50 protein-coding genes and 1 tRNA gene (2 of these 51 cut by a window edge) are annotated in these 57,671 nt (G+C 51.5%); 33 read left to right on the forward strand and 18 right to left on the reverse strand.

The window, feature by feature from the left end:
- From ubiK to C4F37_RS11845, 5 genes are all read left to right on the forward strand, one after another.
- Positions 1 to 41: the final stretch of a ubiquinone biosynthesis accessory factor UbiK gene (ubiK, locus tag C4F37_RS11825; RefSeq protein WP_001295626.1), read on the forward strand. It extends 250 nt beyond the left edge of the window; only the last 41 of its 291 coding nucleotides appear in the window; its start codon lies beyond the left edge, outside the window; its stop codon occupies positions 39 to 41.
- A gap of 283 nt (positions 42 to 324) precedes the next feature.
- On the forward strand, positions 325 to 876 hold the full coding sequence (locus C4F37_RS11830; protein ID WP_001272145.1) for a fimbrial-like protein: 552 nt from the start codon (positions 325 to 327) through the stop codon (positions 874 to 876).
- Positions 877 to 935: 59 nt separating this feature from the next.
- Positions 936 to 3,440 carry a fimbria/pilus outer membrane usher protein gene (locus C4F37_RS11835; RefSeq protein ID WP_000277103.1) on the forward strand — a complete coding sequence of 835 codons (2,505 nt, stop codon included), beginning with the start codon at positions 936 to 938 and terminating at the stop codon, positions 3,438 to 3,440.
- Between the two features lie 15 nt (positions 3,441 to 3,455).
- Complete coding sequence (locus C4F37_RS11840; protein WP_001269824.1) at positions 3,456 to 4,205, forward strand: fimbrial biogenesis chaperone; 750 nt, start codon at positions 3,456 to 3,458, stop codon at positions 4,203 to 4,205.
- A 1-nt stretch (position 4,206) separates the two neighbouring features.
- The gene (locus C4F37_RS11845; RefSeq protein WP_001269802.1) at positions 4,207 to 5,271 is read left to right on the forward strand and encodes a fimbrial protein; all 1,065 of its coding nucleotides are present in this window, start codon (positions 4,207 to 4,209) and stop codon (positions 5,269 to 5,271) included.
- Between the two features lie 42 nt (positions 5,272 to 5,313).
- Here C4F37_RS11845 and glgS read toward each other — a convergent pair whose 3' ends face one another.
- Positions 5,314 to 5,514 carry a cell surface composition regulator GlgS gene (glgS, locus tag C4F37_RS11850; protein ID WP_000350095.1) on the reverse strand — a complete coding sequence of 67 codons (201 nt, stop codon included), beginning with the start codon at positions 5,512 to 5,514 and terminating at the stop codon, positions 5,314 to 5,316.
- A 268-nt stretch (positions 5,515 to 5,782) separates the two neighbouring features.
- On the opposite strand from glgS, the gene C4F37_RS11855 reads away from it, so the two are divergent.
- The 4 genes from C4F37_RS11855 to ibsE all read left to right on the forward strand — a co-directional run bounded on the left by C4F37_RS11855 (position 5,783) and on the right by ibsE (position 8,775).
- Entirely contained in the window at positions 5,783 to 6,412 is a 630-nt protein-coding gene (locus C4F37_RS11855) for an OB-fold-containig protein (RefSeq protein ID WP_000599926.1), read from the forward strand.
- A gap of 26 nt (positions 6,413 to 6,438) precedes the next feature.
- The gene (locus C4F37_RS11860) at positions 6,439 to 8,100 is read left to right on the forward strand and encodes a flotillin family protein (protein WP_001311137.1); all 1,662 of its coding nucleotides are present in this window, start codon (positions 6,439 to 6,441) and stop codon (positions 8,098 to 8,100) included.
- 240 nt (positions 8,101 to 8,340) lie between these two features.
- The gene (locus C4F37_RS11865) at positions 8,341 to 8,400 is read left to right on the forward strand and encodes a type I toxin-antitoxin system Ibs family toxin (RefSeq protein WP_001387081.1); all 60 of its coding nucleotides are present in this window, start codon (positions 8,341 to 8,343) and stop codon (positions 8,398 to 8,400) included.
- Positions 8,401 to 8,715: 315 nt separating this feature from the next.
- Complete coding sequence (ibsE, locus tag C4F37_RS11875; protein WP_010723221.1) at positions 8,716 to 8,775, forward strand: type I toxin-antitoxin system toxin IbsE; 60 nt, start codon at positions 8,716 to 8,718, stop codon at positions 8,773 to 8,775.
- A 119-nt stretch (positions 8,776 to 8,894) separates the two neighbouring features.
- Here the strand turns inward: ibsE and hldE are convergent, their stop codons facing one another.
- Genes hldE through ygiF form a run of 3 tightly spaced genes read right to left on the reverse strand, consistent with a single transcriptional unit; the run spans position 8,895 to position 14,540 of the window.
- Complete coding sequence (hldE, locus tag C4F37_RS11880; protein ID WP_000869178.1) at positions 8,895 to 10,328, reverse strand: bifunctional D-glycero-beta-D-manno-heptose-7-phosphate kinase/D-glycero-beta-D-manno-heptose 1-phosphate adenylyltransferase HldE; 1,434 nt, start codon at positions 10,326 to 10,328, stop codon at positions 8,895 to 8,897.
- A gap of 47 nt (positions 10,329 to 10,375) precedes the next feature.
- The gene (gene glnE, locus C4F37_RS11885; protein WP_001301081.1) at positions 10,376 to 13,216 is read right to left on the reverse strand and encodes a bifunctional [glutamate--ammonia ligase]-adenylyl-L-tyrosine phosphorylase/[glutamate--ammonia-ligase] adenylyltransferase; all 2,841 of its coding nucleotides are present in this window, start codon (positions 13,214 to 13,216) and stop codon (positions 10,376 to 10,378) included.
- 22 nt (positions 13,217 to 13,238) lie between these two features.
- Complete coding sequence (gene ygiF, locus C4F37_RS11890) at positions 13,239 to 14,540, reverse strand: inorganic triphosphatase (protein ID WP_000046281.1); 1,302 nt, start codon at positions 14,538 to 14,540, stop codon at positions 13,239 to 13,241.
- Positions 14,541 to 14,781: 241 nt separating this feature from the next.
- On the opposite strand from ygiF, the gene C4F37_RS11900 reads away from it, so the two are divergent.
- Entirely contained in the window at positions 14,782 to 15,402 is a 621-nt protein-coding gene (locus C4F37_RS11900; protein ID WP_001125331.1) for a TIGR04211 family SH3 domain-containing protein, read from the forward strand.
- 63 nt (positions 15,403 to 15,465) lie between these two features.
- Positions 15,466 to 16,704, forward strand: coding sequence for a fused tRNA nucleotidyltransferase/2',3'-cyclic phosphodiesterase/2' nucleotidase/phosphatase Cca (gene cca / locus C4F37_RS11905; protein ID WP_000708487.1), 1,239 nt, complete (start codon positions 15,466 to 15,468; stop codon positions 16,702 to 16,704).
- A 180-nt stretch (positions 16,705 to 16,884) separates the two neighbouring features.
- Here the strand turns inward: cca and bacA are convergent, their stop codons facing one another.
- Positions 16,885 to 17,706 (reverse strand): undecaprenyl-diphosphate phosphatase, encoded by an 822-nt coding sequence (bacA, locus tag C4F37_RS11910; RefSeq protein ID WP_001281927.1) that lies wholly within the window; start codon positions 17,704 to 17,706, stop codon positions 16,885 to 16,887.
- 89 nt (positions 17,707 to 17,795) lie between these two features.
- Complete coding sequence (folB, locus tag C4F37_RS11915; RefSeq protein WP_001295541.1) at positions 17,796 to 18,164, reverse strand: bifunctional dihydroneopterin aldolase/7,8-dihydroneopterin epimerase; 369 nt, start codon at positions 18,162 to 18,164, stop codon at positions 17,796 to 17,798.
- A 104-nt stretch (positions 18,165 to 18,268) separates the two neighbouring features.
- Between folB and plsY the strand changes: the two genes are divergently transcribed.
- Positions 18,269 to 18,886 carry a glycerol-3-phosphate 1-O-acyltransferase PlsY gene (gene plsY, locus C4F37_RS11920; RefSeq protein ID WP_001272796.1) on the forward strand — a complete coding sequence of 206 codons (618 nt, stop codon included), beginning with the start codon at positions 18,269 to 18,271 and terminating at the stop codon, positions 18,884 to 18,886.
- Between the two features lie 12 nt (positions 18,887 to 18,898).
- Here plsY and ttdR read toward each other — a convergent pair whose 3' ends face one another.
- The gene (gene ttdR, locus C4F37_RS11925; RefSeq protein ID WP_001774049.1) at positions 18,899 to 19,831 is read right to left on the reverse strand and encodes an L-tartrate utilization transcriptional activator TtdR; all 933 of its coding nucleotides are present in this window, start codon (positions 19,829 to 19,831) and stop codon (positions 18,899 to 18,901) included.
- 206 nt (positions 19,832 to 20,037) lie between these two features.
- Here ttdR and ttdA point away from each other — a divergent pair, with 206 nt between their 5' ends.
- From ttdA to ttdT, 3 genes are read left to right on the forward strand one after another with little or no spacing between them, the layout of a single operon-like run.
- On the forward strand, positions 20,038 to 20,949 hold the full coding sequence (gene ttdA / locus C4F37_RS11935) for a L(+)-tartrate dehydratase subunit alpha (protein WP_000986797.1): 912 nt from the start codon (positions 20,038 to 20,040) through the stop codon (positions 20,947 to 20,949).
- Entirely contained in the window at positions 20,946 to 21,551 is a 606-nt protein-coding gene (gene ttdB, locus C4F37_RS11940) for a L(+)-tartrate dehydratase subunit beta (RefSeq protein ID WP_000722957.1), read from the forward strand. The genes ttdA and ttdB overlap by 4 nt, the downstream gene beginning before the upstream one ends.
- Before the next feature lie 47 nt (positions 21,552 to 21,598).
- Positions 21,599 to 23,062 (forward strand): L-tartrate/succinate antiporter, encoded by a 1,464-nt coding sequence (gene ttdT / locus C4F37_RS11945; protein ID WP_000804973.1) that lies wholly within the window; start codon positions 21,599 to 21,601, stop codon positions 23,060 to 23,062.
- Positions 23,063 to 23,104: 42 nt separating this feature from the next.
- Here the strand turns inward: ttdT and tsaD are convergent, their stop codons facing one another.
- Complete coding sequence (gene tsaD / locus C4F37_RS11950; RefSeq protein ID WP_001264352.1) at positions 23,105 to 24,118, reverse strand: tRNA (adenosine(37)-N6)-threonylcarbamoyltransferase complex transferase subunit TsaD; 1,014 nt, start codon at positions 24,116 to 24,118, stop codon at positions 23,105 to 23,107.
- Positions 24,119 to 24,355: 237 nt separating this feature from the next.
- On the opposite strand from tsaD, the gene rpsU reads away from it, so the two are divergent.
- The 3 genes from rpsU to rpoD all read left to right on the forward strand — a co-directional run bounded on the left by rpsU (position 24,356) and on the right by rpoD (position 28,463).
- Positions 24,356 to 24,571 carry a 30S ribosomal protein S21 gene (gene rpsU / locus C4F37_RS11960; protein ID WP_001144069.1) on the forward strand — a complete coding sequence of 72 codons (216 nt, stop codon included), beginning with the start codon at positions 24,356 to 24,358 and terminating at the stop codon, positions 24,569 to 24,571.
- Positions 24,572 to 24,681: 110 nt separating this feature from the next.
- Positions 24,682 to 26,427 carry a DNA primase gene (dnaG, locus tag C4F37_RS11965; protein ID WP_000918827.1) on the forward strand — a complete coding sequence of 582 codons (1,746 nt, stop codon included), beginning with the start codon at positions 24,682 to 24,684 and terminating at the stop codon, positions 26,425 to 26,427.
- Positions 26,428 to 26,621: 194 nt separating this feature from the next.
- A complete protein-coding gene (gene rpoD, locus C4F37_RS11975; RefSeq protein ID WP_000437375.1) occupies positions 26,622 to 28,463 on the forward strand; it encodes an RNA polymerase sigma factor RpoD in 1,842 nt (613 codons plus the stop codon).
- A gap of 78 nt (positions 28,464 to 28,541) precedes the next feature.
- Here rpoD and mug read toward each other — a convergent pair whose 3' ends face one another.
- Positions 28,542 to 29,048, reverse strand: coding sequence for a G/U mismatch-specific DNA glycosylase (gene mug / locus C4F37_RS11980; RefSeq protein WP_000228937.1), 507 nt, complete (start codon positions 29,046 to 29,048; stop codon positions 28,542 to 28,544).
- 124 nt (positions 29,049 to 29,172) lie between these two features.
- Between mug and C4F37_RS11985 the strand changes: the two genes are divergently transcribed.
- A tRNA-Ile gene (locus C4F37_RS11985) sits at positions 29,173 to 29,248 on the forward strand.
- A 53-nt stretch (positions 29,249 to 29,301) separates the two neighbouring features.
- On the opposite strand, the gene nfeF is transcribed toward C4F37_RS11985, so the two are convergent.
- Entirely contained in the window at positions 29,302 to 30,066 is a 765-nt protein-coding gene (nfeF, locus tag C4F37_RS11990) for an NADPH-dependent ferric chelate reductase NfeF (RefSeq protein ID WP_001066494.1), read from the reverse strand.
- Between the two features lie 287 nt (positions 30,067 to 30,353).
- On the opposite strand from nfeF, the gene nfeR reads away from it, so the two are divergent.
- Positions 30,354 to 30,977, forward strand: a complete 624-nt coding sequence (gene nfeR, locus C4F37_RS11995) for a DNA-binding transcriptional regulator NfeR (protein ID WP_000018003.1) — start codon at positions 30,354 to 30,356, stop codon at positions 30,975 to 30,977.
- Positions 30,978 to 31,130: 153 nt separating this feature from the next.
- Here nfeR and aer read toward each other — a convergent pair whose 3' ends face one another.
- The gene (gene aer, locus C4F37_RS12000) at positions 31,131 to 32,651 is read right to left on the reverse strand and encodes an aerotaxis sensor receptor Aer (RefSeq protein WP_000094721.1); all 1,521 of its coding nucleotides are present in this window, start codon (positions 32,649 to 32,651) and stop codon (positions 31,131 to 31,133) included.
- Positions 32,652 to 33,068: 417 nt separating this feature from the next.
- Here aer and ygjG point away from each other — a divergent pair, with 417 nt between their 5' ends.
- Positions 33,069 to 34,448, forward strand: a complete 1,380-nt coding sequence (gene ygjG / locus C4F37_RS12010; protein WP_001375279.1) for a putrescine aminotransferase — start codon at positions 33,069 to 33,071, stop codon at positions 34,446 to 34,448.
- Positions 34,449 to 34,489: 41 nt separating this feature from the next.
- On the opposite strand, the gene C4F37_RS12015 is transcribed toward ygjG, so the two are convergent.
- Complete coding sequence (locus C4F37_RS12015; protein ID WP_000450594.1) at positions 34,490 to 34,822, reverse strand: tRNA-binding protein; 333 nt, start codon at positions 34,820 to 34,822, stop codon at positions 34,490 to 34,492.
- Positions 34,823 to 35,040: 218 nt separating this feature from the next.
- On the opposite strand from C4F37_RS12015, the gene ebgR reads away from it, so the two are divergent.
- The 7 genes from ebgR to fadH all read left to right on the forward strand — a co-directional run bounded on the left by ebgR (position 35,041) and on the right by fadH (position 47,258).
- Positions 35,041 to 36,024, forward strand: coding sequence for a transcriptional regulator EbgR (gene ebgR, locus C4F37_RS12025; protein ID WP_000212475.1), 984 nt, complete (start codon positions 35,041 to 35,043; stop codon positions 36,022 to 36,024).
- A gap of 183 nt (positions 36,025 to 36,207) precedes the next feature.
- Positions 36,208 to 39,300: a beta-galactosidase subunit alpha gene (gene ebgA, locus C4F37_RS12030; protein ID WP_001082856.1), complete on the forward strand. Its 3,093-nt coding sequence runs from the start codon at positions 36,208 to 36,210 to the stop codon at positions 39,298 to 39,300.
- The gene (locus C4F37_RS12035; RefSeq protein WP_001219954.1) at positions 39,297 to 39,746 is read left to right on the forward strand and encodes a beta-galactosidase subunit beta; all 450 of its coding nucleotides are present in this window, start codon (positions 39,297 to 39,299) and stop codon (positions 39,744 to 39,746) included. Before ebgA ends, C4F37_RS12035 begins: the two co-directional genes overlap by 4 nt.
- 62 nt (positions 39,747 to 39,808) lie before the next feature.
- On the forward strand, positions 39,809 to 41,242 hold the full coding sequence (locus tag C4F37_RS12040; protein WP_001285432.1) for an amino acid permease: 1,434 nt from the start codon (positions 39,809 to 39,811) through the stop codon (positions 41,240 to 41,242).
- A 133-nt stretch (positions 41,243 to 41,375) separates the two neighbouring features.
- Positions 41,376 to 42,446, forward strand: a complete 1,071-nt coding sequence (ygjJ, locus tag C4F37_RS12045) for a protein YgjJ (RefSeq protein WP_000767656.1) — start codon at positions 41,376 to 41,378, stop codon at positions 42,444 to 42,446.
- A 16-nt stretch (positions 42,447 to 42,462) separates the two neighbouring features.
- Positions 42,463 to 44,814, forward strand: coding sequence for an alpha-glucosidase (gene ygjK, locus C4F37_RS12050; RefSeq protein ID WP_000695487.1), 2,352 nt, complete (start codon positions 42,463 to 42,465; stop codon positions 44,812 to 44,814).
- Positions 44,815 to 45,239: 425 nt separating this feature from the next.
- A complete protein-coding gene (gene fadH, locus C4F37_RS12055) occupies positions 45,240 to 47,258 on the forward strand; it encodes an NADPH-dependent 2,4-dienoyl-CoA reductase (RefSeq protein ID WP_000121433.1) in 2,019 nt (672 codons plus the stop codon).
- A gap of 44 nt (positions 47,259 to 47,302) precedes the next feature.
- Here fadH and higA read toward each other — a convergent pair whose 3' ends face one another.
- The 3 genes from higA to rlmG form a co-directional block, all read right to left on the reverse strand.
- Positions 47,303 to 47,719 (reverse strand): type II toxin-antitoxin system antitoxin HigA, encoded by a 417-nt coding sequence (gene higA / locus C4F37_RS12060; protein WP_000560266.1) that lies wholly within the window; start codon positions 47,717 to 47,719, stop codon positions 47,303 to 47,305.
- Positions 47,716 to 48,030 (reverse strand): type II toxin-antitoxin system toxin HigB, encoded by a 315-nt coding sequence (gene higB, locus C4F37_RS12065; protein WP_000550189.1) that lies wholly within the window; start codon positions 48,028 to 48,030, stop codon positions 47,716 to 47,718. Before higB ends, higA begins: the two co-directional genes overlap by 4 nt.
- Before the next feature lie 283 nt (positions 48,031 to 48,313).
- A complete protein-coding gene (gene rlmG, locus C4F37_RS12075; protein WP_000018695.1) occupies positions 48,314 to 49,450 on the reverse strand; it encodes a 23S rRNA (guanine(1835)-N(2))-methyltransferase RlmG in 1,137 nt (378 codons plus the stop codon).
- A gap of 84 nt (positions 49,451 to 49,534) precedes the next feature.
- On the opposite strand from rlmG, the gene C4F37_RS12080 reads away from it, so the two are divergent.
- The 5 genes from C4F37_RS12080 to sstT all read left to right on the forward strand — a co-directional run bounded on the left by C4F37_RS12080 (position 49,535) and on the right by sstT (position 54,763).
- Entirely contained in the window at positions 49,535 to 50,038 is a 504-nt protein-coding gene (locus tag C4F37_RS12080) for a M48 metallopeptidase family protein (protein ID WP_001333820.1), read from the forward strand.
- A gap of 76 nt (positions 50,039 to 50,114) precedes the next feature.
- A complete protein-coding gene (locus C4F37_RS12085; RefSeq protein ID WP_000942548.1) occupies positions 50,115 to 50,807 on the forward strand; it encodes a SanA/YdcF family protein in 693 nt (230 codons plus the stop codon).
- 78 nt (positions 50,808 to 50,885) lie between these two features.
- Positions 50,886 to 51,872 (forward strand): Gfo/Idh/MocA family protein, encoded by a 987-nt coding sequence (locus C4F37_RS12090; protein ID WP_000617698.1) that lies wholly within the window; start codon positions 50,886 to 50,888, stop codon positions 51,870 to 51,872.
- A gap of 282 nt (positions 51,873 to 52,154) precedes the next feature.
- The gene (gene alx / locus C4F37_RS12095) at positions 52,155 to 53,120 is read left to right on the forward strand and encodes a TerC family membrane protein Alx (protein WP_001098806.1); all 966 of its coding nucleotides are present in this window, start codon (positions 52,155 to 52,157) and stop codon (positions 53,118 to 53,120) included.
- Positions 53,121 to 53,518: 398 nt separating this feature from the next.
- Positions 53,519 to 54,763, forward strand: coding sequence for a serine/threonine transporter SstT (sstT, locus tag C4F37_RS12100; protein ID WP_000211655.1), 1,245 nt, complete (start codon positions 53,519 to 53,521; stop codon positions 54,761 to 54,763).
- 4 nt (positions 54,764 to 54,767) lie between these two features.
- Here the strand turns inward: sstT and C4F37_RS12105 are convergent, their stop codons facing one another.
- From C4F37_RS12105 to uxaC, 3 genes are all read right to left on the reverse strand, one after another.
- Complete coding sequence (locus C4F37_RS12105; RefSeq protein WP_000128138.1) at positions 54,768 to 55,319, reverse strand: YgjV family protein; 552 nt, start codon at positions 55,317 to 55,319, stop codon at positions 54,768 to 54,770.
- Between the two features lie 82 nt (positions 55,320 to 55,401).
- Positions 55,402 to 56,889 (reverse strand): altronate dehydratase, encoded by a 1,488-nt coding sequence (uxaA, locus tag C4F37_RS12110; RefSeq protein WP_001199390.1) that lies wholly within the window; start codon positions 56,887 to 56,889, stop codon positions 55,402 to 55,404.
- A 14-nt stretch (positions 56,890 to 56,903) separates the two neighbouring features.
- A protein-coding gene (gene uxaC / locus C4F37_RS12115; RefSeq protein WP_000187442.1) for a glucuronate isomerase crosses the window boundary here: on the reverse strand, positions 56,904 to 57,671 show its 3' portion. It continues 645 nt past the right edge of the window; only the last 768 of its 1,413 coding nucleotides appear in the window; the start codon falls outside the window, past its right edge — the gene reads right to left on this strand; its stop codon occupies positions 56,904 to 56,906.

The following is a 57,671-nucleotide window of genomic DNA, read 5'->3' on the forward strand; positions in this document are numbered from 1 at the left end:
AAAAGCAGCCAGATCCAGAGACTCTCCCCCCAACGCTGTAAACATTCGTCTTTAATGCACTGTAAATTATGAATTAATCCTCTAATTTATAGTGCTTTCTATTACCTTATCGCGTAATCCCATTCAGAAAACCATCACAAAAATGAATGAGTACAATTGAAAGTATAATTGCAATGTATTTTTTAAGTTTTACTTAATCGATATTTAGATAAACTAATTATATAAAAAACACAAAATAAAATATCATATTTCAATGATTAGTAGTCCTTAAATAACAGTTACTAATCATTCTCTTTTCTACTTATCTTTATATAAAGGAATATTATGTCCGCTTTTAAAAAGTCACTTCTTGTTGCTGGCGTAGCAATGATTCTTTCCAATAACGTGTTTGCTGATGAAGGTCACGGTATTGTTAAATTTAAAGGTGAAGTTATCTCTGCTCCATGTTCTATTAAACCAGGTGACGAAGATTTAACTGTAAATCTGGGTGAAGTAGCAGATACCGTACTGAAAAGCGATCAGAAATCTTTGGCTGAACCTTTCACTATTCACCTGCAGGACTGCATGCTGAGTCAGGGTGGAACTACTTATTCAAAAGCGAAGGTTACTTTCACTACAGCAAATACCATGACGGGTCAGTCTGATCTTCTGAAAAATACCAAAGAAACTGAAATCGGCGGCGCCACTGGCGTTGGCGTACGTATTCTGGACAGCCAGAGCGGCGAAGTAACTTTAGGTACTCCGGTAGTAATTACGTTCAACAATACCAACAGCTATCAGGAACTGAATTTCAAAGCTCGTATGGAATCCCCAAGCAAAGATGCCACCCCGGGCAACGTTTACGCTCAGGCTGACTACAAGATTGCTTACGAGTAATCGCATTTGGCCGGGTTCGCCCGGCCACATCATTAACGGATTAATGATAAGTGGATCAGATGTATAAAAAATTAAAATTAACCACAATAAGCGAATTGATTAAAAATATTTATTGTTCATTATCCGTTATCATCATTGGTTGTGCGTCAGCTTATGCCGTTGAATTCAACAAAGATTTAATCGAAGCCGAAGATCGTGAAAACGTTAACCTTTCCCAATTTGAAACTGATGGCCAATTACCCGTCGGCAAATATTCACTAAGCACTCTGATTAATAATAAGAGGACGCCAATCCACCTTGACCTCCAATGGGTATTAATTGATAACCAAACTGCAGTTTGCGTGACACCAGAGCAATTAACATTATTAGGATTTACTGATGAATTTATTGAAAAAACTCAGCAAAACCTGATCGATGGTTGTTACCCTATCGAAAAAGAAAAACAAATTACAACTTATCTCGATAAAGGGAAAATGCAATTATCCATATCTGCACCTCAGGCATGGTTAAAATACAAAGATGCAAACTGGACGCCTCCTGAACTTTGGAATCATGGTATTGCTGGGGCATTTCTTGACTACAATTTATATGCCTCTCATTATGCACCACATCAGGGCGATAATTCGCAAAATATAAGTTCCTATGGGCAGGCTGGGGTTAATCTTGGGGCCTGGCGCCTGCGTACTGATTACCAGTACGATCAGTCATTTAACAATGGCAAAAGCCAGGCGACCAACCTGGATTTTCCGCGTATTTATTTGTTTCGCCCAATCCCAGCAATGAATGCAAAACTAACTATAGGTCAATACGATACTGAATCCTCTATTTTCGACTCTTTCCATTTTTCTGGCATTTCGTTGAAAAGCGATGAGAATATGTTACCGCCAGACCTACGTGGTTACGCACCGCAAATCACGGGTGTCGCACAAACGAATGCAAAGGTCACTGTCTCACAGAACAACCGTATTATTTATCAAGAAAATGTTCCTCCAGGCCCATTTGCTATTACCAATTTATTCAATACATTACAGGGGCAACTTGACGTCAAGGTTGAAGAAGAGGACGGACGCGTTACGCAATGGCAAGTTGCATCTAATAGTATTCCTTATCTGACGCGTAAAGGGCAGATTCGCTACACCACTGCTATGGGTAAACCGACCAGCGTTGGTGGTGATTCCTTACAACAACCCTTCTTCTGGACTGGTGAATTCTCATGGGGTTGGCTGAACAATGTATCCCTGTATGGTGGTTCAGTTTTAACAAACCGTGATTATCAATCTCTGGCTGCCGGCGTTGGTTTTAACCTTAACTCATTAGGTTCATTATCTTTTGATGTCACACGATCTGATGCTCAGTTGCATAATCAGGATAAAGAAACGGGTTATAGCTACCGCGCTAACTATTCAAAACGTTTTGAATCTACCGGTAGCCAGCTCACTTTCGCTGGTTACCGTTTCTCTGATAAAAACTTTGTGACAATGAATGAATATATCAATGACACTAACCATTACACGAATTATCAGAATGAAAAAGAGAGTTATATTGTCACGTTTAACCAGTATCTTGAATCATTAAGGTTAAATACATACGTAAGTTTGGCTCGTAATACTTACTGGGACGCCAGCAGTAATGTGAATTATTCATTATCACTTAGCCGCGATTTTGATATCGGGCCATTAAAAAACGTCTCCACTTCTCTAACATTTAGCCGAATAAACTGGGAAGAAGACAACCAGGATCAACTGTACCTAAATATTTCGATTCCCTGGGGAACTAGTAGAACATTGAGCTATGGTATGCAACGAAATCAGGATAATGAGATTTCGCATACTGCTTCGTGGTATGACTCTTCCGATCGAAATAATTCCTGGAGCGTTTCTGCTTCAGGCGACAATGATGAATTCAAAGATATGAAAGCGTCACTACGCGCCAGTTATCAGCATAATACCGAGAACGGTCGACTCTACCTCTCCGGTACATCACAGCGAGACAGTTATTATTCTCTGAATGCCAGTTGGAATGGTTCATTCACTGCGACTCGCCACGGTGCCGCTTTCCACGACTATAGCGGTAGTGCTGACTCGCGTTTTATGATCGACGCAGACGGCACTGAAGATATTCCGTTGAACAATAAACGCGCGGTAACTAATCGGTATGGCATCGGAGTTATTCCATCAGTCAGCAGTTACATAACAACATCATTAAGTGTTGATACCCGAAATCTGCCAGAAAATGTGGATATCGAAAACTCGGTTATCACCACCACCTTAACCGAGGGTGCTATTGGCTACGCCAAACTTGATACCCGCAAGGGCTACCAAATCATAGGGGTTATTCGCCTGGCAGATGGTAGTCATCCACCACTGGGGATTAGCGTAAAAGATGAAACCAGCCACAAAGAATTAGGACTGGTTGCTGATGGCGGCTTTGTATACCTCAACGGCATTCAGGATGATAACAAACTTGCTTTACGCTGGGGTGACAAATCTTGTTTTATTCAACCACCCAATAGCAGCAACTTAACCACCGGAACGGCTATTTTACCGTGTATTAGCCAAAATTAATTCAGGATGAAACTAATGCGCTACTTAAATACAAAGAATATCATTGCAGCAGGAGTATTACTCTCCTGTATGAGCAGCATTGCCTGGGGTGCCATCATCCCGGATCGTACCCGTATCATAATGAATGAGTCAGATAAAGGCGAAGCATTAAAACTTACTAATCAAAGTAAAAACCTGCCCTATCTGGCCCAAACATGGATAGAAGATACGAAAGGCAATAAATCGCGTGACTTTATTGTCACTGTTCCTCCAATGGTGCGTTTAAATCCCAGTGAGCAAATTCAAATAAGAATGATAACTCAGGAAAAAATTGCTCAACTTCCTAAAGACAGAGAAACGCTCTTCTATTTTAACGTGCGAGAAATACCGCCCAAAACAGATAAAAAAAATGTGATGCAAGTCACTATGCAGCACGCATTGAAACTATTCTGGCGGCCAAAAGCCATTGAATTAGAAGACGATGGGGTAATGACTTACGAAAAAGTTGAAATCATTCGTAGAAATGACGGTTCGATCCGCTTTAACAATAAGATGCCTTATCACGTTACGCTGGGTTATATCGGAACAAATGGGGTAACGATGTTACCACAAACGCAAAGCTTAATGGTAACCCCTTTTAGCTATGCAAATACGCAGTTTAAAAATGTTCCGTCAACTTTTCAGGTGGGTTATATCAATGACTTTGGTGGATTAAGTTTTTATGAAATAAACTGCCCTGTAGTAAATAACATTTGTAATATTTCTGTAGCCAACCGAGATCAATAATATGCGCTACTTGTTAATTGTTATTACTTTTTTTATGGGTTTTAGTTCATTACCTGCATGGGCAATGGACTGCTATGCTGAACATGAAGGTGGAAATACCGTTGTCATTGGTTACGTACCAAGAATCTCTATCCCCAGCGATGGTAAAAAAGGTGATAAAATCTGGCAAAGCAGTGAATATTTTATGAATGTTTTCTGTAATAATGCACTACCAGGCCCATCTCCAGGAGAAGAATACCCATCTGCATGGGCAAATATAATGATGTTGTTAGCATCAGGTCAAGACTTTTATAATCAAAACTCTTATACTTTCGGTGTAACTTATAATGGGGTTGATTATGATTCTACATCTCCACTACCTATTGCAGCACCTGTATGTATTGATATAAAAGGAGCCGGAACCTTCGGGAATGGCTACAAAAAGCCCGCAGTCTGTAGTGGCGGTCCTGAACCGCAATTATCAGTAACTTTTCCAGTACGAGTGCAGCTATATATTAAGCTAGCTAAAAATGCCAATAAAGTAAATAAAAAACTTGTATTACCTGACGAATATATAGCACTTGAATTTAAAGGTATGAGCGGAGCAGGTGCTATAGAAGTAGATAAAAATCTGACCTTCAGGATTCGCGGATTAAATAACATTCATGTCCTTGACTGCTTTGTTAATGTTGATCTGGAACCAGCTGATGGCGTTGTCGACTTTGGTAAAATAAATTCCCGAACAATTAAAAATACCAGCGTGAGTGAGACGTTTAGCGTAGTCATGACCAAAGATCCGGGTGCGGCCTGTACTGAGCAGTTTAATATTTTAGGGAGTTTTTTCACTACGGATATTTTGAGTGATTATAGCCATCTGGATATAGGTAATGGTCTGCTATTGAAGATATTTCATAACGATGGAACAGCAACGGAATTTAACCGCTTCTCACAATTTGCTTCTTTTTCATCGTCTAGTGCGCCTTCGGTCACCGCACCATTCAGGGCAGAACTGAGTGCGAACCCGGCAGAAACGGTTGTTGAGGGACCGTTTAGTAAAGACGTAATCCTGAAAATCACCTATAACTAGTATCTAATACAAACACTAAAACGGGCCATCAGGCCCGTTATATCAGTGCTCTAACTCCAGCTCTCTTGCCTGCATCATCTGTTGACAATACCAGGCATAACGTGCGCAAAACCAGGTTCTATGTTCTTCATCCATGTTACCAGTAACGGCCAGAATATCGACCGGGCGACCTTCTGCGTGCATTCTGGCAAAACTACGCGCCAGGAAATCGAAATTATTTAAAGAATTAAGACTATGATCCATAAGCACATCCTCCGGTTATCGCATACCTTTTAAGGCCATATGCTTTTTCTGATTTCAGTATTCCCCAATCAGTGTAGTGCCTTTAAACATAACGTGCGTAAATATATTGTCCCCGATCACACTTTTTAGTGAAAAATAAAAAACCATATTAAAAGACTTTCTCTTCCAGAACTTCTCTAACCTGTGTTATTATTAACACAGATAAATGTAAGCAAGGAAACTATTACAAAGTAAATATTGCGTCACTAAATGGACATTGGAGTGATATATGATTTTATTCGCCGACTATAACACCCCTTATCTTTTCGCTATTTCCTTTGTACTGTTGATCGGCCTGTTAGAAATTTTTGCGCTTATCTGCGGTCACATGCTCTCCGGTGCTCTTGATGCACATCTTGACCATTATGATTCTATAACCACAGGTCATATTAGCCAGGCACTTCATTATCTCAATATTGGAAGATTGCCAGCTCTCGTCGTTCTCTGCTTACTGGCTGGTTTTTTTGGTCTTATTGGCATCCTGTTGCAGCATGCCTGCATCATGGTCTGGCAATCACCACTGTCGAACCTGTTCGTGGTTCCTGTCAGTTTACTGTTTACGATTATTGCGGTGCATTATACCGGTAAAATAGTTGCGCCCTGGATTCCACGCGACCATAGTTCAGCTATTACAGAAGAAGAATATATTGGTAGCATGGCGTTAATTACCGGTCATCAAGCCACTTCAGGTAATCCCTGCGAAGGAAAACTCACCGATCAATTTGGCCAAATACATTATTTACTACTGGAGCCTGAAGAAGGAAAAATTTTCACTAAAGGAGACAAAGTGTTAATTATTTGCCGACTTTCTGCAACGCGATATTTGGCGGAAAATAATCCCTGGCCCCAAATATTGTAATTTATTAATCAAAAGGAAATTTAATAATGGATGATATTGTTAATTCTGTGCCCTCCTGGATGTTTACCGCAATTATTGCCGTATGCATTCTGTTTATTATTGGAATTATTTTCGCCAGGCTCTATCGTCGCGCTTCGGCAGAGCAAGCTTTTGTTCGTACTGGTTTAGGTGGGCAAAAAGTGGTAATGAGCGGTGGCGCAATCGTGATGCCGATCTTTCATGAAATAATCCCCATCAATATGAATACTCTGAAGCTGGAAGTCAGCCGCTCAACCATTGATAGCCTGATTACGAAAGATCGTATGCGCGTCGATGTAGTAGTCGCTTTCTTTGTGCGGGTAAAACCTTCAGTAGAAGGGATTGCCACCGCTGCCCAGACGCTGGGGCAACGCACCCTGTCGCCTGAAGACTTACGTATGTTGGTTGAAGATAAATTTGTCGATGCCCTCCGTGCAACAGCTGCGCAAATGACCATGCATGAGTTACAGGATACCCGCGAGAACTTTGTGCAGGGGGTGCAAAATACAGTGGCAGAAGACCTGTCGAAAAACGGTCTGGAACTGGAGAGCGTTTCACTTACCAACTTTAACCAGACCTCGAAAGAACATTTCAATCCGAACAATGCCTTTGACGCCGAAGGTTTAACCAAACTGACTCAGGAAACAGAGCGCCGTCGCCGCGAACGTAACGAAGTTGAACAGGATGTAGAAGTTGCGGTGCGTGAAAAAAATCGCGATGCGCTATCGCGCAAGCTGGAGATTGAACAGCAAGAAGCGTTTATGACGCTTGAGCAGGAGCAGCAGGTTAAAACCCGTACTGCCGAACAGAATGCACGTATTGCGGCTTTTGAAGCTGAACGTCGTCGTGAAGCAGAGCAGACACGAATTCTGGCTGAACGACAGATTCAGGAAACAGAAATCGACCGCGAACAGGCCGTCCGCTCAAGAAAGGTTGAAGCTGAACGTGAAGTTCGCATTAAAGAGATCGAACAGCAGCAGGTCACCGAAATCGCTAACCAGACGAAATCGATCGCTATTGCCGCCAAATCGGAACAACAGTCCCAGGCAGAAGCGCGTGCTAATCTCGCACTTGCAGAAGCGGTAAGCGCCCAACAAAACGTAGAAACCACTCGCCAGACTGCCGAAGCCGATCGTGCTAAACAAGTTGCCCTAATCGCTGCCGCGCAGGATGCAGAAACCAAAGCGGTTGAACTGACCGTGCGGGCGAAAGCAGAAAAAGAAGCCGCAGAGATGCAGGCGGCGGCTATCGTTGAGTTAGCCGAAGCTACACGTAAAAAGGGTCTGGCGGAAGCAGAAGCACAACGTGCGCTGAACGATGCTATCAACGTACTTTCTGATGAACAAACCAGCCTTAAATTCAAACTGGCCTTGTTGCAGGCGCTGCCTGCGGTAATAGAGAAATCCGTTGAGCCGATGAAGTCAATCGACGGTATCAAGATTATTCAGGTCGATGGTCTGAATCGTGGCGGCGCTGCGGGTGATGCAAACACGGGTAATGTGGGGGGCGGAAACCTGGCGGAACAAGCATTATCAGCCGCTCTCTCTTACCGCACACAGGCACCGCTGATTGACTCCTTGCTCAATGAAATTGGCGTTTCAGGCGGCTCACTGGCGGCATTGACTTCACCCTTAACCTCAACAACTCCCGTCGAAGAAAAAGCAGAGTAAACCCTCTTCCAGGAATAATCCCTGGCCCAAAAAGCCGGGGATTTTTTATATCTGCGTTCCGCTAAAAAGTGCAAATGATCAGGTTGTTGCAGCATTTTGCGTGACGGCTCGGGGAAGGAAAAACTGCATCAGAGAAAGCATTGCGTGGGGTCTGGCGCTCATCAACAATCGGGGAGTCAGCAGGGGGCTGAAACGGGAAAGCCCCTCCCGAAGAAGGGGGCCTTACAGAAGGAAAGGGTTATGATGAAGCTCGTCATCATACTGATTGTGTTGTTACTCGTAAGTTTCGCAGCTTATTAACAGCCAATCAGAGGGGGGAGAAATCCTCCCTCACCCTTGTTCCTTTACTTTAGGTTGAAAAAAAATCAGCGTCAAGAAGGTTTCATTAACACATATCCCTGGCCCAAAAAGCCGGGGATTTTTTATATCTGCGTTCCGCTAAAAGGTGCAAATGCTCAGGACGTTGCAGCGTTTTGCGTGACCGCTCGGGGAAGGCAAAATTGCCTCTGGGAAAGCATTGCGCGGGGTCCGGCGCTCATCAACAATCGGGGGGCAGCAAGGGGCTGAAACGGGAAAGCCCCTCCCGAAGAAGGGGCCTTGTATAAGGAAAGGGTTATGATGAAGCTCGTCATCATACTGGTTGTGTTGTTACTGTTAAGTTTCCCGACTTACTAACAACTCATCAGAGGGGGGAGAAATCCTCCCTTACCCTTGTTCCTTTACTCTAGGTTGAAAAAACAACAGCGTCAATAGGCCTGCCATGTACGAAGCGAGATCTGTGAACCGCTTTCCGGTTAGCCTTTTTTATCCTGTTGGATCTTCTTGATGATGTTGGTCGTCGAGCAACCGTCTTCAAAGTTGAGCACCAACACTTCGCCACCGTTGGCCCAGACTTCTTTACTCCCGGCAATCTCTTCTGGTTTATAGTCGCCGCCTTTCACCAGCAGATCTGGCAAGATCCCGGCGATCAAGCGCTGCGGCGTGTCCTCTTCAAACGACACTACCCAGTCGACCGCTTCCAGTGCGCCCAGCACAATCATACGCTGTTCGAGTGGGTTTACCGGGCGGGAATCCCCTTTCAGCCGTTTGGTGGAGGCATCGCTGTTGACGGCAACAATCAAGCGGTCACCCAGCTTGCGGGCATTTGCCAGATAAGAGACGTGCCCGGCGTGCAGGATGTCAAAGACACCGTTGGTCATCACCACTTTTTCACCACGTTTACGCGCTGCCGCTACGGCCAGCTTCAGTTCCTCTTCGGTCATCACGCCAAAGCCTGTATCTGCACGTCCACGTACAGCATTTTCCAGCTCGATCGGCGAAACCGTGGAGGTTCCCAGTTTGCCGACCACCACGCCAGCCGCCGCATTGGCAAAGAAGCAGGCTTCTTCCAGCGAATTACCCGCTGCCAGCGTTGCCGCCAGGACGCCAATCACCGTGTCGCCCGCACCGGTAACGTCATACACTTCCTGCGCTTGGGTTGGCATATGCAGCGGCGCTTTACCCGGTTGCAGCAGCGACATACCCTGTTCGGAACGGGTCACTAACAGAGCCGAGAGTTCGTAATCGGCAATCAGTTTCATGCCGCGCTCAACAATCTCTTCTTCGGTCTTACATTTACCGACAACAGCTTCAAATTCCGAGAGATTCGGCGTTAACAGCGTAGCGCCGCGGTAGCGCTCAAAATCGGTACCTTTTGGATCAATCAGCACCGGAACACCCGCTTTACGCGCCAGTTGGATCATCTGCTGTACGCTTGCCAGCGCACCTTTGGCGTAGTCAGAAAGCACCAGCGCGCCAATCGAACTCAGCGCCTGATTAATCCGCTCGTGCAGCGGCTGCGGATCAACACCTTCGAAACCTTCTTCAAAATCCAGACGGATCAGCTGTTGGTTGCGGGAAAGTACCCGTAATTTGGTAATGGTCGGATGCGTCGGTACAGAAACGAAGTCGCATTTGACGTTGACGTCGGCCAGAGATTTACTCAGCGCGCGCGCTGCATCGTCAATGCCCGTCAACCCGACCAGGCGTGCATTAGCACCGAGAGAAGCGATATTCATCGCCACGTTAGCCGCGCCGCCCGGACGTTCTTCGATGGTATTCACTTTAACCACGGGCACCGGCGCTTCCGGCGAGATACGACTGGTGGGGCCGTACCAGTAACGATCCAGCATCACATCACCAACCACCATCACTCCTGCACGTTCAAACTCTGGCAGCGTTACTTTCATTCCTGTCTCCTGAGAGATTCAAAATTTGCGCGCGATAATACCATACTTCATTCTTCCACCAGCCACTTCTGCCAGCTTGCCCGCACCAGTTCACGCTCTGCGGTGAAGCAATCCTCCGACACATGGCCCGGCAATTCCTGTAATGCCAGATGATGAAGTTCATCGCGAAGCGTAGTGTAAGCACGGGTCAGCGCCATCGCTTCCTGCTCTTCCATAATGTCGTTTTGCGCCAGTAGTTCCAGAATACGCACGTTGTCTGACCAGCGCGTTAACTTCGGTTTTTCATGAGCGTAGCGCAACACCAGATATTGGGTAATAAATTCGATATCGGTAATTCCCCCTTCATCAGCTTTGATATCAAAGCGATCGCGATGTTTATTGCCGAGATGAGCGCGCATTTTCTCGCGCATTTCCCGCACTTCCGTTTGCAGAGTTTTACCTTCACGCGGCAGCGTCATAATCTCGCGACGCACTGCGTCAAAGTGCGCGGTGAGCTGCGGATCGCCGTACACTACACGCGCACGCACCAGCGCCTGATGTTCCCACGTCCAGGCCTCGTTTTTCTGATAATCGGCAAATGCTTCTGCGGATGTCACCAGCATTCCCGCCGCCCCGGACGGACGCAGTCGAGCATCCACTTCATACAAAATGCCGGAAGAGGTACGCGTACTGAACAGATGCATAATGCGTTGCGCCAGACGCAGATAAAACTGCCGCCCGTCGATTTCCCGCTCACCGTCAGTCATCGCATCCATTGGGCAATCATGGAGGAAGATAAGGTCAAGATCGGAACTGTAGCCTAACTCCCAGCCGCCCAGCTTGCCGTAGCCGACCACCGCAAAACCACGCCCTTCGCGTTCGTTCAGGTGATTCGGCTTACCGTAGCGGGCAACCATTTGAACCCACGCCTGCTGAACGACGGCATCTATCATGGCTTCCGCCAGCCAGGTTAAGTGATCGCTCACTTTCATCACCGGTAGCGTACCGGCGATATCCGCTGCGGCGATGCGTAACAGCTGCGCCTGTTTGAACTGACGCAGCGCCTCAAGCTGTTGCTCTTCGTCATCTTCCGGCACGCGCAGCAAATACTGGCGCAACTCATCGCGGTAGGCATCGGTCGCCGTCGGCTGGTAAAGGGTGTTTGGATCGAGCAATTCATCCAGCAATAATGGATAACGCGCCAGCTGGCTGGCAATCATCGGCGACGCGGCACACAGAGAAATCAAATGTTTAAGCGCCGCGGGGAATTCACTGAGCAATTCTAAATAGGTGGTGCGGGTAACAATCCCCACCAGCAAGGCGGTAATGCGCGACAGCGTAACGGCAGCGTCTTCACGCGCACAGACATCACTTAGCAGATGCGGCATCAGATGGTCGAGCACCTGACGTCCTCGCGGCCCGATGGTGCGCTTATCCAGCTCTTTGCGGAAATCGGCAATCAGCGTTAGCACCTGTTTGCGATCATCCTCGCTAAGATGCGCCAGCACTGGCGTAGTGTCATCTTCCTGCAACGCATCCTGCCACAGCTCACGCCACTGTTCCGACAGCGACTCTTCCTGAGTTTCACTTTCATCGTCGCCAATCAATTCATTAAACACCCGGCGCACATTGGTCATATGTGCGGTCAGCGCCCCGGTCAGTTGCGGCCAGTCAGCAAAGTCCATCGCCCACGCCAGCCGCGCACGATTAAGCTCATCAGAAGGAAGCGTCTGGGTTTGTTCGTCGTTAATGCTTTGCAGCAGGTTTTCCAGACGCCGCAGGAACAGATACGCCACTCGCAATTGTTCAGCATCGTTTTCAGAAAGCAGATGCAGCTCGGCAATGGCGCTGAGCGTTGGCAGTAAAGAGCGCGATTGCAGCGACGGTTCGCGTCCGCCGCGAATGAGCTGGAACACCTGAACGATAAATTCAATTTCGCGAATGCCGCCTGCGCCGAGTTTGATATTGTCGGTCAAACCACGTCGACGCACTTCACGGGCAATCATCCCTTTCATGTTGCGCAGCGACTGAATCACGCTGAAATCGATGTAACGACGGAAAACAAACGGGCGCAGCATCGCACGCAACTCGTTAGCATAGACGCCTTCGCTATCGCCCATAATCCGCGCCTTGACCATCGCGTAACGCTCCCAGTCGCGCCCCTGCTCCTGGTAATAATCTTCCAACGCGGCAAAGCTCAGCACCAGCGGGCCACTTTCGCCAAACGGACGCAGCCGCATATCCACGCGATAGACGAAGCCATCCTGCGTTGGTTGATCCAGCACTTTAATCAGCCGCTGCCCCATGCGGGTAAAAAACTGCGCGTTATCCAGTTCCCGGCGTCCACCCTGCGTACAACCATGTTCCGGCCAGGCAAAAATCAGATCGATATCAGAGGAGAAATTCAGCTCCCCACCGCCCAGCTTACCCATGCCTAAAATCAGCAGCGGTTGCGCTTCGCCCTGCGCATTGCACGGCGTTCCCCACTCGCGGCAGCAGGCGTCATACAGCCAGTCACGCGCCGCAACAATCAGCGTCTCCGCCAGATAGCTGAGCTGCTGCAATATGCTCTCTTCAGTAACCAGTGCCAGCGTTTGCGCCCAGGCGATGCGCACCATAATGCGCCGCCGGAATAGCCGCAGCTCGCGCATTAACCCGGCTTCGTCACTCACATTACAGAGCGCCTCCTGCAACCATGCCGCGTAATGCTGCCATTCGTCGGCCTGCGGCGGTTGGCTTTCCAGTTCCGTCAGCCACTCTGGATGCGCAATCACGCTGTCCTGCACAAAATCACTAAAAGTAAGTACTGACTTCGCCTGTGCGCTAAGTGATTCCTCGGCTAAAGGCTCTGGCAGCCGCTCAACAACGGTCTGCCAGTACTGCTGTAACGGTGAAGAGAGCGGCTTCATAAGCGATTTTATCCTTGCCTGATTAACGTTTTCCGCTGTGCAACCAGAACGGTTCCTGATTGTTTGCCTCATTACGGAAATGTTCAATTTCGATGCGTTGCCCGGTCGCAATAGCGTGATGCAGCCCCTGCCAGTTCTCCAGCCAGGCTTGCGCGACGACAGGATCATAGTAACCCGCCAGCAACAGTATTGAGTCAATATCACGCGTCAGGCGTGGCAACTGGTCACGGTAGCGATCGCCTAACGGCTGGCAGAAAACGCTTTTCAGTTCAGCGGCATGGCGGGAAAGATGGATATCGGCAAAGCGTTTGAAGGAGTCGCTGATTTTGCCCTGCGCTTTGGCATCTAAAAATGGCTGCCATGCTTTGCTTACCAACCATTCGGTCAACGCCAGCTTCGCCATTGCCGTTTCGGTAGAGTAGACCGCCGTCACGGCAGACACCGCAGAAGCAATGGTCGCCTCGCATTGAGTCAGCAGATCACGTAAGTGAGTGCTCGCTTTACGCGGCACAATACCACCGAACAGCATCAGCGTATGACGGACCAGGCTAATGGCTGCCAGCACCTGTTCTTTCGCCGCATCGTTGCCGCGTACCCACAGTTCTTCATGATACTGCCATTGCGCTAACGCCAGCTCGAGCGCCGCTTCCAGCCCCTGTTCCACATCGGCTTTTGCCGCAACATGCAAAATGGTGGTCGGTTTGATTTCACGCGCCGGATTGCCCTGCGCCAGATGATAGCCACGCGCCGCTTTGCTCAGGCTGCCCTGGCGTAATCCGGTTTGCGATACCAGTTGGTTCGCCAGTTTCAGCACCGCGCGCGTGTCGCCGCTAAGCAGTTCCAGTTCCAGCTCACAGATAGGTTCAGCAAATTCACCCGCTTTCACTTCCCCCTGGTCGAGGGCGATTTCAATTTGGCTACCATCGACCGCCACCAGCCATTTTTCGCGATAAAAATCGGTGCTGAACAGCGGCTGCACGCGGGAGGCGAGATCGGCGGGCAATTCGCCGTTCGGCCAGACTTCCGTCGGTAACTGCGCCAGGTCGAGCGTCGGTTCGCTCAACGCCACGTTATATTCCGGGCGCTGATGTAAGCCGCCTGTCACTCTTCCTGCAACTTTCATGGTCATCTCATAGCGACCGTTTTCGCCACGAATACGTAAGCCCATATCGTGCCCACGCAGCCAGTTATCCGGCGTTTCGTAGTAAATATTCAGCAACTGCACGGGGTCATGGTGCTCGCCGCCCAGCGTATTGAGATGGTCACGCAACGCCTCAACGGCACTGTGATTAACAATAAACTTTAATTCGATTTCCTGAGCCATGGCCTTTACTTATCGGTTATGTCACATAAGTGACGATGAACGGCGAACTTAATGCGATCTTTTTTGTCAGTAGATAGTATTTTGCGCCAAATTGCCATGCAACGGGCAATTTGACGGGCGTAAAAGTTTGAAGCAGTGGCAAGACCTGACACAGAGGATTCCGATTGATGTCGAATGCTTTGCGTAGCGACACTGATGCCACTACTATCGTTCCACTTTCCATGACAATAACGACAGCCTGATGCCAAAATTACGCCTGATCGGATTAACTTTACTCGCACTTAGCGCGACTGCCGTCTCACACGCTGAAGAAACGCGCTATGTTTCCGACGAACTGAATACCTGGGTCCGCAGCGGTCCGGGAGATCATTATCGCCTCGTGGGCACGGTTAACGCCGGCGAGGAAGTGACCTTATTACAAACTGACGCCAACACCAATTATGCCCAGGTGAAAGACAGCTCTGGCCGTACCGCCTGGATCCCGTTGAAACAACTTAGCACTGAGCCAAGCCTGCGCTCCCGTGTGCCAGATCTGGAAAATCAGGTCAAAACCCTGACCGATAAACTCACCAATATCGATAACACCTGGAATCAGCGCACCGCAGAAATGCAGCAAAAAGTGGCGCAGAGCGACAGCGTGATCAACGGGTTAAAAGAAGAAAATCAGAAACTGAAAAACGAGCTGATTGTCGCGCAGAAAAAGGTCGATGCCGCCAGCGTACAGCTGGATGACAAACAGCGCACCATCATCATGCAATGGTTTATGTATGGCGGTGGCGTGCTGGGGCTTGGCTTGCTGCTCGGTCTGGTACTGCCGCACCTGATCCCAAGCCGCAAACGCAAAGATCGCTGGATGAACTAAATCGCCTTCTTCGTTGCACTGTCTTATTATTAGGAATTGTGTATTTGACGAAGGGATGATGGCGTGAAGATTTATCTGGTCGGTGGTGCTGTTCGGGATGCATTGTTAGGGCTACCGGTCAAAGACAGAGATTGGGTGGTGGTCGGCAGTACGCCACAGGAGATGCTCGACGCGGGCTACCAGCAGGTAGGCCGCGATTTTCCTGTGTTTCTGCATCCGCAAACGCATGAAGAGTATGCGCTGGCACGTACCGAACGGAAATCCGGTTCCGGTTACACCGGTTTTACTTGCTATGCCGCACCGGATGTCACGCTGGAAGATGATCTTAAGCGTCGCGATCTGACCATTAATGCGCTGGCCCAGGACGATAACGGCGAGATTATCGACCCGTACAACGGTCTGGGCGATCTGCAAAATCGTCTGTTGCGCCATGTTTCCCCCGCTTTTGGCGAAGATCCGTTACGCGTATTGCGCGTGGCGCGTTTTGCTGCGCGTTATGCCCACCTCGGTTTTCGTATTGCCGATGAAACTCTGGCGTTGATGCGCGAGATGACCCATGCGGGTGAACTGGAACACCTGACGCCTGAACGGGTATGGAAAGAGACGGAAAGCGCCCTCACCACCCGCAATCCACAGGTGTTCTTCCAGGTACTGCGCGATTGCGGCGCACTGCGCGTTTTATTCCCGGAAATTGACGCACTGTTTGGCGTTCCGGCCCCTGCCAAGTGGCATCCGGAAATCGATACGGGTATTCATACCTTAATGACGCTCTCAATGGCGGCGATGCTGAGTCCGCAGGTCGATGTCCGTTTCGCAACTTTATGCCACGATCTCGGTAAAGGGCTGACGCCGCCAGAACTCTGGCCGCGTCATCATGGTCATGGCCCGGCGGGTGTTAAGTTAGTGGAACAACTATGCCAGCGTCTGCGCGTGCCAAATGAAATTCGCGATTTAGCCAGACTGGTGGCTGAGTTTCACGATCTCATCCACACCTTCCCAATGCTGAACCCAAAAACCATCGTCAAATTATTTGATTCCATCGATGCCTGGCGTAAACCGCAGCGTGTCGAGCAACTGGCGCTGACCAGCGAGGCTGACGTGCGCGGCAGAACCGGTTTTGAATCAGCGGACTACCCGCAAGGCCGCTGGTTGCGCGAAGCCTGGGAAGTGGCGCAGTCAGTGCCGACAAAAGCCGTCGTTGAAGCGGGATTTAAAGGTGTGGAGATTCGCGAGGAGCTGACCCGACGGCGGATTGCGGCGGTAGCCAGCTGGAAGGAACAACGTTGCCCAAAGCCTGAATGAGTATTGGGCATTTTGCCGGATGCGGCGTAAACGCCTTATCCGGCTACATGTCAACGACAGTTGTAGGCCTGATAAGACGCGCAAGCGTCGCATCATGCGTTGATTGCCGGATGCGGCGTGAACGCCTTATTCGGCCTACGCAATCGTTGACAACGCCAAGCATCCGACACTATTCCTCAATTAAAAGAACACGACATACACCGCAGCCGCCACAATAAAGCGATAAATGGCGAACGGGATAAACGAAATGCGCTTAATCAATTGCAGGAAGGTTTTAATCGCTATCAGCGCCACCACAAAAGCGGTGATAAACCCAACGGCAAACATCGGGATATCGCCGCTTGTCAGGAAGCCCCAGCTTTTGTAGAGATCGAGCGCCGTTGCGCCCATCATCATCGGCACCGCCAGCAGGAACGAAAACTCGGAAGCAGCGTAACGGCTCACCCCCATCAGCATCCCACCTGAAATGGTCGCCCCGGAACGGGAGAAACCCGGCCACAGCGCCAGACACTGGAAACAGCCAATCATAAATGCCTGACGATAGGTCATATCATCAAGACCCGGCGCACGCGGCTCTTTCGGCTTCAGGCATTCGGCGGCAATCAGCAACAAACCGCCAACGACCAGCGCATACATCACATTTATCGGGTTAAACAATGACTTAATCGTGTCGTGGAACAACAGCCCCAATACCACCGCCGGAATCATCCCCAGCAAAATGTGGATCAGCGTTAAACGACCTTTGCTTTCACCTTCGTGCTGCAACGGGCGGCCAAAGTGGATGCCAATCAGGCCAAACAGACGCCGCCAGAACATCACTACTACCGCCAGAATTGATCCTAACTGGATCACAACTTCAAAGGTTTTCGCCGTGTCGCCCTCAAACCCCAACAAGTGACCGACAATAATCATATGGCCCGTGCTGGATACCGGCAGAAATTCTGTCAATCCTTCGACCACACCCAATATTGCCGCTATCAGCAGCGAGTGCATATCGCTCATCAATAAACCCCTAAATTATTAAAATGTACCGCTTGTCCGAACTACTGCGTATGACCAGGTTATAACCGTTTGGTTTAACAGCTGTAAAATTAATTATTTTCTTTCAGATTATTGCCACGCTCAATGATTACGCCAACATTCGCCGCCCGCGCCACTGCGCCTGGCTTGCTGAGTTTGATACGCACCCACGGCGAGTTGAAGCGTGCTAACAGCAGCTCCGCCACCTCTTCAGCCACGCGTTCCACCAGCGCAAAACGCGCCCCCTCGACGTGGCTGACCACCGTTTCTGCAATGTCAGCGTAACTGAGGCAATCCGCCACATCATCACTTTTCGCCGCTTTACGGTTATCCCACGCCATTTCGATATCGAACACTAACTTCTGTTCGATGGTCTGTTCCCAGTCGTAAACACCAATAGTGGTGATTACCGAAAGTTGCTCTATAAATACAATATCCATCACGTCCTGCCTGCTTTTTGGCTAACCGGATACCACTTCCGGCGAAATGTGCGTATTATCCACAGATTCATCGTTGAACACGAATTTTCAAAACGGAACAGCTTATGAGTGCAATCGCGCCTGGAATGATCCTCATCGCGTACCTCTGCGGCTCCATTTCCAGTGCCATTCTGGTTTGCCGCTTGTGTGGGCTGCCCGATCCGCGAACCAGCGGCTCCGGCAATCCAGGCGCAACCAATGTGTTACGTATCGGTGGCAAGGGAGCAGCCGTAGCAGTACTGATTTTCGACGTTCTGAAAGGAATGTTGCCCGTCTGGGGCGCGTATGAATTAGGTGTCAGCCCCTTCTGGCTAGGCTTAATTGCCATCGCCGCCTGTCTTGGACACATCTGGCCCGTTTTCTTCGGATTTAAAGGAGGAAAAGGCGTTGCTACCGCTTTTGGTGCCATCGCACCCATTGGCTGGGATCTCACCGGAGTAATGGCGGGAACCTGGTTACTGACCGTGCTATTGAGCGGATACTCGTCGCTGGGAGCGATTGTCAGTGCACTGATTGCTCCGTTTTATGTCTGGTGGTTTAAGCCACAATTCACCTTCCCGGTTTCGATGCTCTCTTGCCTGATCCTGCTGCGTCATCATGACAACATCCAACGTCTGTGGCGTCGTCAGGAGACAAAAATCTGGACGAAATTCAAAAGAAAGCGCGAAAAGGATCCCGAGTGATTTCTGGTGGATCTACATGACCTGATAGCCTTCATCGGGCTTGCCCAGCCGTTGCTGGCACCATGCCGCCAGAAATTCCACGCAGACACGTAATTTCATGCTGCGATAGAGCGGCTCCCGGTAAACAGCCCAGATATTGGCGCTTTGTGCATACTCTGGCAATACTTGCACCAGTTTGCCACTCTCCAGAAACGGCAACACATCCCACTCGGAACGCAGCATAATCCCTTTGCCCTCCAGCGCCCATTGCAGCACAATCTCGCCGCTATTGGAGGAAAGATGCCCGCTTACCTTCACCGATTTTTTCTCCTGACCGTTCCCCAACTCCCATATTCCATGGGTCATATCGCGCTCTTTGGTCACCAGACAGTCATGACGACTTAATTCCTGTAGGGATTGTGGCTGCGGATATTTTTGCAGATACTCAGGTGCTACGCATAATATTCTTTTATTTTTTGTCAAAAGATGCGCAATATAATAATCAGGAATTTCGTCATTAATACGAATATCCAGATCAATATTATCCTGCACTAAATCAATTTGCCGATCGAACAATTCAAAATGCACCTGTAACTCAGGATAATTGCGCATCAGTTCGGTAATAGCTGGCGCAATATGGCTGCGCCCAAAACCAAAACTGCAACCAATACGAATCATCCCCTCCGGGCGCGTTTTGATTTGCGTGACGTCATCGACCAGTCGCTGATATTGGGTGAGGATTTCCAACGCATGTTCGTAACAACGTTGGCCACTTTCAGTCAGCGCCACGCCGCGAGCGGAGCGGTTCAGCAGCGTTGTTGCCAGCGTATTTTCAAGGATTTGGATCCGCTTGGTGACAAATGCAGGCGTCTGCCCAAGCGTCGCCGCTGCGGCGCTAAAACTCCCGCTGTGAACGATTTCTACCAGTACCTGCAAGTCTTTGGCTAAAGGCCAGCTATTCAGCATCGTTAATTATCCGCAGTTGTGATAAGCGCAGTGTATTTCGCAAAACATTGCCATTCCCTGCTCTGGCGCAATATTCATTCTTATTTTCGCGTTGATTCACGAACTGTTAATTACATATTCACGGTGGCAAAAAATATAAAACCACATTTTTAGTGGTAGTTTGTGGCGGTGAATTTTTCCAGACAAATACAAAAACTGGAGTTGCCATGATGAGCGAAAGTAATAAGCAACAGGCAGTGAATAAGTTGACAGAGATTGTCGCTAACTTTACCGCCATGATTTCTACCCGAATGCCTGATGACGTGGTGGATAAACTAAAACAGCTAAAGGATGCCGAAACGTCGTCGATGGGGAAAATTATCTACCATACGATGTTCGACAACATGCAAAAAGCGATTGACCTGAATCGTCCTGCCTGTCAGGACACCGGGGAGATTATGTTCTTCGTTAAAGTCGGTTCCCGCTTCCCACTGCTTGGCGAGCTGCAAAGCATACTCAAACAAGCCGTGGAAGAGGCAACCGTCAAAGCGCCACTACGTCACAATGCGGTAGAAATTTTTGACGAAGTAAACACCGGCAAAAATACCGGTAGCGGCGTACCGTGGGTCACCTGGGACATCATCCCCGACAATGACGATGCGGAAATCGAAGTTTACATGGCAGGCGGCGGCTGCACGCTACCTGGCCGCTCGAAAGTGTTAATGCCGTCAGAAGGCTACGAAGGCGTGGTGAAATTCGTCTTCGAAAATATCTCCACCCTCGCCGTAAACGCCTGTCCACCGGTACTGGTGGGCGTGGGCATCGCCACCTCGGTGGAAACCGCCGCCGTACTCTCGCGTAAAGCCATTTTGCGCCCGATTGGCAGCCGCCATCCCAATCCAAAAGCGGCAGAACTGGAGCTACGCCTGGAAGAAGGACTCAACCGTCTGGGGATTGGTCCACAAGGGCTGACCGGCAACAGTTCAGTGATGGGCGTACATATCGAATCTGCCGCCCGCCATCCGTCAACCATCGGCGTTGCTGTCTCTACCGGCTGCTGGGCGCATCGTCGCGGCACGCTGCTGGTTCATGCCGATCTCACCTTTGAAAATCTGTCTCACACCCGGAGCGCGTTATGAAAAAGATCCTGACAACCCCGATCAAAGCTGAAGATCTGCAAGATATTCGCGTCGGCGATGTGATCTACCTGACCGGTACGCTGGTGACCTGCCGCGACGTTTGTCACCGCCGTTTGATCGAACTGAAACGTCCGATCCCTTACGATCTCAACGGCAAAGCGATTTTCCACGCTGGCCCCATCGTGCGCAAAAACGGCGACAAATGGGAGATGGTCTCCGTCGGCCCGACAACCAGTATGCGTATGGAAAGTTTTGAACGTGAATTTATTGAGCAGACCGGCGTGAAACTGGTGGTTGGCAAAGGTGGTATGGGGCCGCTGACCGAAGAAGGCTGCCAGAAATTCAAGGCGCTACATGTGATTTTCCCGGCAGGCTGCGCGGTGCTGGCGGCAACCCAGGTGGAAGAGATTGAAGAAGTGCACTGGACAGAGCTCGGAATGCCGGAGTCACTGTGGGTCTGCCGGGTCAAAGAGTTCGGCCCGCTGATTGTCTCTATTGATACCCACGGCAACAACCTGATAGCCGAAAACAAAAAGCTGTTCGCCGAACGCCGCGATCCCATCGTGGAAGAGATCTGCGAGCACGTCCATTACATCAAATAACCCTCCCGGAGAGGCTCACCCCTCTCCTTTTTCGCAGGCATAACACGATGAAACCTTCCACTGAATGGTGGCGATATCTTGCGCCGCTGGCGGTCATCGCCATTATTGCTCTACTTCCGGTTCCCGCAGGGCTGGAGAACCATACCTGGCTCTACTTTGCCGTTTTTACTGGCGTGATCGTTGGACTGATCCTCGAACCCGTGCCGGGTGCCGTGGTGGCGATGGTGGGTATATCCATCATCGCCATACTCTCTCCCTGGCTGCTGTTCAGCCCGGAGCAGCTCGCTCAGCCAGGCTTTAAATTCACTGCAAAATCCCTCTCGTGGGCCGTTTCCGGTTTTTCTAATTCGGTTATCTGGCTGATTTTCGCCGCCTTTATGTTTGGCACAGGCTATGAAAAAACCGGGCTTGGACGCCGCATTGCGCTGATTCTGGTGAAAAAGATGGGACATCGCACGCTGTTTCTCGGCTATGCGGTGATGTTCTCCGAGCTGATCCTCGCACCTGTAACACCGTCCAACTCGGCGCGTGGTGCGGGGATTATCTATCCCATCATCCGTAACCTGCCACCGCTCTATCAATCACAACCAAACGACAGCAGTTCGCGCAGCATTGGCTCGTACATCATGTGGATGGGGATTGTTGCCGACTGCGTGACCAGCGCCATTTTCTTGACGGCGATGGCACCAAACTTGCTGTTAATTGGACTGATGAAAAGCGCATCTCACGCCACGCTGAGTTGGGGCGACTGGTTCCTCGGGATGTTGCCGCTCAGCATTTTACTGGTTCTGCTGGTTCCCTGGCTGGCTTACGTGCTGTACCCGCCGGTACTGAAGTCTGGCGATCAGGTGCCGCGCTGGGCAGAGACGGAACTGCAGGCAATGGGCCCGCTCTGTTCGCGTGAAAAACGGATGCTGGGGCTGATGGTAGGCGCGCTGGTGCTGTGGATTTTCGGCGGTGATTATATCGATGCCGCGATGGTCGGTTACAGCGTGGTGGCACTGATGCTGCTTCTGCGCATTATCAGTTGGGACGACATTGTCAGTAATAAAGCGGCGTGGAACGTTTTCTTCTGGCTGGCCTCGCTTATCACCCTCGCCACCGGACTCAACAACACCGGTTTTATTAGCTGGTTTGGCAAACTGTTAGCAGGCAGCTTAAGCGGTTATTCGCCAACGATGGTGATGGTGGCGTTGATTGTGGTGTTTTATCTACTGCGCTACTTTTTCGCCAGCGCCACGGCGTATACCTCCGCTCTCGCACCGATGATGATTGCCGCTGCGCTGGCGATGCCGGAAATCCCGCTGCCGGTGTTCTGCCTGATGGTTGGTGCGGCAATTGGTCTGGGGAGCATTCTTACACCATACGCCACCGGCCCCAGTCCGATTTACTACGGCAGTGGTTATCTGCCAACGGCGGATTACTGGCGACTGGGGGCGATTTTTGGGCTGATATTCCTCGTATTGCTGGTGATTACCGGCTTACTGTGGATGCCCGTGGTGTTGCTTTAAGTGAGGACGGTGCCGGAAATTGCTCTCCGGCACCCAATAGTTTTACGCAGCCGGTAACTCCGCCAGCGGCCAGCGCGGACGCACGCTAACGCCGAGATCCGCCGTCGCGCCTGCTTTAAACCGCACCATTCCGGCATAGGCGATCATCGCGCCGTTATCAGTACAAAATTCCGGACGCGCGTAGAACACTTCGCCGCGGCGTTTTTTCATCATTTCAGCCAGCTTCGCCCGTAACGTACGGTTAGCACTCACGCCGCCCGCCATGACCAGTCGCTTAAAGCCCGTCTGATCCAGCGCCCGCTTGCACTTAATCATCAGCGTATCGACCACCGCATCTTCAAAGGCGCGGGCGATATCAGCACGCGTCTGGTCGTCGGTGCCGTTGTCACGAATGGTATTTGCCGCGAAGGTTTTCAGGCCGGAGAAGCTGAAATCCAGCCCCGGACGGTCGGTCATCGGACGCGGGAAGACAAAGCGCCCGGCAGTACCCTGAGCCGCCATTTTCGACAGTAACGGCCCGCCAGGATAATCCAGCCCCAGCAGCTTCGCGGTTTTATCAAACGCTTCCCCGGCGGCATCATCGATAGACTCGCCGAGCAGCTCGTACTGACCAATGCCAGTCACGCTGATTAACTGCGTATGACCGCCGGAAACAAGCAGCGCAACAAACGGAAATTCCGGCGGGTTATCTTCCAGCATCGGCGCTAACAGATGCCCTTCCATATGGTGTACAGGGATCGCCGGAACGTCCCAGGCAAACGCCAGAGAACGCCCCACGGTCGCGCCAACCAGTAGCGCGCCGACTAATCCAGGGCCTGCGGTATAGGCCACAGCATCAATGTCTTTTGCCGTTAAACCAGACTCCTTTAGCGCCGCCTGGATCAACGGTACGGTTTTACGCACATGATCGCGGGAGGCCAGTTCAGGCACGACGCCGCCGTAGTCAGCGTGCAATTTCACCTGACTATACAATTGGTTGGCTAACAAACCTTTTTCATCGTCGTAAATGGCGATGCCGGTTTCATCGCAGGAAGTTTCAATACCCAGTACACGCATGACTTGTTTTACCTCGCTTTATTACCGCGCAGTGTAGGACCAATGCGGGTTGATGTAAAACTTTGTTCGCCCCTGGAGAAAGCCTCGTGTATACTCCTCACCCTTATAAAAGTCCCTTTCAAAAAAGGCCGCGGTGCTTTACAAAGCAGCAGCAATTGCAGTAAAATTCCGCACCATTTTGAAATAAGCTGGCGTTGATGCCAGCGGCAAACCGAATTAATCAAAGGTGAGAGGCACATGCCGGTAATTAAAGTACGTGAAAACGAGCCGTTCGACGTAGCTCTGCGTCGCTTCAAGCGTTCCTGCGAAAAAGCAGGTGTTCTGGCGGAAGTTCGTCGTCGTGAGTTCTATGAAAAACCGACTACCGAACGTAAGCGCGCTAAAGCTTCTGCAGTGAAACGTCACGCGAAGAAACTGGCTCGCGAAAACGCACGCCGCACTCGTCTGTACTAATTCCCCGAGAGCGTTGCTCTCCGATCAGACCGAGTTGTAGTTGTAAGGCCGTGCTTCCGAAAGGAATGCGCGGCTTATTTTCGTTTATGAATTGCTAAAAATCGGGGCCTATGGCTGGACGAATCCCACGCGTATTCATTAATGATCTGCTGGCACGCACTGACATCGTCGATCTGATCGATGCCCGTGTGAAGCTGAAAAAGCAGGGCAAGAATTTCCACGCGTGTTGTCCATTCCACAACGAGAAAACCCCGTCCTTCACCGTTAACGGTGAGAAACAGTTTTACCACTGCTTTGGATGTGGCGCGCACGGCAACGCGATCGACTTCCTGATGAACTACGACAAGCTCGAGTTCGTCGAAACGGTCGAAGAGCTGGCAGCAATGCACAATCTTGAAGTGCCATTTGAAGCAGGCAGCGGCCCCAGCCAGATCGAGCGCCATCAGAGGCAAACGCTTTATCAGTTGATGGACGGTCTGAATACGTTTTACCAACAATCTTTACAACAACCTGTTGCCACGTCTGCGCGCCAGTATCTGGAAAAACGCGGATTAAGCCACGAGGTTATCGCTCGCTTTGCGATTGGTTTTGCGCCCCCCGGCTGGGACAACGTCCTGAAGCGGTTTGGCGGCAATCCAGAAAATCGCCAGTCATTGATTGATGCGGGGATGTTGGTCACTAACGATCAGGGACGCAGTTACGATCGTTTCCGCGAGCGGGTGATGTTCCCCATTCGCGATAAACGCGGTCGGGTGATTGGTTTTGGCGGGCGCGTGCTGGGCAACGATACCCCCAAATACCTGAACTCGCCGGAAACAGACATTTTCCATAAAGGCCGCCAGCTTTACGGTCTTTATGAAGCGCAGCAGGATAACGCTGAACCCAATCGTCTGCTTGTGGTCGAAGGCTATATGGACGTGGTGGCGCTGGCGCAATACGGCATTAATTACGCCGTTGCGTCGTTAGGTACGTCAACCACCGCCGATCACATACAACTGTTGTTCCGCGCGACCAACAATGTCATTTGCTGTTATGACGGCGACCGTGCAGGCCGCGATGCCGCCTGGCGAGCGCTGGAAACGGCGCTGCCTTACATGACAGACGGCCGTCAGCTACGCTTTATGTTTTTGCCTGATGGCGAAGACCCTGACACGCTAGTACGAAAAGAAGGTAAAGAAGCGTTTGAAGCGCGGATGGAGCAGGCGATGCCACTCTCCGCATTTCTGTTTAACAGTCTGATGCCGCAAGTTGATCTGAGTACCCCTGACGGGCGCGCACGTTTGAGTACGCTGGCACTACCATTGATATCGCAAGTGCCGGGCGAAACGCTGCGAATATATCTTCGTCAGGAATTAGGCAACAAATTAGGCATACTTGATGACAGCCAGCTTGAACGATTAATGCCAAAAGCGGCAGAGAGCGGCGTTTCTCGCCCTGTTCCGCAGCTAAAACGCACGACCATGCGTATACTTATAGGGTTGCTGGTGCAAAATCCAGAATTAGCGACGTTGGTCCCGCCGCTTGAGAATCTGGATGAAAATAAGCTCCCTGGACTTGGCTTATTCAGAGAACTGGTCAACACTTGTCTCTCCCAGCCAGGTCTGACCACCGGGCAACTTTTAGAGCACTATCGTGGTACAAATAATGCTGCCACCCTTGAAAAACTGTCGATGTGGGACGATATAGCAGATAAGAATATTGCTGAGCAAACCTTCACCGACTCACTCAACCATATGTTTGATTCGCTGCTTGAACTGCGCCAGGAAGAGTTAATCGCTCGTGAGCGCACGCATGGTTTAAGCAACGAAGAACGCCTGGAGCTCTGGACATTAAACCAGGAGCTGGCGAAAAAGTGATTTAACGGCTTAAGTGCCGAAGAGCGATCGGGAAGCCCCCGACAGCCGCACTGAGAGGCAGCGGCAAATATATAAGTACGCCCTCGTAATTATCGTTGGCGGTAAACAACCGTTGGATTTCAGCGTTAACGGCTGAAGGACATCGGGTCAATCGCCCAACACCAACCTCATGAAATAAGTGTGGATACCGTCTTATGGAGCAAAACCCGCAGTCACAGCTGAAACTTCTTGTCACCCGTGGTAAGGAGCAAGGCTATCTGACCTATGCCGAGGTCAATGACCATCTGCCGGAAGATATCGTCGATTCAGATCAGATCGAAGACATCATCCAAATGATCAACGACATGGGCATTCAGGTGATGGAAGAAGCACCGGATGCCGATGATCTGATGCTGGCTGAAAACACCGCGGACGAAGATGCTGCCGAAGCCGCCGCGCAGGTGCTTTCCAGCGTGGAATCTGAAATCGGGCGCACGACTGACCCGGTACGCATGTACATGCGTGAAATGGGCACCGTTGAACTGTTGACCCGCGAAGGCGAAATTGACATCGCTAAGCGTATTGAAGACGGGATCAACCAGGTTCAATGCTCCGTTGCTGAATATCCGGAAGCGATCACCTATCTGCTGGAACAGTACGATCGTGTTGAAGCAGAAGAAGCGCGTCTGTCCGATCTGATCACCGGCTTTGTTGACCCGAACGCAGAAGAAGATCTGGCACCTACCGCCACTCACGTCGGTTCTGAGCTTTCCCAGGAAGATCTGGACGATGACGAAGATGAAGACGAAGAAGATGGCGATGACGACAGCGCCGATGATGACAACAGCATCGACCCGGAACTGGCTCGCGAAAAATTTGCGGAACTACGCGCTCAGTACGTTGTAACGCGTGACACCATCAAAGCGAAAGGTCGCAGTCACGCTACCGCTCAGGAAGAGATCCTGAAACTGTCTGAAGTATTCAAACAGTTCCGCCTGGTGCCGAAGCAGTTTGACTACCTGGTCAACAGCATGCGCGTCATGATGGACCGCGTTCGTACGCAAGAACGTCTGATCATGAAGCTCTGCGTTGAGCAGTGCAAAATGCCGAAGAAAAACTTCATTACCCTGTTTACCGGCAACGAAACCAGCGATACCTGGTTCAACGCGGCAATTGCGATGAACAAGCCGTGGTCGGAAAAACTGCACGATGTCTCTGAAGAAGTGCATCGCGCCCTGCAAAAACTGCAGCAGATTGAAGAAGAAACCGGCCTGACCATCGAGCAGGTTAAAGATATCAACCGTCGTATGTCCATCGGTGAAGCGAAAGCCCGCCGTGCGAAGAAAGAGATGGTTGAAGCGAACTTACGTCTGGTTATTTCTATCGCTAAGAAATACACCAACCGTGGCTTGCAGTTCCTTGACCTGATTCAGGAAGGCAACATCGGTCTGATGAAAGCGGTTGATAAATTCGAATACCGCCGTGGTTACAAGTTCTCCACCTACGCAACCTGGTGGATCCGTCAGGCGATCACCCGCTCTATCGCGGATCAGGCGCGCACCATCCGTATTCCGGTGCATATGATTGAGACCATCAACAAGCTCAACCGTATTTCTCGCCAGATGCTGCAAGAGATGGGCCGTGAACCGACGCCGGAAGAACTGGCTGAACGTATGCTGATGCCGGAAGACAAGATCCGCAAAGTGCTGAAGATCGCCAAAGAGCCAATCTCCATGGAAACGCCGATCGGTGATGATGAAGATTCGCATCTGGGGGATTTCATCGAGGATACCACCCTCGAGCTGCCGCTGGATTCTGCGACCACCGAAAGCCTGCGTGCGGCAACGCACGACGTGCTGGCTGGCCTGACCGCGCGTGAAGCAAAAGTTCTGCGTATGCGTTTCGGTATCGATATGAACACCGACCACACGCTGGAAGAAGTGGGTAAACAGTTCGACGTTACCCGCGAACGTATCCGTCAGATCGAAGCGAAGGCGCTGCGCAAACTGCGTCACCCGAGCCGTTCTGAAGTGCTGCGTAGCTTCCTGGACGATTAATCGGTAGGCCGGATCAGGCGTTACGCCGCACCCGGCACTAGGCCCTCTGCACAAACGCCACCTTTTCGGTGGCGTTTTTTATCGCCCACGCACTACCAGCGCCTGGTCCAGCTCGCGATACGCTTCAACCAGTTTCTCCAGTGAAACGCGACTTAAACCGCTGGGATTTGGCAGCACCCAAATCTGCGTCGAACCAATGGTGAGCGTTTGTTTCCCCCACTGTGCACCGCGCTGGCTGAATCCCTGTTCATATGCTTGTTTGCCCAGAATCGCCAACGCCTGCGGCTGATAATCTTCAATTTTTTCAATCAGCTTACGCCCGCCTGCGTGTAGCTCCTGCTTTGAAACTTCATTGGCTTGCACCGTTGGACGGTCTACCAGTTTGGTGACGCCACAACGATAATCCAGCAGATGCTGTGCCTCCTGCGGCTTCAACTGACGGTCGGTAAACCCGGCCTGATATATCACCTTCCAGAAGCGATTTGCCGGATGAGCAAAGGGAAAACCAGTCCCGGCGGATGAAAGCCCAGGGTTGATACCGCAAAACACGACCCGTAACCCTGGAGCCAAAATATCCTCAACCATATTTACTCCTTTCTAACATCACCAGGAAAAGTATAACGGATTGAAAATACATTGTTTATAAAAACAGCAGGCGCGCGGTAATGGCTGGATTGCGACACGGAGTTACTTTATAATCCGCTACCATGGCCCCTTAGCTCAGTGGTTAGAGCAGGCGACTCATAATCGCTTGGTCGCTGGTTCAAGTCCAGCAGGGGCCACCAGATATAGCAAAGGCTGACGAGAAATCGTCAGCCTTTTTCTTTTTATATATCAGTTACTTTGCGTGCCAGTAAGCCGCTGCACGTACCCGCTGTGGGTCATACTGTTCCGCTTCAAAGCGGCGGCTTAAATTCTTAACGACTTTACCTTCGCCGGTTATCCAGATGAAGTAATCATCGGCAGGGATTTGCATCTGCGCCAGACGCGCATCTACCGCCTGCTCATCATGTGCCAGCCATTCGATATTAAAACCATCAAGGTGCGCGAGATAATCCTGACAGGCGTTATCCCGCACGCTAACCAGCGCACTAACTTGCGGTTTAACGGCAAGTTTGCTCAACGTTTCCAGGCGGCGGCGCAATGCGGGCATTCCGGATTCATCGCAGACATACAGCTGATACGCGTAATCTTCCGGCACCACCAGCGAACCGCGCGGACCTGCCACCGTAAGTTTATCGCCCGGTTGCGCCTGCATCGCCCAGCCGCTGGCGACCCCACCGTCGTGAATAAAGAAATCAATCGCCAGTTCATGGCGTAGTTCGTCATACAGCGGCGTATAGTCACGCGACGGTGGGCGTGGTCCTTCCGGCCAGACGATGCCCTCTTCCGTTACCGTTGGCGGCACAAAGTGAGCGTCAGGTTGAGGAAAGAAGAGTTTGCTGTGATCGTCAAAGCCACGCGATGTAAAACCGTCCAGCGCCTCGCCGCCGAGGACAATGCGCTGAAAACCGGCGCTGATGCGCTCAACGCGTAACACAGTCAGTTCACGGAAGCGCAGATCATTGCGAACGCGCTGCGGGTAGCGGGGGGTGTTATTCATTGTTATCGCCTTCGTGATGGTAATCAGATATATCTAAATAAAACTCGCAAATGATAATGATTGTTAATCATGATAAATGCAAGCGATTTGTAGAACTGATATGTCTATAGTCTGATAAGACGAACCGCCTCTTCTCAGGCATCATTACTCAACGCCGGATGCGGCGTGAACGCCTTATCCGGCCTACGTGTGAGATGAGTCCACGTTTAAAAATCATTTTTACACTTGCAAGAACGCTCATATCAGATATAAATTAGATATATCTAATTAAGCAAAAGGAGGCTGATATGAGCCATCATCACGAAGGGTGTTGTAAACATGAAGGCCAGCCACGCCATGAGGGCTGCTGCAAAGGTGAGAAGTCAGAACACGAGCACTGCGGACACGGTCACCAGCATGAACACGGTCAATGCTGCGGTGGTCGCCACGGTCGCGGCGGCGGTCGTCGGCAACGTTTCTTTGGTCACGGTGAATTACGTCTGGTGATTCTGGATATTCTCTCGCGCGATGACAGCCACGGTTACGAATTGATTAAAGCGATTGAGAATCTAACCCAGGGGAATTACACCCCAAGCCCGGGCGTCATCTACCCAACGCTGGATTTTCTGCAGGAGCAGTCGCTGATTACCATCCGCGAAGAGGAAGGAGGTAAGAAGCAGATTGCGCTGACCGAACAAGGCGCGCAGTGGCTGGAAGAAAACCGCGAACAGGTGGAGATGATTGAAGAACGCATCAAAGCGCGTTGCGTTGGCGCGGCGCTGCGCCAGAACCCGCAAATGAAGCGGGCGCTGGATAATTTTAAAGCGGTGCTGGATTTACGCGTCAACCAGAGCGATATCAGTGATGCACAAATAAAAAAGATCATTGCGGTGATCGACCGCGCCGCTTTTGATATTACGCAACTGGATTAATCGCCGCATCCGCCAGTGGCGCGGTGCAATTGCCGGATGCGACGCTTGACGCGCCTTATCCGGCCTACACCCGCTACACACCCCGCAGGCCTGATAAGATGCGCCAGCATCGCATCAGGCATTGTGCTCCAACCGCCGGATCCGGCATACCGATTAATGCAGTACCGTCACCGCGTCTTCCAGTCGGCTGGCGCGGTGTTTCACCATCGCCGACACCTGCGCACTCTCTTCCACCAGCTCGGCATTTTTCTGGGTGATCAGGTTAAGCTCATCCACTGCACGGGTCAGGCTGGAAAGCCCATCGGCCTGTTCCAGCGTTGAATGGCTAATCTGGGCGATCAACTGGGTGACGTTTTTCACCTGTGCCACAATATCTTCCATCGTCCGTCCGGCGGCGTGTACCTGCTGCGAACCGGATTGCACCTTATCAGCACTGGCATCAATCAGCTTGCGAATATCGTTGGCAGCATTAGCGCTGCGGCTGGCTAAATGACGCACTTCCCCTGCCACCACTGCAAAACCTTTGCCCTGTTCGCCGGCACGCGCCGCTTCCACCGCCGCATTCAGGGCCAGAATATTGGTCTGAAACGCAATATCGTTAATCAGCGAAGTAATGGTGCCAATGCGCTGGGTACTGTCGGCGATATCGTCCATTGTCTTGATCACCGTGGTCATCGCCTCCCCACCCTGCACTGCCGCATTACTGGCAGTGATTGACAGTTTATCGGCAGCCGACGCCGTGGCAGAGTTCTGTTTCACCGACGCCGCCATTTGGTTCATGGTCGCCACCGTTTGCTGAACGTTATCAACTGTCTGCTGGGTATGTTCGTTCAGTTCATCGGTGCCTTTCGCCAGCGTCTCACTGCCATTTCTGACACTGGACACCTGGCTTGAGACATCGTTAATTAGCCAACGGCACATCAGGCCAAGTTGCCCTACCGCACGTAATGTCAGCCCCAGCTCATCGCTGCGATTCAGATGCTCAACACTATTACGTTCTCCGGTCGCCACCTTCAGTGCCTGATGGGCAACATTTTCTATCGGGCGCACAATCTGCCATTCAAAACAGGCGCTTGCCAACAATACCACTAACGCACAGAGGATATACGTCACCACCGGGGCAGCAACAAACCAAAGCATGGCCGCCAGCAAGATAAACATCAGGGTCATCACTCCACGCGCCCGCCAGCGAAGCGGTAATGAAGGCAGTTTACCCAGCCAGCCTTTACGCACCACCAGGCCTTTATGAATACGCTTACTGGTACGTCCGGCGTTCAACGCTTTGTACAGCGGCTCCACCGCCGCGATCTCTTCATCCGTCGCCCGGGTACGAATCGACATATAGCCACTGATTTTTCCCTCGCGCACCATCGGTACCGCATTGGCCCGCACCCAATAATGGTCACCATTTTTGCGGCGATTTTTCACGATGCCGCTCCAGGGCTCCCCTTTTTTCAGGGTGAACCACATATCCGCAAACGCCGCTTTTGGCATATCCGGGTGACGCACCATGTTGTGCGGCTGCCCTTGTAACTCTTGCAAGGTATAGCCGCTCACCTGCACAAAAGTGTCATTAGCATGAGTGATATAGCTTTGCAGATCGGTAGTGGACATCAGAGTGGTATCGTCCGCCAGCGGGGTATTTTGCTGGGTGACATACGGATGAGAAGACATGTTCGCGTCCTGTGCAGGTTATATGGTTGTTAACTTCTTGTCAGAGTTTATGTCGGCCCCGCTGCGGTTATCTTTAACCGATTAATTTGATTTAGATCGCAATTTGCGATTTAAACACAAATCTAATTCCTTGATTTAAAATACTTTCACTCTGTTACTATACGAAAACGTTAATTATCTTGCCCAAAAATCAGGCAATTATTGCCCTGAAAACGTGCATTTGCGCAGCAATCATCAAATCCATACCCGACAAAAACCGTGCAAAATAACAACAAATGTTAACAGATAGCATTAAATATTGCACAAATGATAACCGAATTTGTGTTTATCCCGATTTTCGCGATCGCAGCCGGAGTGGCGCAATCCCTGCAATACTTAAATCGGTATCATGTGATACGCGAGCCTCCGGAGCATATTTTGAACAGGTTACCTTCGAGCGCATCGGCTTTAGCGTGCAGCGCCCACGCCCTGAATCTCATTGAGAAGCGAACGCTGGATCATGAGGAGATGAAAGCACTTAACCGAGAGGTGATTGAATACTTCAAAGAGCATGTCAATCCGGGGTTTTTAGAGTATCGCAAATCTGTTACCGCCGGCGGGGATTACGGAGCCGTAGAGTGGCAAGCGGGAAGTTTAAATACGCTTGTCGACACCCAGGGCCAGGAGTTTATCGACTGCCTGGGAGGTTTTGGAATTTTCAACGTGGGGCACCGTAATCCAGTTGTGGTTTCCGCCGTACAGAATCAACTTGCGAAACAACCGCTGCACAGCCAGGAGCTGCTCGATCCGTTACGGGCGATGTTGGCGAAAACCCTTGCTGCGCTAACGCCCGGTAAACTGAAATACAGCTTCTTCTGTAATAGCGGCACCGAGTCCGTTGAAGCAGCGCTGAAGCTGGCGAAAGCTTACCAGTCACCGCGCGGCAAGTTTACTTTTATTGCCACCAGCGGCGCGTTCCACGGTAAATCACTTGGCGCGCTGTCGGCCACGGCGAAATCGACCTTCCGCAAACCGTTTATGCCGTTACTGCCGGGCTTCCGTCATGTGCCGTTTGGCAATATCGAAGCCATGCGCACGGCTCTTAACGAGTGCAAAAAAACCGGTGATGATGTGGCTGCGGTGATCCTCGAACCGATTCAGGGTGAAGGTGGCGTAATTCTGCCGCCGCCGGGCTATCTCACCGCCGTACGTAAGCTATGCGATGAGTTCGGCGCACTGATGATCCTCGATGAAGTACAAACGGGCATGGGGCGCACGGGCAAGATGTTCGCCTGCGAGCATGAGAACGTACAGCCGGATATCCTCTGCCTTGCCAAAGCGCTCGGCGGCGGCGTGATGCCGATTGGCGCGACCATCGCCACTGAAGAGGTGTTTTCAGTTCTGTTCGACAACCCATTCCTGCATACCACCACCTTTGGCGGCAACCCGCTGGCCTGTGCGGCGGCGCTGGCGACCATCAATGTGTTGCTGGAGCAGAACTTACCGGCTCAGACTGAGCAAAAAGGCGATATGTTGCTGGACGGTTTCCGTCAACTGGCGCGGGAATATCCCGATCTGGTACAGGAAGCGCGTGGTAAAGGGATGTTGATGGCGATTGAGTTTGTTGATAACGAAATCGGCTATAACTTTGCCAGCGAGATGTTCCGCCAGCGCGTACTGGTGGCCGGAACGCTCAATAACGCCAAAACGATCCGCATTGAACCGCCACTGACACTGACCATTGAACAGTGTGAACTGGTGATCAAAGCGGCGCGTAAGGCGCTGGCGGCCATGCGAGTAAGTGTCGAAGAAGCGTAATATCAAATCGGATGGCGATACGACGTCGCCATCCGATCTTTTTATACGACGCGTACGCCCGCAGGCATCATCCGCTCCGGCGTTAACAGCACGCTTTCACTGCCGTCATCGGTTTCCGCACACAACAGCATGCATTCCGACGTTTCACCACGCATTTTCGCTTTTTGCAGATTGCATAAGACCACCACCGTTTTCCCCATCAGCTCTTCTTCGCTGTAGTACGGCACCAGGCTGGTCACGGTTTGCAGCGTTTTTTGCCCCACATCAACCTGTACGATGTACAGCTTGTCGGCGTTTTCATGGCGTTTCACTTCCACAATCTTTCCGACGCGCATTTCCAGACGTGCAAAATCAGCGTAAGCCACGGTTTCCATTGCTTCCTCCCTTAGGGTAAAATTTTACTAAACTATAGCAAAAGTTTTTCTCAATCCTGTAGGCTAAAAATGGAGAATGCAGGCGTGATCACATTCGTGAGCCGCTGTGTTACCGTTACAGCGTCAAAGAAACGCGCTTTATTTACTGAAAACAGGTGACCCGATAAGCACTTCCTCTACAATGGGGGCGCACATCAGGGAAAGTAAAAAAGGTAAACATGGCAACACTAAAAGACATCGCAATCGAAGCTGGCGTATCCCTGGCGACAGTATCCAGGGTCTTAAATGACGATCCGACATTGAATGTGAAAGAAGAGACGAAACATCGCATTCTCGAGATCGCCGAAAAGCTGGAGTACAAGACCAGTAGTGCCCGTAAACTCCAGACAGGTGCAGTCAACCAACACCATATTCTGGCTATCTACAGCTACCAGCAGGAGCTGGAGATCAACGATCCTTACTATCTGGCGATCCGCCACGGCATTGAAACCCAGTGCGAAAAGCTGGGCATCGAGCTCACCAACTGTTATGAACACAGCGGCTTACCAGACATTAAAAACGTCACCGGTATTTTAATTGTCGGCAAACCCACGCCCGCCCTGCGCGCCGCTGCCAGCGCGTTGACCGACAATATCTGTTTTATCGACTTTCACGAACCCGGCAGCGGTTACGATGCGGTGGATATCGATCTGGCACGCATCAGTAAAGAAATCATCGACTTCTATATCAACCAGGGCGTTAATCGTATTGGTTTTATTGGCGGTGAAGATGAGCCTGGCAAGGCGGATATTCGTGAGGTCGCCTTTGCGGAATATGGCCGACTGAAACAAGTGGTACGCGAAGAGGATATCTGGCGCGGCGGTTTTTCCAGTTCGTCGGGTTATGAACTGGCAAAACAAATGCTGGCGCGGGAAGACTATCCGAAGGCACTGTTTGTTGCTTCCGATTCCATTGCTATCGGCGTACTGCGGGCAATTCATGAACGAGGCCTGAACATCCCACAGGATATTTCGCTTATCAGCGTTAACGATATCCCCACCGCGCGATTTACCTTTCCGCCGCTCTCCACCGTGCGCATCCATTCCGAGATGATGGGAAGTCAGGGCGTTAACCTGGTGTATGAAAAAGCCCGCGATGGTCGCGCGCTGCCGCTGTTAGTCTTCGTTCCCAGCAAATTAAAACTGCGCGGCACGACCCGTTAAATCCCCTTACACACTGTCCGGCAATCGTTTTTGCCGGACAGTGCTGCCGTTTATTTTCGTGATCCAGTTAAAGTAAATGCATTTACCTGCTACTTTTTAGTAAAAATTTTACTAAACTCCCCAGCAATTACACAAACTACCATCACCATGAATGGTTCCGATTTCTCTCTACCGGGAGGCCCTATGAATCGCTGGGAAAACATTCAGCTCACCCACGAAAACCGACTTGCGCCGCGTGCGTACTTTTTTTCATATGATTCTGTTGCGCAAGCGCGTACCTTTGCCCGCGAAACCAGCAGCCTGTTTCTGCCCTTAAGCGGTCAGTGGAATTTCCACTTTTTTGACCATCCGCTGCAAGTACCAGAAGCCTTCACCTCTGAGTTAATGGCTGACTGGGGGCATATTACCGTCCCCGCCATGTGGCAAATGGAAGGTCACGGCAAACTGCAATATACCGACGAAGGTTTTCCGTTCCCCATCGATGTGCCGTTTGTCCCCAGCGATAACCCAACCGGTGCCTATCAACGTATTTTCACCCTCAGCGACGGCTGGCAGGGTAAACAGACGCTGATTAAATTTGACGGCGTCGAAACCTATTTTGAAGTCTATGTTAACGGTCAGTATGTGGGTTTCAGCAAGGGCAGTCGCCTGACCGCAGAGTTTGACATCAGCGCGATGGTTAAAACCGGCGACAACCTGTTGTGTGTGCGCGTGATGCAGTGGGCGGACTCTACCTACGTGGAAGACCAGGATATGTGGTGGTCAGCGGGGATCTTCCGCGATGTTTATCTGGTCGGAAAACACCTAACGCATATTAACGATTTCACTGTGCGTACCGACTTTGACGAAGCCTATTGCGATGCCACGCTTTCCTGCGAAGTGGTGCTGGAAAATCTCGCCGCCTCCCCTGTCGTCACGACGCTGGAATATACCCTGTTTGATGGCGAACGCGTGGTGCACAGCAGCGCCATTGATCATTTGGCAATTGAAAAACTGACCAGCGCCAGCTTTGCTTTTACTGTCGAACAGCCGCAGCAATGGTCAGCAGAATCCCCTTATCTTTACCATCTGGTCATGACGCTGAAAGACGCCAACGGCAACGTTCTGGAAGTGGTGCCACAACGCGTTGGCTTCCGTGATATCAAAGTGCGCGACGGTCTGTTCTGGATCAATAACCGTTATGTGATGCTGCACGGCGTCAACCGTCACGACAACGATCATCGCAAAGGCCGCGCCGTTGGAATGGATCGCGTCGAGAAAGATCTCCAGTTGATGAAGCAGCACAATATCAACTCCGTGCGTACCGCTCACTACCCGAACGATCCGCGTTTTTACGAACTGTGTGATATCTACGGCCTGTTTGTGATGGCGGAAACCGACGTCGAATCGCACGGCTTTGCTAATGTCGGCGATATTAGCCGTATTACCGACGATCCGCAGTGGGAAAAAGTCTACGTCGAGCGCATTGTTCGCCATATCCACGCGCAGAAAAACCATCCGTCGATCATCATCTGGTCGCTGGGCAATGAATCCGGCTATGGCTGTAACATCCGCGCGATGTACCATGCGGCGAAAGCGCTGGATGACACGCGACTGGTGCATTACGAAGAAGATCGCGATGCTGAAGTGGTCGATATTATTTCCACCATGTACACCCGCGTGCCGCTGATGAATGAGTTTGGTGAATACCCGCATCCGAAGCCGCGCATCATCTGTGAATATGCTCATGCGATGGGGAACGGACCGGGCGGGCTGACGGAGTACCAGAACGTCTTCTATAAGCACGATTGCATTCAGGGTCATTATGTCTGGGAGTGGTGCGACCACGGGATCCAGGCACAGGACGACCACGGCAATGTCTGGTATAAATTCGGCGGCGACTACGGCGACTATCCCAACAACTATAACTTCTGTCTTGATGGTTTGATCTATTCCGATCAGACGCCGGGACCGGGCCTGAAAGAGTACAAACAGGTTATCGCGCCGGTAAAAATCCACGCGCGGGATCTGACTCGCGGCGAGTTGAAAGTCGAAAATAAACTGTGGTTTACCACGCTTGATGACTACACCCTGCACGCAGAGGTGCGCGCCGAAGGTGAAACGCTCGCGACGCAGCAGATTAAACTGCGCGACGTTGCGCCGAACAGCGAAGCCCCCTTGCAGATCACGCTGCCGCAGCTGGACGCCCGCGAAGCGTTCCTCAACATTACGGTGACCAAAGATTCCCGCACCCGCTACAGCGAAGCCGGACACCCTATCGCCACTTATCAGTTCCCGCTGAAGGAAAACACCGCGCAGCCAGTGCCTTTCGCACCAAATAATGCGCGTCCGCTGACGCTGGAAGACGATCGTTTGAGCTGCACCGTTCGCGGCTACAACTTCGCGATCACCTTCTCAAAAATGAGTGGCAAACCGACATCCTGGCAGGTGAATGGCGAATCGCTGCTGACTCGCGAGCCAAAGATCAACTTCTTCAAGCCGATGATCGACAACCACAAGCAGGAGTACGAAGGGCTGTGGCAACCGAATCATTTGCAGATCATGCAGGAACATCTGCGCGACTTTGCCGTAGAACAGAGCGATGGTGAAGTGCTGATCATCAGCCGCACAGTTATTGCCCCGCCGGTGTTTGACTTCGGGATGCGCTGCACCTACATCTGGCGCATCGCTGCCGATGGCCAGGTTAACGTGGCGCTTTCCGGCGAGCGTTACGGCGACTATCCGCACATCATTCCGTGCATCGGTTTCACCATGGGAATTAACGGCGAATACGATCAGGTGGCGTATTACGGTCGTGGACCGGGCGAAAACTACGCCGACAGCCAGCAGGCTAACATCATCGATATCTGGCGCAGCACCGTCGATGCCATGTTCGAGAACTATCCCTTCCCGCAGAACAACGGTAACCGTCAGCATGTCCGCTGGACGGCACTGACTAACCGCCACGGTAACGGTCTGCTGGTGGTTCCGCAGCGCCCAATTAACTTCAGCGCCTGGCACTATACCCAGGAAAACATCCACGCTGCCCAGCACTGTAACGAGCTGCAGCGCAGTGATGACATCACCCTGAACCTCGATCACCAGCTGCTTGGCCTCGGCTCCAACTCCTGGGGCAGCGAGGTGCTGGACTCCTGGCGCGTCTGGTTCCGTGACTTCAGCTACGGCTTTACGTTGCTGCCGGTTTCTGGCGGAGAAGCTACCGCGCAAAGCCTGGCGTCGTATGAGTTCGGCGCAGGGTTCTTTTCCACGAATTTGCACAGCGAGAATAAGCAATGAGGATCATCGATAACTTAGAACAGTTCCGCCAGATTTACGCCTCTGGCAAGAAGTGGCAACGCTGCGTTGAAGCGATTGAAAATATCGACAACATTCAGCCTGGCGTCGCCCACTCCATCGGTGACTCATTGACTTACCGCGTGGAGACAGACTCCGCGACCGATGCGCTATTTACCGGGCATCGACGCTATTTTGAAGTGCATTACTACCTGCAAGGGCAGCAAAAAATTGAATATGCGCCGAAAGAGACATTACAGGTAGTGGAATATTATCGTGATGAAACTGACCGTGAATATTTAAAAGGCTGCGGAGAAACCGTTGAGGTCCACGAAGGGCAAATCGTTATTTGCGATATCCATGAAGCGTATCGGTTTATCTGCAATAACGCGGTCAAAAAAGTGGTTCTCAAAGTCACCATCGAAGATGGTTATTTCCATAACAAATAACAACTACGGCGGCAAAAGGAGTTTGCCGCCACCGCTACCCTACTCATTTTCGGAGATGTGTTATGTCTGATACCAAACGTAATACAATCGGCAAATTCGGCTTGCTCTCGCTGACTTTTGCCGCCGTTTACAGCTTTAACAACGTTATCAATAATAATATTGAGCTTGGACTGGCCTCGGCACCGATGTTTTTCCTCGCGACGATTTTTTATTTTATTCCCTTCTGTCTGATCATCGCAGAATTTGTTTCGTTAAATAAAAACTCAGAAGCCGGTGTCTACGCGTGGGTAAAAAGTTCGCTGGGCGGACGTTGGGCATTTATTACTGCCTATACCTACTGGTTCGTAAACCTGTTCTTTTTCACCTCACTGTTGCCGCGCGTTATTGCTTATGCTTCGTATGCCTTCCTCGGATACGAATATATTATGACGCCGGTTGCCACCACCATTATCAGTATGGTGCTGTTCGCCTTCTCCACCTGGGTTTCCACCAACGGGGCGAAAATGTTGGGGCCAATTACCTCCGTCACTTCAACGCTGATGCTGCTGTTAACGCTCTCCTACATTTTACTGGCAGGTACGGCGCTGGTTGGCGGCGTACAGCCTGCTGACGCCATCACCGTTGACGCGATGATCCCGAACTTCAACTGGGCGTTCCTCGGCGTTACCACCTGGATCTTTATGGCCGCAGGTGGCGCGGAGTCCGTCGCTGTGTACGTTAACGACGTCAAAGGCGGTTCGAAATCGTTCGTTAAAGTGATCATCCTCGCCGGGATTTTTATCGGCGTACTGTATTCCGTCTCCTCGGTGCTGATTAACGTCTTCGTCAGCAGCAAAGAGTTGAAATTTACCGGCGGATCGGTGCAGGTATTCCACGGCATGGCGGCGTATTTTGGTCTACCGGAAGCGTTGATGAATCGCTTTGTCGGTCTGGTGTCCTTTACCGCGATGTTCGGTTCCCTGCTGATGTGGACCGCAACGCCGGTGAAAATTTTCTTCTCCGAAATCCCGGAAGGCATCTTTGGTAAGAAAACCGTCGAACTGAACGAAAACGGCGTTCCGGCGCGCGCAGCGTGGATCCAGTTCCTGATCGTCATCCCGCTGATGATTATCCCGATGCTCGGTTCCAATACCGTGCAGGATCTGATGAATACTATTATTAATATGACCGCCGCAGCGTCCATGCTTCCGCCGTTATTCATCATGCTGGCTTACCTGAATTTACGCGCCAAATTAGATCACCTGCCACGCGATTTCCGTATGGGCTCCCGCCGCACCGGTATTATCGTTGTTTCAATGCTGATTGCGATATTTGCCGTAGGGTTTGTCGCTTCGACATTCCCGACTGGCGCGAATATTCTGACCATCATTTTTTATAACGTCGGCGGTATTGTTATCTTCCTTGGCTTTGCGTGGTGGAAATACAGTAAATATATAAAGGGATTAACGGCTGAAGAGCGCCATATTGAAGCGACGCCAGCCAGCAATGTTGATTAAGCAGAATAATAAAAAATGAGCAGGCATTTTCCCTCTTCCTGGATGAGGAGAGGGAAAATAGTTTCTGCCTTTATATTTTTATAATTACAACGATAAAAGGCTGTACTTTTTCTTTAGCTCATGGATTAACACAATGAAATTAATCACTGCACCATGCAGAGCATTACTTGCTCTGCCGTTTTGCTACGCCTTTTCTGCGGCAGGAGAAGAAGCACGTCCGGCAGAACATGACGACACAAAAACACCCGCAATTACCTCGACATCTTCTCCTTCATTTCGTTTTTACGGCGAATTAGGGGTTGGTGGATATATGGATTTAGAGGGTGAGAATAAACATAAATACAGCGACGGTACCTATATTGAAGGTGGCCTGGAGATGAAGTACGGCTCCTGGTTCGGCCTGATTTACGGCGAAGGCTGGACCGTGCAGGCCGACCACGACGGCAATGCCTGGGTGCCAGACCATAGCTGGGGTGGTTTCGAGGGCGGAATTAACCGTTTCTATGGCGGTTATCGTACCAATGATGGCACCGAAATCATGCTCAGTCTGCGTCAGGATTCCTCGCTGGATGACCTGCAATGGTGGGGCGATTTCACCCCCGATCTGGGCTACGTCATTCCCAATACCCGCGACATTATGACTGCGCTGAAGGTACAGAACTTAAGCGGCAACTTTCGTTATAGCGTCACCGCGACTCCTGCCGGACATCATGATGAAAGCAAAGCCTGGCTACATTTTGGCAAATACGATCGCTATGACGACAAATACACCTATCCGGCAATGATGAACGGTTACATCCAGTATGACCTTGCCGAAGGCATCACCTGGATGAACGGTCTGGAAATCACCGACGGCACAGGACAGCTCTATCTCACGGGCCTGCTAACTCCTAACTTTGCCGCTCGCGCCTGGCACCATACCGGACGCGCCGACGGGCTGGACGTACCGGGAAGTGAAAGTGGGATGATGGTGAGCGCCATGTATGAAGCGTTAAAGGGCGTTTATCTCTCCACCGCTTACACCTACGCCAAACATCGCCCTGACCACGCTGACGATGAAACCACCTCTTTCATGCAGTTTGGTATCTGGTACGAATACGGCGGCGGACGTTTCGTCACGGCTTTTGATAGCCGCTTCTACATGAAAAATGCCTCTCACGATCCCAGCGACCAAATCTTCCTGATGCAATATTTCTACTGGTAATAAGGACTGTAATTTCATGAAAATAAAAACTATTTTAACGCCAGTAACCTGCGCTCTGCTGATAAGTTTTTCCGCCCATGCCGCTAACGCCGACAATTATAAAAACGTGATTAACCGTACTGGCGCGCCGCAGTACATGAAGGATTACGATTACGACGATCACCAGCGTTTTAATCCGTTTTTCGATCTCGGAGCCTGGCATGGTCATCTGTTGCCAGACGGCCCTAACACCATGGGCGGCTTTCCGGGCGTTGCGCTGCTGACGGAAGAGTACATCAACTTTATGGCCAGCAATTTCGACCGCCTGACCGTCTGGCAGGACGGCAAGAAAGTCGACTTTACGCTGGAGGCATACAGTATTCCCGGTGCGCTGGTGCAAAAACTGACAGCAAAAGATGTGCAAGTCGAAATGACTCTGCGCTTCGCCACGCCGCGCACGTCACTACTGGAAACCAAAATCACCAGCAATAAACCGCTGGATCTGGTGTGGGACGGCGAACTGCTGGAAAAACTGGAAGCGAAAGAAGGGAAACCGCTTTCCGATAAAACCATTGCTGGCGAATACCCTGACTATCAGCGCAAAATCAGCGCCACCCGTGATGGCCTGAAAGTCACCTTTGGCAAAGTGCGCGCCACCTGGGATCTGCTGACCTCCGGCGAATCGGAATATCAGGTGCATAAATCCCTGCCGGTGCAGACTGAAATCAACGGTAATCGCTTTACCAGTAAGGCGCATATCAACGGTTCGACCACGCTCTACACCACCTATTCCCATCTGCTGACCGCTCAGGAAGTTAGCAAAGAGCAAATGCAGATCCGCGATATTCTGGCGCGTCCGGCGTTTTATCTCACCGCCTCGCAGCAACGCTGGGAAGAATACCTGAAGAAAGGGTTAACCAATCCGGATGCGACGCCGGAACAGACGCGCGTCGCGGTGAAAGCGATCGAAACGCTCAACGGTAACTGGCGCTCACCGGGCGGTGCGGTGAAATTTAACACCGTTACACCGTCGGTGACCGGGCGCTGGTTCTCCGGCAATCAGACCTGGCCGTGGGATACCTGGAAGCAGGCGTTTGCGATGGCGCATTTCAATCCGGACATCGCCAAAGAGAATATCCGCGCGGTCTTCTCCTGGCAGATCCAGCCTGGCGATAGCGTGCGTCCGCAGGATGTGGGCTTTGTCCCCGACCTGATAGCGTGGAACCTTAGCCCCGAGCGTGGTGGCGATGGCGGCAACTGGAACGAACGTAATACCAAACCCAGCCTTGCCGCCTGGTCGGTGATGGAAGTGTATAACGTCACCCAAGATAAAACCTGGGTGGCAGAGATGTACCCGAAACTGGTGGCCTATCACGACTGGTGGTTACGTAACCGCGATCACAACGGCAACGGCGTGCCGGAATATGGCGCGACCCGCGACAAAGCCCACAACACTGAGAGCGGCGAGATGCTGTTTACGGTGAAAAAAGGCGATAAAGAAGAGACGCAGTCTGGGCTGAACAACTACGCCCGCGTGGTGGAGAAAGGCCAGTACGACAGTCTGGAAATTCCGGCACAGGTTGCTGCATCGTGGGAATCGGGGCGTGATGATGCCGCCGTCTTTGGGTTTATCGACAAAGAACAGTTGGATAAATATGTCGCTAATGGCGGCAAACGTAGCGACTGGACGGTGAAATTCGCCGAAAACCGCAGTCAGGACGGAACGTTGCTGGGCTACTCGCTATTGCAGGAGTCGGTGGATCAGGCCAGCTATATGTACAGCGATAACCATTATCTGGCGGAGATGGCAACCATCCTCGGTAAGCCAGAAGAGGCCAAACGCTATCGCCAGTTGGCACAGCAGCTCGCGGACTACATCAACACCTGTATGTTCGACCCGACTACCCAGTTCTACTATGACGTACGTATTGAAGATAAACCACTGGCGAACGGCTGCGCGGGCAAACCGATTGTTGAGCGCGGTAAAGGGCCGGAAGGCTGGTCGCCGCTGTTTAACGGTGCGGCAACGCAGGCCAATGCCGACGCGGTGGTGAAGGTGATGCTCGATCCTAAAGAGTTCAACACCTTTGTCCCGCTGGGAACGGCGGCGTTAACCAATCCGGCTTTTGGCGCTGATATCTACTGGCGTGGGCGCGTATGGGTGGATCAGTTCTGGTTTGGTCTGAAAGGGATGGAGCGTTACGGTTATCGTGATGATGCCCTGAAGCTGGCGGATACGTTCTTCCGGCACGCCAAAGGGTTAACCGCCGATGGACCAATTCAGGAAAATTACAACCCGCTGACAGGCGCACAGCAAGGCGCACCAAATTTCTCCTGGAGTGCCGCGCATTTGTATATGTTGTATAACGATTTTTTCCGTAAGCAATAATTTGCAACTGCTGGCGGATGCGGCGTAAACGCCTTATCCGCCCTACATGTGCAATCCTCCTGGCCGGATAAAACGCGGCAAGCGTTGCATCCGGCAACTGCACCGCGCCACTGGCGGATGCGGCGTGAACGCCTTATCCGCCCTACATGTGCGTTCCCGTAGGTCGGATAAGACGCGACAAGCGTCGCATCCGGCATCTGCACCGCGCCACTGGCGGATGCGGCGTGGACGCCTTATCCGCCCTACATGTGCAATTCCGTAACCTGGATAAAACGCGACAAGCGTCGCATCCGGCGTTATCACCGGGCGTATTCTTTTTGAATCCCATCACAAACCCCGCACTCCCCTTTTCCCTTTTCTCCGGCGACGGCTAAATTAGAACTCATCCGACCACATAACAATTATTTTACATACTGGACAATTTTATGAGCTACCCGTCGCTGTTCGCCCCGCTGGATTTAGGTTTTACCACGTTAAAAAACCGCGTGTTGATGGGCTCAATGCACACCGGGCTGGAGGAATACCCGGACGGTGCCGAGCGGCTGGCAGCGTTTTATGCCGAACGCGCCCGTCACGGCGTGGCGCTGATTGTCAGCGGCGGCATTGCACCAGATTTAACAGGCGTTGGCATGGAAGGTGGCGCAATGCTCAACGACGCCAGCCAGATCCCACACCATCGCACCATTACCGAAGCGGTACATCAGGAAGGCGGCAAAATAGCCCTGCAAATTTTGCATACCGGGCGCTACAGCTACCAACCGCATCTGGTCGCCCCGTCCGCATTGCAGGCCCCCATCAACCGTTTCGTGCCCCATGAGTTAAGCCATGAAGAGATCCTGCAACTGATCGACAATTTCGCCCGCTGCGCGCAACTGGCGCGGGAGGCAGGATACGACGGTGTAGAGGTGATGGGTTCCGAAGGGTATTTGATCAACGAATTTCTGACGCTGCGCACCAATCAGCGTAGTGACCAGTGGGGCGGCGATTACCGCAACCGGATGCGATTTGCCGTAGAAGTAGTGCGTGCGGTGCGCGAACGCGTCGGCAACGACTTCATTATTATCTACCGACTGTCGATGCTCGACCTGGTCGAAGACGGCGGGACTTTTGCCGAAACGGTAGAGCTGGCGCAGGCCATTGAAGCGGCGGGCGCGACCATTATCAACACCGGCATTGGCTGGCATGAAGCACGTATTCCGACCATTGCCACGCCCGTGCCGCGCGGCGCATTTAGCTGGGTCACGCGCAAACTGAAAGGCCACGTCTCGCTGCCGCTGGTAACCACCAACCGGATTAACGATCCGCAGGTTGCCGACGATATTCTCTCGCGCGGCGATGCCGATATGGTATCGATGGCGCGACCGTTTCTTGCTGATGCGGAGCTGCTGTCAAAAGCGCAATCGGGACGAGCCGATGAGATCAACACTTGTATTGGCTGCAATCAGGCCTGTCTCGATCAAATCTTCGTTGGCAAAGTCACCTCGTGCCTGGTGAATCCTCGCGCCTGCCACGAAACCAAAATGCCAATCCTTCCCGCCGTGCAGAAAAAAAATCTGGCGGTGGTCGGTGCGGGACCTGCTGGGCTGGCGTTTGCCATTAACGCGGCGGCGCGTGGGCATCAGGTAACATTGTTTGACGCTCATAGCGAGATTGGCGGGCAGTTTAATATCGCCAAACAGATCCCCGGCAAAGAGGAGTTTTACGAAACGCTGCGCTATTACCGCCGGATGATCGAAGTGACGGGCGTGACGCTAAAACTCAATCACACCGTGACGGCGGATCAGTTACAGGCTTTCGATGAAACGATCCTCGCCAGTGGGATCGTGCCGCGCACTCCGCCCATCGACGGGATCGATCATCCGAAGGTATTGAGTTATCTCGATGTACTGCGCGACAAAGCGCCGGTTGGCAACAAAGTTGCCATCATCGGTTGTGGCGGGATTGGTTTTGATACGGCGATGTATTTAAGTCAGCCGGGCGAATCCACCAGCCAGAATATCGCCGGGTTCTGTAATGAATGGGGGATCGACAGTAGCCTACAACAGGCTGGTGGCTTAAGCCCGCAGGGAATGCAGATCCCCCGTAGCCCACGGCAGATTGTGATGCTCCAGCGCAAAGCCAGCAAACCAGGACAGGGGTTAGGCAAAACCACCGGCTGGATCCATCGCACCACCCTGCTCTCGCGGGGTGTGAAAATGATCCCAGGCGTAAGTTATCAGAAGATTGACGATGACGGGCTGCATGTGGTGATCAACGGCGAAACGCAGGTATTAGCAGTGGACAATGTGGTGATCTGCGCAGGGCAAGAGCCAAACCGCGCGCTGGCGCAACCGCTGATTGATAGCGGGAAAACGGTGCATTTAATTGGCGGCTGCGATGTGGCTATGGAGCTGGACGCACGACGGGCAATTGCCCAGGGAACACGGCTGGCGCTGGAGATTTAAATCGTTATTTGAAGCGCCGGATGCAACGCATCCGGCACGTCGCGTTAATCAATAAACAAGGCGGGAGAAATGCCGAATCGCGTTGCCAATTTTTTAGCGTGTTCCAGCGTTAATTTCCTCTTCCCGCTCAAAACGCGTGACACCATAGATTTACTGCCAATTTCCGGCAGATCGGAAAGGGTTAAACCATATTGATCCATAAGGGTACGAATCACGGCTATACCGCCAGGCATGGCTTGAGCCATGGCATTAAATTCCGCAAATTCGGGCGCTGATTCTTCCCACGCGGTTATTTTGGCACACACCAGATCCAGCAAGGGGTTTTCAGGATCGTTGAGCAGCAGATGATCTACCAGTTCCAGCGCCTGGGTGTATTGTTCCTCGTTCTGAATACCCGCCAGAAAAGGTGCCACAGCAGTTAGCTTTTCTCCTGCTTGCAAGATGTCGGCAATCGCAATCATTTTTTCCCCTTAGTACGATGAACAGCGGTAAAGAAATCGTATTCTTTATGCGTCATAACTTCACGTATGTAGCACTTTTGCGATTCAAAAAAGACCATTGCTACAACACGTAATTCATTGCCCCCAACATTGAAAACATAATGCTTATCCAGATATTTGAAGTTATCCAGAGATGGGAATACTGCTTTTAATGACTCAGGTTTTTTGAAATATCCCTTAGCAATCGTGTTCCCCAGAGCCACCAACTCCGTTTTATGTTGCGGGTATTTTTCCGCAGCATCTTTCAATGCTTTTTGAGTTATCAGGTGCATTCTTCATCACGTCCGTTGACAAATTGGCAATATGATAACATCCGTTGCCAGATTGGCAACGGATGAATTTATCTGTGTGACGGAAGAATAAACGTAGAAAAACGCTAAACAAGAGAATGTAGACGATGGTGACAGGGATTTTTTGTTTTATGGAAGCGCGATTCCAGAACTGGGCAGACATTGCCGGATGCGACGCTTGCCGCGTCTTATCCGGCCTGGAGTAACGTGCTGAACGTAGGCCGGATAAGGCGTTTACGCCGCATCCGGCAGGTAACTCCCAATCTTACCGACGACGTCCCAGCTTCACCGCTTTCAGTACCACAAATTTATTATTCGTCGCAATAGTGGTGCAGTTGCCGAAAATCTTCTTCAGTTTATGGAAGTAATCCAGGTGACGGTTGGCAACGATATACAGCTCGCCGTTGATTTTCAGGCAGCGGCGGGCGTGGTGGAACATCTCCCAGGCGACGTTATCGGTCAGCGCATGTTGTTGGTGAAACGGCGGGTTGCAGAGCACAGCATTAAAGCGGAAAGGCTCCACGCCGGAGAGCGCGTTGTTGATCATAAACTCGCAGCGATCCAACGCCTCTGGCATGTTGGTTTCAACGTTCAAACGGCTGGAAGCAACCGCCATCGGCGATTCATCGACAAACACCACTTTCGCCTGCGGGTTTTTATCAAGCAGCGTCAGACCAATAACGCCATTACCGCAACCGAGATCGACAATCTCCCCTTCGAGATTCTCTGGCAGATGTTGCATAAAGAAGCGCGCGCCGATATCAAGCCCGGTGCGGGAGAAGACATTCGCATGGTTGTGGATAGTCCAGTCAGTACCTTCCAGCTTCCAGCTAACGGTCTGCGGCGCATCGGCCAGCTGCGGTTCATTGAAAGTGCAATTAATCAGGCGCGCTTTTTTCCATGCCAGCGTGGTGGTGGTTGGGCCGAGCACTTTTTCGAACAGTTCCAGCGTGGAAGTGTGAATGTCACGGGCCTTGGCACCGGCAATAATACGTGTATCCGACGTGACCACTTTGCGCAGCGCACGCAGTTGCTGTTCCAGCAATGCCAGTGTTTTCGGCACTTTGATCAGCACCACACCCGGCTGTTGCGGGTAGTCGGCGGTGCTGTCGAGAAACTTCACGCTCGACTCATCAATCCCGTTGAGGCGTAAATTCTCGCGCGTCGCCAGTTCACTGATGTATGAGTCGCCAATGCTGTACGGCTTATGTTCCGCCAGTGCGCAGCTTAACGCACCAAAGGCATCATTCAGGATCAACACCGGGCCGCGGATTTCTGTGTCGTCCAACTGTTGCAGCAAATATTCATCCGCCGCTTCCCACGCCTGTAGCGGGTTAACGTCATCCGTCGCCGGAAAACGTTGTAGTGTCAGTGAACGGAAACCGTTGTCTAAGTGGCTCATCGGCCCTCCTGAATGATAAAATTTCGACATTGCCCCTGAAAAGGGTGCGTGAGTATACCCTTTTTCTCTTTTTCGTGGGCGGTTATGAGCAATCTTACTTATCTTCAGGGTTATCCCGAGCAGCTACTTTCCCAGGTGCGAACACTGATTAACGAACAGCGTCTGGGCGATGTGCTGGCAAAACGCTATCCGGGAACACACGACTACGCCACCGATAAAGCCCTCTGGCAATATACTCAGGATCTGAAAAATCAGTTTCTGCGTAATGCCCCGCCGATCAATAAAGTGATGTATGACAATAAGATCCATGTGCTAAAAAACGCGCTCGGGTTACATACCGCTGTTTCTCGTGTGCAGGGCGGCAAGCTGAAAGCAAAGGTGGAGATCCGCGTCGCTACCGTGTTTCGCAACGCGCCGGAACCGTTTTTGCGCATGATCGTGGTGCACGAGCTGGCGCACCTGAAGGAGAAAGAGCATAACAAAGCGTTTTACCAGTTGTGTTGTCATATGGAACCCCAGTACCACCAGCTTGAGTTCGACACCCGACTGTGGCTAACGCAGTTGTCGCTTGGGCAGAACAAAATCTGAAAATGATGTCAGGCGTTATCTTTTCTTTCTTTAGCGCCTAAAATCGACCTCCCCCCTTTCGTTAAGGATAACGACCATGCTGCGCGCATTTGCCCGCCTTCTTCTCCGTATTTGTTTTTCTCGCCGGACTCTAAAGATTGCCTGCTTACTGTTACTTGTGGCAGGAGCGACCATCCTTATCGCCGATCGCGTAATGGTCAACGCCAGCAAACAGCTGACCTGGAGCGATGTCAACGCCGTTCCGGCGCGTAACGTGGGTTTATTGCTGGGGGCGAGGCCGGGTAATCGCTACTTTACCCGACGTATTGATACCGCAGCAGCGTTGTACCACGCCGGAAAAGTGAAATGGCTGCTGGTAAGTGGCGATAACGGACGTAAAAATTACGATGAAGCATCAGGTATGCAGCAGGCTTTGATCGCTAAAGGCGTACCAGCAAAAGTGATCTTCTGCGACTATGCCGGATTCTCAACGCTGGATTCGGTAGTGCGTGCCAAAAAGGTTTTTGGTGAAAACCATATCACCATTATCTCGCAAGAATTTCATAATCAACGCGCCATCTGGCTGGCAAAACAGTACGGCATCGACGCTATCGGTTTTAACGCGCCAGACCTCAATATGAAGCACGGTTTTTATACTCAACTGCGGGAGAAACTCGCTCGTGTCAGCGCCGTGATTGACGCCAAAATCCTCCATCGCCAGCCGAAATATCTCGGGCCTTCGGTCATGATTGGGCCGTTTAGTGAGCATGGCTGTCCGGCGCAGAAATAATGCGTATCTGCGCACGTCGAAGATGAAAAAGGCGTGCTACATTGACGACAGAATCCCTTTATGGAGTATCCACGCGTTATGATACGTTTCGCTGTGATTGGTACGAACTGGATCACTCGCCAGTTCGTCGAGGCCGCCCATGAGAGCGGTAAATACAAGTTAACCGCCGTATATTCCCGCAGCCTTGAACAGGCCCAGCACTTCGCCAATGATTTTTCTGTCGAGCATCTGTTTACCTCGCTGGAAGCGATGGCGGAAAGCGATGCCATTGACGCGGTGTATATTGCCAGCCCGAATTCCCTGCATTTTTCCCAGACACAACTTTTCCTTAGCCATAAAATTAATGTGATTTGCGAGAAACCGCTGGCGTCGAATCTGGCGGAAGTGGATGCCGCCATTGCCTGTGCGCGGGAAAATCAGGTGGTGCTGTTTGAGGCATTTAAAACCGCCTGCCTGCCGAACTTTCATTTGTTGCGCCAGGCGCTGCCGAAAGTCGGCAAACTGCGGAAAGTCTTTTTCAACTATTGCCAGTATTCCTCGCGGTATCAACGTTACCTGGATGGTGAGAATCCCAACACCTTTAATCCGGCATTCTCTAACGGTTCAATTATGGATATCGGTTTTTACTGTCTGGCGTCGGCGGTGGCGTTATTTGGTGAGCCGAAAAGCGTGCAGGCAACCGCCAGTTTGCTGGCAAGCGGCGTTGACGCCCAGGGCGTGGTGGTGATGGATTACGGTGATTTCAGCGTCACCTTGCAGCACTCAAAAGTCAGTGATTCTGTCCTGGCGAGCGAGATTCAGGGCGAAGCAGGATCGCTGGTGATTGAAAAACTGTCTGAATGCCAGAAAGTGTGCTTCGTGCCGCGTGGCAGCCAAATGCAGGATCTCACCCAGCCGCAGCATATTAATACCATGCTCTACGAAGCAGAGCTGTTCGCTACCCTGGTGGATGAGCATCTGGTGGATCATCCAGGGCTGGCGGTCAGTCGCATCACCGCCAAACTGCTGACCGAGATCCGCCGCCAGACTGGGGTGATTTTTCCGGCAGATAGCGTAAAACTATAATTGCCAAAGTAAAACAGTGTAAAAGGTATGTAACAGACCATTGACTGGCTGAATGGTCTGTCATACTTTGTTACCTGCAAAGGGGAGTAACTTCATTGCCGGTCGATCGTCATTACGATGTGTGAAAAAACACATCCGGTCACCGGGCAACCCGAAAGGAATACGCAGACGTATTCCTTTTTTGTTGTAAGTGAGACCTTGCCGGAAGGCGAGGTCTATGCATAAAAAGCAGCGGCTGACGTCTTCCGACGTTGGCCGTTTTTTTATGTGTAAGGAACTTCTATGAATACTGTCGGCACGCCGTTGCTATGGGGCGGATTCGCTGTTGTTGTCGCCATTATGCTGGCTATCGACCTGTTGTTGCAGGGGCGTCGTGGGGCACATGCCATGACCATGAAACAGGCTGCGGCCTGGTCGCTGGTCTGGGTGACGCTGTCGTTACTGTTTAACGCCGCTTTCTGGTGGTATCTGGTGCAAACCGAAGGTCGCGCCGTTGCCGATCCACAGGCACTGGCCTTTCTCACAGGTTATCTGATTGAGAAATCGCTGGCGGTCGATAACGTCTTTGTCTGGCTGATGTTGTTCAGCTATTTCTCTGTTCCGGCGGCATTACAACGCCGCGTGCTGGTGTATGGCGTGCTCGGGGCGATTGTTCTGCGTACCATCATGATCTTCACTGGCAGCTGGCTAATTTCGCAGTTCGACTGGATCCTGTATATCTTCGGTGCCTTCCTGCTGTTTACCGGCGTGAAGATGGCGCTCGCCCATGAAGATGAATCAGGCATTGGCGACAAGCCGCTGGTGCGCTGGCTACGCGGTCATTTGCGCATGACCGACACCATCGACAACGAGCATTTCTTTGTGCGTAAGAATGGATTGCTGTACGCCACACCGCTGATGCTGGTACTGATTCTGGTGGAATTGAGCGACGTGATTTTCGCCGTGGATAGCATTCCGGCTATCTTCGCCGTGACCACTGACCCGTTCATTGTGCTGACCTCAAACCTGTTTGCGATCCTCGGCCTGCGTGCGATGTATTTCCTGCTGGCGGGCGTAGCAGAGCGTTTCTCGATGCTCAAATATGGCCTGGCGGTGATTCTGGTGTTTATCGGTATCAAGATGCTGATTGTCGACTTCTACCATATTCCAATCGCCGTCTCGCTGGGCGTGGTGTTTGGCATTCTGGTGATGACGTTTATTATCAACGCCTGGGTGAATTATCGGCATGATAAGCAGCGGGGTGGATAATTTTTAATCTGCCTAAGCCGTGTACCCTGTCATTAACATGAGCACCGTTTTCTCCCTCTCCCTTCCAGGGAGAGGGTCGGGGTGAGGGTAATTTTTCGCACCGATGCTGGCCTGTTCCCCTCACCCTAACCCTCTCCCCAAACGGGGCGAGGGGACTGACCGAGTCCTTTTTTGATGTTGTCATCAGTCTGGAAGCCGCACGTTGGCTTTATTTTTATGTAAAAGAAATGTAACCATTAAGTTTCAAAATATGACCTCTCTTTAAAATCCAGCATTTTTCGCTTCCCGAAGCTGTAACTTTCCTTATACTCGACCTTGCAAACACTTTGTTACATCCTGAAAGATGCGTCGACAGAACGCACCAGGGATGTGCGACAACACAATGAAAGGATCGAAAAATGACTACGCAACGTTCACCGGGGCTATTCCGGCGTCTGGCTCATGGCAGCCTGGTAAAACAAATCCTGGTCGGCCTTGTTCTGGGGATTCTTCTGGCATGGATCTCAAAACCCGCGGCGGAAGCTGTTGGTCTGTTAGGTACTTTGTTCGTCGGCGCACTGAAAGCCGTTGCCCCCATCCTGGTGTTGATGCTGGTGATGGCATCTATTGCTAACCACCAGCACGGGCAGAAAACCAATATCCGCCCTATTTTGTTCCTCTATCTACTGGGCACCTTCTCTGCTGCTCTGGCCGCAGTAGTCTTCAGCTTTGCCTTCCCTTCTACCCTGCATTTATCCAGTAGCGCGGGTGATATTTCGCCGCCGTCAGGCATTGTCGAAGTGATGCGCGGGCTGGTAATGAGCATGGTTTCCAACCCCATCGACGCGCTGCTGAAAGGTAACTACATCGGGATTCTGGTGTGGGCGATCGGCCTCGGCTTCGCACTGCGTCACGGTAACGAGACCACCAAAAACCTGGTTAACGATATGTCGAATGCCGTTACCTTTATGGTGAAACTGGTCATTCGCTTCGCACCGATTGGTATTTTTGGGCTGGTTTCTTCTACCCTGGCAACCACCGGTTTCTCCACACTGTGGGGCTACGCGCAACTGCTGGTCGTGCTGGTTGGCTGTATGTTACTGGTGGCGCTGGTGGTTAACCCATTGCTGGTGTGGTGGAAAATTCGTCGTAACCCGTTCCCGCTGGTGCTGCTGTGCCTGCGCGAAAGCGGTGTGTATGCCTTCTTCACCCGCAGCTCTGCAGCGAACATTCCGGTGAATATGGCGCTGTGTGAAAAGCTGAATCTGGATCGCGATACCTATTCCGTTTCTATTCCGCTGGGAGCCACCATCAATATGGCGGGCGCAGCAATCACTATTACCGTGTTGACGCTGGCTGCGGTTAATACGCTGGGTATTCCGGTCGATCTGCCCACGGCGCTGCTGTTGAGCGTGGTGGCTTCTCTGTGTGCCTGTGGCGCATCCGGCGTGGCGGGGGGGTCTCTGCTGCTGATCCCACTGGCCTGTAATATGTTCGGTATTTCGAACGATATCGCCATGCAGGTGGTTGCCGTCGGCTTTATCATCGGCGTATTGCAGGACTCTTGCGAAACCGCGCTGAACTCTTCAACTGACGTGCTGTTCACTGCGGCAGCTTGCCAGGCAGAAGACGATCGTCTGGCAAATAGCGCCCTGCGTAATTAATTGTTTAACCCCTTTCGTCTACGGCGGAAGGGGTTTTCTCAACTTTAAACGGATCAATTCCCCTTTTCTGCATCCGCCAGAAACGAATGATATTCAGGCCATTCATAAGCAGAAAACTACCCTCAATCATCGTGCCGCCTATCGACCCCGCCCAGAAGTTGTGAATCACCCAGCAACACGTTGAAAACCACATTACGCAGCGCATGGTCAGCCCTTTACAGCGGAATAGCGCCCAGGTACTGACAATCGTGCCGATAACCGGCAATAGTTCGACAGGATGATGGAACTTCGCGAGGCCAATTCCGCCAGTCAGCACAATAAAAATCGCCATTACCCATAAGCTGCGCGTGCGTAAGGTAATCAATGTACGAATGGCATTAAGGATGGCACTGGCACCAGCGGGATAGGTGCCCAGAAGAAAAAAATGTACGCCAATAACGGCGCTATAGACCGAAAGCTGCTTTTTGAAGCGACGTTCGTCACGATTGAAAAATGTTGTGATACCAATCAGAAAGGCGATGACACCCACGCCCTGGGCCAGCCAATACGCGGTCATGATAAATCCTTAGCAGGTATGGAAAAGCAAACGGCGCTTCACATTATGAAACGCCGTTTTTTATTAACAACTCATTTCGACTTTATAGCGTTACGCCGCTTTTGAAGATCGCCAGTTCGCGGAAGTCGTTACGCTCGTTACAGGTTTGCTTACCGTTGGCAAACTCAACGATGGTGTCGATAAATTCTTCCAGCAACTGCGGCATCGCTTTACCGTGGATCAACTGACCCGCGTCAAAGTCGATCCAGTGTTTTTTCTTCGCCGCCAGTTCACTGTTGGTGGCGATTTTCACCGTCGGCACAAATCCACCATACGGCGTGCCACGACCAGTACTGAACAGCACCATATGGCAGCCCGCACCCGCCAGGGCGCTGGTCGCTACGGCATCGTTACCCGGCGCACTTAACAAGTTCAGCCCTGGCGTTTTCAGACGCTCGCCGTAACGCAGCACGTCAACCACGACGCTGGAACCCGCTTTCTGGGTACAGCCAAGTGATTTGTCTTCCAGCGTGGTGATACCGCCCGCTTTGTTCCCCGGCGATGGGTTTTCATAGATCGGCTGATCATGGGCAATAAAGTACTGTTTGAAGTCGTTGACCATGGTGACCAGTTTTTCAAACGTTGCTTCGTCGCGGCAATGGTCCATCAGCAACTGCTCTGCGCCAAACATCTCCGGCACTTCGGTCAGTACGGTAGTACCGCCGTTAGCAATCACGTAGTCAGAGAAACGCCCCAGCATCGGGTTAGCAGTAATACCAGAAAGACCGTCAGAACCACCGCACTCCAGACCAAACTTCAGTTCGCTGAGTTTGCCTGGCTCGCGTTTATCGTTGCGCATCACGTTATACAGCTGATGCAAATGCTCGATTCCGGCTTCGATCTCATCATCCTGCTGTTGGCAGATCATGAAATGAACGCGTTCAGGATCGATATCGCCCAGCGTTTCACGGAATGCGGCAACCTGGTTGTTTTCACAGCCCAGACCAATCACCAGCACTGCGCCTGCGTTCGGGTGGCGCACCATGTTTTGCAGCATGGTGCGGGTATTAATGTGATCGTCGCCCAGCTGTGAGCAGCCGTAGGTGTGGCTGAAGAGGAACACGCCGTCAGTACCTTCGGCGTTGTTGGTCTCTTTCAGAAAACGGTTCTGGATCTGCCGCGCGATGCCGTTGACACAGCCCACGGTTGGCAGGATCCACAGCTCATTACGCACCCCGACATCGCCGTTAGCGCGACGATAGATCTGCACTTCACGATCTGCCGCTTGCGCAGGCAGATCCTGAAAATCAGGTTGATAGCGATACTGATCCAGATCGCTCAGATTCGTGCGCGTATTGTGGGCGTGAACGTGAACACCTGCCGCAATATCCGCCAATGCATAACCAATCGGCAGGCCATATTTGATGACATTGGCCCCTTTTGCGATATCCGTTAACGCAAATTTATGTCCACGAGCAACATCCTGGCGCAGCGTAACAGTCTGGTTATCGACACTGACTTCTGTGCCTTCAGCCAAATCTGCTAAAGCGACCGCGACGTTATCCAGCGCATGGATCTTGATGTATTGCATATCAACCCCAGACCTTAGTTCAGTTCAATGGCGAAGTAGTCACGCGCATTGTTAAAGCAAATATTTTTCACCATCTCGCCCAGCAGGTTGATGTCCGCCGGTGCTTCGCCCGCTTCCACCCAGCGACCGATCATCTGGCACAGAATGCGGCGGAAGTATTCGTGACGGGTGTATGACAGGAAGCTACGGCTGTCAGTCAGCATACCGACAAAGCGGCTCAGCAGACCGAGCTGCGCCAGTTGGGTCATCTGACGTTCCATACCGTCTTTCTGATCGTTAAACCACCAGCCGGAACCGAACTGCATTTTGCCCGGCATACCTTCGCCCTGGAAGTTACCGATCATGGTGCCCAGCACTTCGTTATCGCGCGGGTTCAGGCAGTACAGAATGGTTTTCGGCAGCAGGTTTTCTTCATTCTGCTTGCTCAGCAACTTAGACAGCTCTTCCGCCATCGGACGGTCGTTGATGGAGTCAAAGCCTACATCCGGCCCCAGCAGTTTGAACTGACGCAGGTTGTTATTACGCAGCGCGCCAATGTGGTACTGCTGTACCCAGCCGCGACGTGCATATTCGGCACCAAGGAACACCAATACCGCAGTTTTGAACTGCGCCACTTCGTGCTCGCTCAGGGTTTCGCCAGCCAGACGGCGCGCCAGAATGCTGTCCAGTTCCGCTTCGTTCGCTTCAGCAAACATCACCACATCCAGCGCGTGGTCAGACACTTTACAGCCGTGAGCGGCGAAGTGATCCAGACGTTTGGTCAGGGCAGTTTGCAGGTCAGC

Source organism: Escherichia sp. R1, from assembly GCF_003000935.1.
GTDB lineage: Bacteria > Pseudomonadota > Gammaproteobacteria > Enterobacterales > Enterobacteriaceae > Escherichia > Escherichia coli.

Bases quoted from the DNA above. Each gene is read 5' to 3' on its own strand.
- C4F37_RS11830 (WP_001272145.1), top strand. From the start codon at position 325: ATGTCCGCTTTTAAAAAGTCACTTCTTGTTGCTGGCGTAGCAATGATT.
- C4F37_RS11835 (WP_000277103.1), top strand. From the start codon at position 936: ATGTATAAAAAATTAAAATTAACCACAATAAGCGAATTGATTAAAAAT.
- C4F37_RS11840 (WP_001269824.1), top strand. From the start codon at position 3,456: ATGCGCTACTTAAATACAAAGAATATCATTGCAGCAGGAGTATTACTC.
- C4F37_RS11845 (WP_001269802.1), top strand. From the start codon at position 4,207: ATGCGCTACTTGTTAATTGTTATTACTTTTTTTATGGGTTTTAGTTCA.
- glgS (WP_000350095.1), bottom strand. From the start codon at position 5,514: ATGGATCATAGTCTTAATTCTTTAAATAATTTCGATTTCCTGGCGCGT.
- C4F37_RS11855 (WP_000599926.1), top strand. From the start codon at position 5,783: ATGATTTTATTCGCCGACTATAACACCCCTTATCTTTTCGCTATTTCC.
- C4F37_RS11860 (WP_001311137.1), top strand. From the start codon at position 6,439: ATGGATGATATTGTTAATTCTGTGCCCTCCTGGATGTTTACCGCAATT.
- hldE (WP_000869178.1), bottom strand. From the start codon at position 10,328: ATGAAAGTAACGCTGCCAGAGTTTGAACGTGCAGGAGTGATGGTGGTT.
- glnE (WP_001301081.1), bottom strand. From the start codon at position 13,216: ATGAAGCCGCTCTCTTCACCGTTACAGCAGTACTGGCAGACCGTTGTT.
- ygiF (WP_000046281.1), bottom strand. From the start codon at position 14,540: ATGGCTCAGGAAATCGAATTAAAGTTTATTGTTAATCACAGTGCCGTT.
- C4F37_RS11900 (WP_001125331.1), top strand. From the start codon at position 14,782: ATGCCAAAATTACGCCTGATCGGATTAACTTTACTCGCACTTAGCGCG.
- bacA (WP_001281927.1), bottom strand. From the start codon at position 17,706: ATGAGCGATATGCACTCGCTGCTGATAGCGGCAATATTGGGTGTGGTC.
- folB (WP_001295541.1), bottom strand. From the start codon at position 18,164: ATGGATATTGTATTTATAGAGCAACTTTCGGTAATCACCACTATTGGT.
- plsY (WP_001272796.1), top strand. From the start codon at position 18,269: ATGAGTGCAATCGCGCCTGGAATGATCCTCATCGCGTACCTCTGCGGC.
- ttdR (WP_001774049.1), bottom strand. From the start codon at position 19,831: ATGCTGAATAGCTGGCCTTTAGCCAAAGACTTGCAGGTACTGGTAGAA.
- ttdA (WP_000986797.1), top strand. From the start codon at position 20,038: ATGATGAGCGAAAGTAATAAGCAACAGGCAGTGAATAAGTTGACAGAG.
- ttdB (WP_000722957.1), top strand. From the start codon at position 20,946: ATGAAAAAGATCCTGACAACCCCGATCAAAGCTGAAGATCTGCAAGAT.
- ttdT (WP_000804973.1), top strand. From the start codon at position 21,599: ATGAAACCTTCCACTGAATGGTGGCGATATCTTGCGCCGCTGGCGGTC.
- tsaD (WP_001264352.1), bottom strand. From the start codon at position 24,118: ATGCGTGTACTGGGTATTGAAACTTCCTGCGATGAAACCGGCATCGCC.
- rpsU (WP_001144069.1), top strand. From the start codon at position 24,356: ATGCCGGTAATTAAAGTACGTGAAAACGAGCCGTTCGACGTAGCTCTG.
- dnaG (WP_000918827.1), top strand. From the start codon at position 24,682: ATGGCTGGACGAATCCCACGCGTATTCATTAATGATCTGCTGGCACGC.
- rpoD (WP_000437375.1), top strand. From the start codon at position 26,622: ATGGAGCAAAACCCGCAGTCACAGCTGAAACTTCTTGTCACCCGTGGT.
- mug (WP_000228937.1), bottom strand. From the start codon at position 29,048: ATGGTTGAGGATATTTTGGCTCCAGGGTTACGGGTCGTGTTTTGCGGT.
- nfeF (WP_001066494.1), bottom strand. From the start codon at position 30,066: ATGAATAACACCCCCCGCTACCCGCAGCGCGTTCGCAATGATCTGCGC.
- nfeR (WP_000018003.1), top strand. From the start codon at position 30,354: ATGAGCCATCATCACGAAGGGTGTTGTAAACATGAAGGCCAGCCACGC.
- aer (WP_000094721.1), bottom strand. From the start codon at position 32,651: ATGTCTTCTCATCCGTATGTCACCCAGCAAAATACCCCGCTGGCGGAC.
- C4F37_RS12015 (WP_000450594.1), bottom strand. From the start codon at position 34,822: ATGGAAACCGTGGCTTACGCTGATTTTGCACGTCTGGAAATGCGCGTC.
- ebgR (WP_000212475.1), top strand. From the start codon at position 35,041: ATGGCAACACTAAAAGACATCGCAATCGAAGCTGGCGTATCCCTGGCG.
- ebgA (WP_001082856.1), top strand. From the start codon at position 36,208: ATGAATCGCTGGGAAAACATTCAGCTCACCCACGAAAACCGACTTGCG.
- C4F37_RS12035 (WP_001219954.1), top strand. From the start codon at position 39,297: ATGAGGATCATCGATAACTTAGAACAGTTCCGCCAGATTTACGCCTCT.
- C4F37_RS12040 (WP_001285432.1), top strand. From the start codon at position 39,809: ATGTCTGATACCAAACGTAATACAATCGGCAAATTCGGCTTGCTCTCG.
- ygjJ (WP_000767656.1), top strand. From the start codon at position 41,376: ATGAAATTAATCACTGCACCATGCAGAGCATTACTTGCTCTGCCGTTT.
- ygjK (WP_000695487.1), top strand. From the start codon at position 42,463: ATGAAAATAAAAACTATTTTAACGCCAGTAACCTGCGCTCTGCTGATA.
- fadH (WP_000121433.1), top strand. From the start codon at position 45,240: ATGAGCTACCCGTCGCTGTTCGCCCCGCTGGATTTAGGTTTTACCACG.
- higA (WP_000560266.1), bottom strand. From the start codon at position 47,719: ATGATTGCGATTGCCGACATCTTGCAAGCAGGAGAAAAGCTAACTGCT.
- higB (WP_000550189.1), bottom strand. From the start codon at position 48,030: ATGCACCTGATAACTCAAAAAGCATTGAAAGATGCTGCGGAAAAATAC.
- rlmG (WP_000018695.1), bottom strand. From the start codon at position 49,450: ATGAGCCACTTAGACAACGGTTTCCGTTCACTGACACTACAACGTTTT.
- C4F37_RS12080 (WP_001333820.1), top strand. From the start codon at position 49,535: ATGAGCAATCTTACTTATCTTCAGGGTTATCCCGAGCAGCTACTTTCC.
- C4F37_RS12085 (WP_000942548.1), top strand. From the start codon at position 50,115: ATGCTGCGCGCATTTGCCCGCCTTCTTCTCCGTATTTGTTTTTCTCGC.
- C4F37_RS12090 (WP_000617698.1), top strand. From the start codon at position 50,886: ATGATACGTTTCGCTGTGATTGGTACGAACTGGATCACTCGCCAGTTC.
- alx (WP_001098806.1), top strand. From the start codon at position 52,155: ATGAATACTGTCGGCACGCCGTTGCTATGGGGCGGATTCGCTGTTGTT.
- sstT (WP_000211655.1), top strand. From the start codon at position 53,519: ATGACTACGCAACGTTCACCGGGGCTATTCCGGCGTCTGGCTCATGGC.
- C4F37_RS12105 (WP_000128138.1), bottom strand. From the start codon at position 55,319: ATGACCGCGTATTGGCTGGCCCAGGGCGTGGGTGTCATCGCCTTTCTG.
- uxaA (WP_001199390.1), bottom strand. From the start codon at position 56,889: ATGCAATACATCAAGATCCATGCGCTGGATAACGTCGCGGTCGCTTTA.